This is a genomic window from Pseudomonas sp. PDM31, from assembly GCF_019218965.1.
GTDB lineage: Bacteria > Pseudomonadota > Gammaproteobacteria > Pseudomonadales > Pseudomonadaceae > Aquipseudomonas.
The window spans coordinates 400508-456661 of record NZ_JAHUWS010000005.1 but is presented as its reverse complement, the minus strand read 5'-3'; the positions used below and the strand labels follow the sequence as shown (position 1 = coordinate 456661).

The 56154-nt window shown below is 60.0% G+C and carries 55 protein-coding genes and 1 pseudogene (2 of these 56 only partly in view); 28 read left to right on the top strand and 28 right to left on the bottom strand.

Annotation, left to right across the window (positions count from 1 at the left end):
* From KW839_RS13115 to KW839_RS13085, 7 genes are all read left to right on the top strand, one after another.
* Positions 1-100: the 3' end of a glycine betaine ABC transporter substrate-binding protein gene (locus tag KW839_RS13115; protein WP_060539903.1), read on the top strand. It extends 752 nt beyond the left edge of the window; the window shows 100 of its 852 coding nt (coding positions 753-852); its start codon lies off the left edge, out of view; it ends in the stop codon at positions 98-100.
* 250 nt (positions 101-350) lie between these two features.
* On the top strand, positions 351-662 hold the full coding sequence (locus tag KW839_RS13110; protein ID WP_060539902.1) for a DUF485 domain-containing protein: 312 nt from the start codon (positions 351-353) through the stop codon (positions 660-662).
* A complete protein-coding gene (locus KW839_RS13105) occupies positions 659-2317 on the top strand; it encodes a cation acetate symporter (protein ID WP_218424565.1) in 1659 nt (552 codons plus the stop codon). Before KW839_RS13110 ends, KW839_RS13105 begins: the two co-directional genes overlap by 4 nt.
* A gap of 179 nt (positions 2318-2496) precedes the next feature.
* Complete coding sequence (locus tag KW839_RS13100) at positions 2497-3045, top strand: HIT family protein (RefSeq protein WP_256352637.1); 549 nt, start codon at positions 2497-2499, stop codon at positions 3043-3045.
* 205 nt (positions 3046-3250) lie between these two features.
* Positions 3251-3469 carry a DUF4287 domain-containing protein gene (locus KW839_RS13095; protein ID WP_060539900.1) on the top strand — a complete coding sequence of 73 codons (219 nt, stop codon included), beginning with the start codon at positions 3251-3253 and terminating at the stop codon, positions 3467-3469.
* Between the two features lie 185 nt (positions 3470-3654).
* Positions 3655-4092, top strand: a complete 438-nt coding sequence (locus tag KW839_RS13090) for a hypothetical protein (protein WP_060539899.1) — start codon at positions 3655-3657, stop codon at positions 4090-4092.
* A 202-nt stretch (positions 4093-4294) separates the two neighbouring features.
* The gene (locus tag KW839_RS13085; protein ID WP_218424564.1) at positions 4295-5362 is read left to right on the top strand and encodes an alpha/beta fold hydrolase; all 1068 of its coding nucleotides are present in this window, start codon (positions 4295-4297) and stop codon (positions 5360-5362) included.
* 11 nt (positions 5363-5373) lie between these two features.
* Here the strand turns inward: KW839_RS13085 and KW839_RS13080 are convergent, their stop codons facing one another.
* Positions 5374-5766, bottom strand: coding sequence for a GFA family protein (locus tag KW839_RS13080; RefSeq protein WP_060539897.1), 393 nt, complete (start codon positions 5764-5766; stop codon positions 5374-5376).
* 147 nt (positions 5767-5913) lie between these two features.
* On the opposite strand from KW839_RS13080, the gene KW839_RS13075 reads away from it, so the two are divergent.
* From KW839_RS13075 to KW839_RS13055, 6 genes are all read left to right on the top strand, one after another.
* The gene (locus KW839_RS13075; RefSeq protein ID WP_060539896.1) at positions 5914-6408 is read left to right on the top strand and encodes a PaaI family thioesterase; all 495 of its coding nucleotides are present in this window, start codon (positions 5914-5916) and stop codon (positions 6406-6408) included.
* Between the two features lie 48 nt (positions 6409-6456).
* Complete coding sequence (locus KW839_RS27670; protein ID WP_082457457.1) at positions 6457-6750, top strand: hypothetical protein; 294 nt, start codon at positions 6457-6459, stop codon at positions 6748-6750.
* A gap of 487 nt (positions 6751-7237) precedes the next feature.
* Positions 7238-7954, top strand: a complete 717-nt coding sequence (locus KW839_RS13070; RefSeq protein ID WP_060539895.1) for an MgtC/SapB family protein — start codon at positions 7238-7240, stop codon at positions 7952-7954.
* 172 nt (positions 7955-8126) lie between these two features.
* Positions 8127-8540 carry a response regulator gene (locus KW839_RS13065; RefSeq protein WP_218424563.1) on the top strand — a complete coding sequence of 138 codons (414 nt, stop codon included), beginning with the start codon at positions 8127-8129 and terminating at the stop codon, positions 8538-8540.
* Positions 8541-8648: 108 nt separating this feature from the next.
* Positions 8649-9284, top strand: a complete 636-nt coding sequence (locus KW839_RS13060; RefSeq protein WP_060539893.1) for a response regulator transcription factor — start codon at positions 8649-8651, stop codon at positions 9282-9284.
* Positions 9285-12515 (top strand): transporter substrate-binding domain-containing protein, encoded by a 3231-nt coding sequence (locus KW839_RS13055; RefSeq protein ID WP_218424562.1) that lies wholly within the window; start codon positions 9285-9287, stop codon positions 12513-12515. It abuts the gene before it with no gap.
* Between the two features lie 227 nt (positions 12516-12742).
* On the opposite strand, the gene KW839_RS13050 is transcribed toward KW839_RS13055, so the two are convergent.
* Positions 12743-13282 carry a PaaI family thioesterase gene (locus tag KW839_RS13050; RefSeq protein WP_060539917.1) on the bottom strand — a complete coding sequence of 180 codons (540 nt, stop codon included), beginning with the start codon at positions 13280-13282 and terminating at the stop codon, positions 12743-12745.
* A gap of 227 nt (positions 13283-13509) precedes the next feature.
* Here KW839_RS13050 and KW839_RS13045 point away from each other — a divergent pair, with 227 nt between their 5' ends.
* Positions 13510-14958 carry a mechanosensitive ion channel domain-containing protein gene (locus KW839_RS13045; protein WP_218424561.1) on the top strand — a complete coding sequence of 483 codons (1449 nt, stop codon included), beginning with the start codon at positions 13510-13512 and terminating at the stop codon, positions 14956-14958.
* A gap of 179 nt (positions 14959-15137) precedes the next feature.
* Here KW839_RS13045 and KW839_RS13040 read toward each other — a convergent pair whose 3' ends face one another.
* The 4 genes from KW839_RS13040 to KW839_RS13020 all read right to left on the bottom strand — a co-directional run bounded on the left by KW839_RS13040 (position 15138) and on the right by KW839_RS13020 (position 18875).
* Entirely contained in the window at positions 15138-16730 is a 1593-nt protein-coding gene (locus KW839_RS13040; protein ID WP_218424560.1) for a DHA2 family efflux MFS transporter permease subunit, read from the bottom strand.
* The gene (locus tag KW839_RS13035) at positions 16727-17845 is read right to left on the bottom strand and encodes an HlyD family secretion protein (protein ID WP_218424559.1); all 1119 of its coding nucleotides are present in this window, start codon (positions 17843-17845) and stop codon (positions 16727-16729) included. The genes KW839_RS13040 and KW839_RS13035 overlap by 4 nt, the downstream gene beginning before the upstream one ends.
* Positions 17846-18200: 355 nt before the next feature.
* Positions 18201-18455 carry a hypothetical protein gene (locus KW839_RS13025; protein WP_218424558.1) on the bottom strand — a complete coding sequence of 85 codons (255 nt, stop codon included), beginning with the start codon at positions 18453-18455 and terminating at the stop codon, positions 18201-18203.
* Positions 18456-18497: 42 nt separating this feature from the next.
* The gene (locus KW839_RS13020) at positions 18498-18875 is read right to left on the bottom strand and encodes a DUF6124 family protein (protein ID WP_218424557.1); all 378 of its coding nucleotides are present in this window, start codon (positions 18873-18875) and stop codon (positions 18498-18500) included.
* 416 nt (positions 18876-19291) lie between these two features.
* On the opposite strand from KW839_RS13020, the gene KW839_RS13015 reads away from it, so the two are divergent.
* The gene (locus KW839_RS13015; RefSeq protein WP_218424556.1) at positions 19292-19888 is read left to right on the top strand and encodes a helix-turn-helix transcriptional regulator; all 597 of its coding nucleotides are present in this window, start codon (positions 19292-19294) and stop codon (positions 19886-19888) included.
* Positions 19881-20753: a queuosine precursor transporter gene (locus tag KW839_RS13010; protein ID WP_218424555.1), complete on the top strand. Its 873-nt coding sequence runs from the start codon at positions 19881-19883 to the stop codon at positions 20751-20753. Before KW839_RS13015 ends, KW839_RS13010 begins: the two co-directional genes overlap by 8 nt.
* A 55-nt stretch (positions 20754-20808) precedes the next feature.
* On the opposite strand, the gene queC is transcribed toward KW839_RS13010, so the two are convergent.
* A complete protein-coding gene (queC, locus tag KW839_RS13005; protein WP_218424554.1) occupies positions 20809-21507 on the bottom strand; it encodes a 7-cyano-7-deazaguanine synthase QueC in 699 nt (232 codons plus the stop codon).
* Between the two features lie 89 nt (positions 21508-21596).
* Here queC and KW839_RS13000 point away from each other — a divergent pair, with 89 nt between their 5' ends.
* The gene (locus KW839_RS13000) at positions 21597-21749 is read left to right on the top strand and encodes a hypothetical protein (RefSeq protein WP_218424553.1); all 153 of its coding nucleotides are present in this window, start codon (positions 21597-21599) and stop codon (positions 21747-21749) included.
* A 138-nt stretch (positions 21750-21887) separates the two neighbouring features.
* On the opposite strand, the gene KW839_RS12995 is transcribed toward KW839_RS13000, so the two are convergent.
* The gene (locus KW839_RS12995) at positions 21888-23069 is read right to left on the bottom strand and encodes an acetyl-CoA C-acyltransferase family protein (RefSeq protein ID WP_060539888.1); all 1182 of its coding nucleotides are present in this window, start codon (positions 23067-23069) and stop codon (positions 21888-21890) included.
* Positions 23066-23848 carry an enoyl-CoA hydratase-related protein gene (locus KW839_RS12990; RefSeq protein WP_218424552.1) on the bottom strand — a complete coding sequence of 261 codons (783 nt, stop codon included), beginning with the start codon at positions 23846-23848 and terminating at the stop codon, positions 23066-23068. The genes KW839_RS12995 and KW839_RS12990 overlap by 4 nt, the downstream gene beginning before the upstream one ends.
* 286 nt (positions 23849-24134) lie before the next feature.
* On the opposite strand from KW839_RS12990, the pseudogene KW839_RS12985 reads away from it, so the two are divergent.
* Positions 24135-24377, top strand: a pseudogene (locus KW839_RS12985) (helix-turn-helix transcriptional regulator); the annotation flags it as partial.
* 246 nt (positions 24378-24623) lie between these two features.
* Here the strand turns inward: KW839_RS12985 and paaZ are convergent.
* The 14 genes from paaZ to paaF all read right to left on the bottom strand — a co-directional run bounded on the left by paaZ (position 24624) and on the right by paaF (position 39452).
* The gene (gene paaZ / locus KW839_RS12980) at positions 24624-26693 is read right to left on the bottom strand and encodes a phenylacetic acid degradation bifunctional protein PaaZ (RefSeq protein WP_060539885.1); all 2070 of its coding nucleotides are present in this window, start codon (positions 26691-26693) and stop codon (positions 24624-24626) included.
* 171 nt (positions 26694-26864) lie between these two features.
* Positions 26865-28511: a cation acetate symporter gene (locus KW839_RS12975; RefSeq protein WP_218424551.1), complete on the bottom strand. Its 1647-nt coding sequence runs from the start codon at positions 28509-28511 to the stop codon at positions 26865-26867.
* The gene (locus KW839_RS12970) at positions 28508-28816 is read right to left on the bottom strand and encodes a DUF485 domain-containing protein (RefSeq protein ID WP_060539883.1); all 309 of its coding nucleotides are present in this window, start codon (positions 28814-28816) and stop codon (positions 28508-28510) included. The genes KW839_RS12975 and KW839_RS12970 overlap by 4 nt, the downstream gene beginning before the upstream one ends.
* A 181-nt stretch (positions 28817-28997) precedes the next feature.
* Positions 28998-30074, bottom strand: a complete 1077-nt coding sequence (paaE, locus tag KW839_RS12965; protein WP_218424550.1) for a 1,2-phenylacetyl-CoA epoxidase subunit PaaE — start codon at positions 30072-30074, stop codon at positions 28998-29000.
* A 33-nt stretch (positions 30075-30107) separates the two neighbouring features.
* Positions 30108-30641, bottom strand: a complete 534-nt coding sequence (gene paaD / locus KW839_RS12960; RefSeq protein ID WP_060539881.1) for a 1,2-phenylacetyl-CoA epoxidase subunit PaaD — start codon at positions 30639-30641, stop codon at positions 30108-30110.
* Positions 30628-31389 (bottom strand): 1,2-phenylacetyl-CoA epoxidase subunit PaaC, encoded by a 762-nt coding sequence (gene paaC / locus KW839_RS12955; protein WP_218424549.1) that lies wholly within the window; start codon positions 31387-31389, stop codon positions 30628-30630. Before paaC ends, paaD begins: the two co-directional genes overlap by 14 nt.
* A gap of 8 nt (positions 31390-31397) precedes the next feature.
* Positions 31398-31679, bottom strand: coding sequence for a 1,2-phenylacetyl-CoA epoxidase subunit PaaB (gene paaB, locus KW839_RS12950; RefSeq protein ID WP_007943393.1), 282 nt, complete (start codon positions 31677-31679; stop codon positions 31398-31400).
* A 28-nt stretch (positions 31680-31707) separates the two neighbouring features.
* Entirely contained in the window at positions 31708-32697 is a 990-nt protein-coding gene (gene paaA / locus KW839_RS12945; RefSeq protein WP_060539879.1) for a 1,2-phenylacetyl-CoA epoxidase subunit PaaA, read from the bottom strand.
* Between the two features lie 547 nt (positions 32698-33244).
* Positions 33245-34570 (bottom strand): phenylacetate--CoA ligase PaaK, encoded by a 1326-nt coding sequence (gene paaK / locus KW839_RS12940; RefSeq protein WP_060539878.1) that lies wholly within the window; start codon positions 34568-34570, stop codon positions 33245-33247.
* A 98-nt stretch (positions 34571-34668) separates the two neighbouring features.
* Positions 34669-35880 (bottom strand): 3-oxoadipyl-CoA thiolase, encoded by a 1212-nt coding sequence (pcaF, locus tag KW839_RS12935; protein WP_060539877.1) that lies wholly within the window; start codon positions 35878-35880, stop codon positions 34669-34671.
* Positions 35873-36322 carry a hydroxyphenylacetyl-CoA thioesterase PaaI gene (gene paaI / locus KW839_RS12930; protein ID WP_060539876.1) on the bottom strand — a complete coding sequence of 150 codons (450 nt, stop codon included), beginning with the start codon at positions 36320-36322 and terminating at the stop codon, positions 35873-35875. The genes pcaF and paaI overlap by 8 nt, the downstream gene beginning before the upstream one ends.
* Positions 36315-37832, bottom strand: coding sequence for a 3-hydroxyacyl-CoA dehydrogenase PaaH (paaH, locus tag KW839_RS12925; RefSeq protein ID WP_218424548.1), 1518 nt, complete (start codon positions 37830-37832; stop codon positions 36315-36317). The genes paaI and paaH overlap by 8 nt, the downstream gene beginning before the upstream one ends.
* 3 nt (positions 37833-37835) lie before the next feature.
* Positions 37836-38627 (bottom strand): 2-(1,2-epoxy-1,2-dihydrophenyl)acetyl-CoA isomerase PaaG, encoded by a 792-nt coding sequence (paaG, locus tag KW839_RS12920; protein WP_060539874.1) that lies wholly within the window; start codon positions 38625-38627, stop codon positions 37836-37838.
* 51 nt (positions 38628-38678) lie between these two features.
* A complete protein-coding gene (gene paaF / locus KW839_RS12915; RefSeq protein ID WP_218424547.1) occupies positions 38679-39452 on the bottom strand; it encodes a 2,3-dehydroadipyl-CoA hydratase PaaF in 774 nt (257 codons plus the stop codon).
* Between the two features lie 348 nt (positions 39453-39800).
* On the opposite strand from paaF, the gene paaY reads away from it, so the two are divergent.
* From paaY to feaR, 3 genes are all read left to right on the top strand, one after another.
* Positions 39801-40397, top strand: a complete 597-nt coding sequence (paaY, locus tag KW839_RS12910) for a phenylacetic acid degradation protein PaaY (RefSeq protein WP_060539872.1) — start codon at positions 39801-39803, stop codon at positions 40395-40397.
* 146 nt (positions 40398-40543) lie between these two features.
* A complete protein-coding gene (gene paaX / locus KW839_RS12905; protein ID WP_060539871.1) occupies positions 40544-41467 on the top strand; it encodes a phenylacetic acid degradation operon negative regulatory protein PaaX in 924 nt (307 codons plus the stop codon).
* A 102-nt stretch (positions 41468-41569) separates the two neighbouring features.
* Complete coding sequence (gene feaR / locus KW839_RS12900) at positions 41570-42484, top strand: transcriptional regulator FeaR (RefSeq protein WP_218424546.1); 915 nt, start codon at positions 41570-41572, stop codon at positions 42482-42484.
* Positions 42485-42692: 208 nt separating this feature from the next.
* Here feaR and tynA read toward each other — a convergent pair whose 3' ends face one another.
* Positions 42693-44972, bottom strand: a complete 2280-nt coding sequence (gene tynA / locus KW839_RS12895) for a primary-amine oxidase (protein WP_218424545.1) — start codon at positions 44970-44972, stop codon at positions 42693-42695.
* 232 nt (positions 44973-45204) lie between these two features.
* Between tynA and KW839_RS12890 the strand changes: the two genes are divergently transcribed.
* The 3 genes from KW839_RS12890 to KW839_RS12880 all read left to right on the top strand — a co-directional run bounded on the left by KW839_RS12890 (position 45205) and on the right by KW839_RS12880 (position 49251).
* Positions 45205-45705: a sigma-70 family RNA polymerase sigma factor gene (locus KW839_RS12890; RefSeq protein WP_218424584.1), complete on the top strand. Its 501-nt coding sequence runs from the start codon at positions 45205-45207 to the stop codon at positions 45703-45705.
* A gap of 40 nt (positions 45706-45745) precedes the next feature.
* Complete coding sequence (locus KW839_RS12885) at positions 45746-46729, top strand: FecR family protein (RefSeq protein ID WP_218424544.1); 984 nt, start codon at positions 45746-45748, stop codon at positions 46727-46729.
* A 98-nt stretch (positions 46730-46827) separates the two neighbouring features.
* Positions 46828-49251: a TonB-dependent receptor gene (locus tag KW839_RS12880; RefSeq protein WP_218424543.1), complete on the top strand. Its 2424-nt coding sequence runs from the start codon at positions 46828-46830 to the stop codon at positions 49249-49251.
* A gap of 78 nt (positions 49252-49329) precedes the next feature.
* Here the strand turns inward: KW839_RS12880 and KW839_RS12875 are convergent, their stop codons facing one another.
* Positions 49330-50481, bottom strand: coding sequence for an MFS transporter (locus tag KW839_RS12875; protein WP_060539868.1), 1152 nt, complete (start codon positions 50479-50481; stop codon positions 49330-49332).
* Between the two features lie 163 nt (positions 50482-50644).
* Here KW839_RS12875 and KW839_RS12870 point away from each other — a divergent pair, with 163 nt between their 5' ends.
* Positions 50645-51637, top strand: a complete 993-nt coding sequence (locus tag KW839_RS12870; RefSeq protein WP_218424542.1) for a diaminopimelate epimerase — start codon at positions 50645-50647, stop codon at positions 51635-51637.
* Between the two features lie 255 nt (positions 51638-51892).
* Here KW839_RS12870 and codA read toward each other — a convergent pair whose 3' ends face one another.
* The 3 genes from codA to KW839_RS12855 form a co-directional block, all read right to left on the bottom strand.
* Positions 51893-53137 carry a cytosine deaminase gene (codA, locus tag KW839_RS12865; protein ID WP_218424541.1) on the bottom strand — a complete coding sequence of 415 codons (1245 nt, stop codon included), beginning with the start codon at positions 53135-53137 and terminating at the stop codon, positions 51893-51895.
* Between the two features lie 119 nt (positions 53138-53256).
* On the bottom strand, positions 53257-53613 hold the full coding sequence (gene queD, locus KW839_RS12860; RefSeq protein WP_047527439.1) for a 6-carboxytetrahydropterin synthase QueD: 357 nt from the start codon (positions 53611-53613) through the stop codon (positions 53257-53259).
* Positions 53614-53689: 76 nt separating this feature from the next.
* Entirely contained in the window at positions 53690-54769 is a 1080-nt protein-coding gene (locus KW839_RS12855; protein ID WP_218424540.1) for a patatin-like phospholipase family protein, read from the bottom strand.
* Positions 54770-55023: 254 nt separating this feature from the next.
* Here KW839_RS12855 and KW839_RS12850 point away from each other — a divergent pair, with 254 nt between their 5' ends.
* The 3 genes in view from KW839_RS12850 to KW839_RS12840 are tightly spaced (at most 3 nt apart) and all read left to right on the top strand, a layout consistent with a single transcriptional unit that may run on beyond the window.
* Positions 55024-55332, top strand: coding sequence for a PepSY domain-containing protein (locus KW839_RS12850; RefSeq protein WP_060539864.1), 309 nt, complete (start codon positions 55024-55026; stop codon positions 55330-55332).
* Positions 55332-55652, top strand: a complete 321-nt coding sequence (locus KW839_RS12845) for a PepSY domain-containing protein (protein ID WP_218424539.1) — start codon at positions 55332-55334, stop codon at positions 55650-55652. The genes KW839_RS12850 and KW839_RS12845 overlap by 1 nt, the downstream gene beginning before the upstream one ends.
* 3 nt (positions 55653-55655) lie before the next feature.
* Positions 55656-56154, top strand: the 5' portion of a protein-coding gene (locus KW839_RS12840) for a response regulator transcription factor (protein WP_060539862.1). 170 nt of this gene lie beyond the right edge of the window; 499 of the gene's 669 nt are visible here — the first part of the coding sequence; the start codon lies at positions 55656-55658; the stop codon falls past the right edge of the window.

Genomic DNA, 56154 nt, shown 5'->3' with positions numbered 1-56154 from the left:
CGAAGTCATGCTGGCGATCCAGGACGGTGCCAAGCCTGATGCCGCAGCGAAGGACTGGGTGGCCAAACACCCTGAGCGTGTGGCTGACTGGATCAAATAACCCTCAACCAACACCTGCTCGCTTCACCCTGTGGGAGCGGGCTTGCTCTCGAATACGATGTGTCAGTTGACCCGGTATTGACTGACACACCGCTTTCGCGAGCAAGCCCGCTCCCACAGTTGTTTGGGGACATGCTTGAAATTGGCGAGTACGTCATGTCGTTCTACTACTAAGGTCGTCTGGAACCTGGCTCGCAGCCGCATACAGTGGATATCGTTCCAACTTAATCTGTGCTGCGAGGATAAAAACAATGAACGACAGCATTTACCTCTCGATTCAAAACAGCCCGCGCTTCAAGGAGCTGGTTAGCAAGAGGGAACGATTCGCCTGGATTCTTTCGGCGATCATGCTAGGGCTTTACTCCGGATTCATCCTATTGATTGCCTACGGGCCGCATGTACTGGGGGCGAAGCTCAGCCCTGAGTCATCGATTACCTGGGGCATACCGATCGGTGTCGGGCTGATTGTTTCGGCTTTCATACTGACCGGTATCTACGTGCGACGCGCCAACGGCGAATTCGACGACCTGAACAATGCGATTCTCAAGGAGGCTCAGCAATGATCCGTCGTCTAATGGCTCTATTGAGCATCGCAGCCTTCGCACCGGGCGCCTGGGCGGCTGACGCCCTGACCGGCGCCGTGCAGAAGCAGCCGCTCAACATTTCCGCAATTCTGATGTTCGTCGCATTCGTTGGCGCGACCCTGTGCATCACTTATTGGGCGTCCAAGAAAAACAAGTCGGCCTCCGACTATTACGCGGCGGGCGGCAAGATCACCGGTTTCCAGAACGGTCTGGCGATTGCCGGTGACTACATGTCCGCAGCGTCTTTCCTGGGTATTTCCGCGCTGGTGTTCACCTCCGGCTACGACGGCCTGATCTACTCGATCGGCTTCCTGGTGGGCTGGCCGATCATCCTCTTCCTGATCGCCGAGCGCCTGCGTAACCTGGGTAAATACACCTTTGCCGACGTGGCGTCCTACCGCCTTGGGCAAACCCAGATCCGCTCGCTGTCCGCTTGCGGTTCGCTGGTGGTGGTGGCGTTCTACCTGATCGCGCAAATGGTTGGTGCCGGCAAGCTGATCCAGCTGCTGTTCGGTCTTGACTACCATGTTGCGGTGATCCTGGTCGGTATCCTGATGTGCATGTACGTACTGTTCGGCGGCATGCTGGCGACCACCTGGGTGCAGATCATCAAGGCTGTCCTGCTGCTGTCCGGCGCTTCCTTCATGGCGCTGATGGTGATGAAGCACGTCAACTTCGACTTCAACGCTCTGTTCTCCGAGGCGATCAAGGTTCACCCTAAAGGTGAAGCGATCATGAGCCCGGGCGGTCTGGTGAAAGATCCGATCTCGGCGTTCTCCTTAGGGCTTGCGCTGATGTTCGGTACCGCTGGCCTGCCACACATCCTGATGCGCTTCTTCACCGTGAGTGACGCGAAGGAAGCTCGCAAGAGCGTACTGTACGCAACCGGTTTCATTGGCTACTTCTACATCCTGACCTTCATCATCGGCTTCGGCGCGATCCTGCTGGTCAGCACCAACCCTGCGTTCAAGGATGCGGCTGGCGCGCTGTTGGGCGGCAACAACATGGCGGCGGTGCACCTGGCCAACGCGGTCGGTGGCAGCATCTTCCTGGGCTTCATCTCGGCGGTAGCGTTCGCGACCATCCTGGCAGTGGTTGCCGGTCTGACCCTGGCCGGTGCTTCAGCGGTGTCCCATGACCTGTACGCCAGCGTGATCAAGAAGGGCAAGGCCAACGAGAAGGATGAAATCCGCGTCTCGAAAATCACCACCATCGCCCTGGCGGTACTGGCGATCGGCCTGGGCATCCTGTTCGAAAGCCAGAACATCGCGTTCATGGTCGGCCTGGCGTTCTCCATCGCGGCGAGCTGCAACTTCCCGGTCCTGCTGCTTTCCATGTACTGGAAGAAGCTGACCACTCGCGGTGCAATGATCGGCGGCTGGCTGGGCCTGGTAAGCGCTGTGGGCTTGATGATCCTTGGCCCAACCATCTGGGTGCAGATCCTGCATCACGAGAAGGCGATCTTCCCGTACGAGTACCCGGCGCTGTTCTCGATGATCATTGCCTTTGTCGGGATCTGGTTCTTCTCGATTACCGACAAGTCGACCGCGGCTGATAACGAGCGGGCGCTGTTCTTCCCGCAATTCGTTCGCTCGCAGACCGGTCTGGGCGCGAGTGGGGCGGTATCGCACTAAAAGCAGCTGCTAGCTACAAGCTACAAGCAAATGCCCCGGTCGAGAGATCGGGGCATTTTTTTTGGCAATCAGTGGGTGACGGGTGCCGCTTGCTTGCACGCGTGCTGTGGGACAACGTTTAACAAACTCTGCAGCGATGCCTTGGTACTCTGCGGGATCGATCGATCACGGACATCACCATGGAAGTGGCACCAAAATTCATCATCCACCAGACTGCCAACTGGATACTCAATCACCACATGTCATCCGCGCTTCCTGGCTATCTGATGTTGGGGGCAAGGGAGCATGTCAGCTCAATGGCCGACCTGCCGGCCGATGCCCTGGCTGAACTGGGGGGCCTGCTCGCGACAATTCAGAAAACCCTCGAAACCCGGCTGAAACCGAAATGGCTCTATATCAGTCGATTCGGTCATGACCCTGGCTACCCCATCCATTTCCACTTCATTCCTGTCTATCACTGGGTTGAAGAGTTGTTCTGGAAGGATCACAGATACCGGCTGCTGGAGACCTTCGCCTCGATCGAGAATGCCGCGTCAATCACTGATGGCGCGGAGCTGACACTGTTCATTTGGCGCGAGTTCGGGGAACGTCCGCAACCTCCAGCCATTCAAGGGCCTTCGATCAACCAGGTCATTGAGGATTTACGCGGTGCGTACTGTCGGGCACCGAACACCCTCTGCGTGAATGCTCTGGCAACTGACGGAACAGATCACCAAAAGCCTGACTGACACCCCTGTAGGCACAACAGTAAAGGCCTAAGCATGTCCCTGATCTCGCAACGTGTAGAACTGGCACGCAACGGAGCCAGCTACGCCAGGAGACGTGAGTGCACTTAGACTAAAATGTCGACCAGAAGCGCGATTGGGCGCTTGCCAGTGACCAATAAACGCGCCATGACATGGCGTCTGGTTAAGCAGAAAGGGAGTTTGTATCGTGACCGAAGACACCAAAACCAAAGGACCCGCTTCATATTTCCCGTCAATCGAAAAGAAATATGGACACCCGATTAGCTACTGGCTCGCGCTGCTCAATACAGTCAGTGGCAAGAAGCATATGGAAATGGTTGCCTGGCTCAAGACCGAGCACGGTATGGGGCATGGTCACGCTAATGCTTTGGTTGCCTATTATCTGGCCTCTGCCAAAAACACCTGACGAGGTGTCTGCAATCCGCCAATTGTTACTCGCCACAACTGCAGGAATGGCTTGTCGATTCGGTGTCACGTGGATGAGTGCAAACACATGCAGGCCCGCTGCTCCGGATAGTGCTCACGGCCTGCAAGTTAATATTGAGCTATACCCAATCTTCCATTGCAGTTCTTCAACCGAGGAGATTGGCGATGAAATTCAGCAACCCGCTCGCAGCACTCATGCTCACGACCTGTCTGTTCGGCTGTGCCACATCATCAAGCCAGAGCGTGACCATTCCCCTGGTTGCCACCCGGCAGAACAGCGGCCAGATTGGCAATGTAGCCTTGTCTTCCTATGACAATAAAACCGGGCTCAGCTTCTTTATCAGTGGTGTTCCTGGCGGCGGTACATTGCCCTTGCGCCTCTATTCCTTCATCAACAAAGGCAGTTGTCAGCAACCGGGGCCAGTCGCCTTTGCGATGAATGAACAAGTCAACACAGAGCGCCAGCCAATACGTGGCTGGACGTTTTCAAGAAGCGCACCGATCGCGTTGCCCGCCCTGCTTTCCGGTGGTTACTACATCCTCGTGCGAACGTCGGCACCAGACGGCAACATCGATATTTTCTGTGGGGATATCCAGGGCTAGTCGGTGAAGTAGTGCCGGCAACAGCGGCCCCGCAGATTATTTGCCGTGTATCACACTGTGTCTGCACCAGCACTCGATACACCCGCTTGCACCCGGCCCGCGCTGCGACACACGCCGGATACGTCGCCGCGTTCAAATGTCGGCAAGGTTTACAGGGATCAATCGGAGCCCCTGGCCGACGGCTTGCAACGGAGACTTCAGCATGAAGATGGCACTGCAGCACGACAAAACCGCTAAACCCCGCCGCCGTCTGGTCGGCTACACGATGCTCGCGTTCAGTCTGTTCGGCGCTCTTGGCATGGCCCATGTGCAAGCGGCTGCAACCGCACAGCCAGCCCAGAGCAGCGCCGGCAGCACCAGTGCCGCTGCGTCTCCCTTTGGCCCGCTCAAGCATGTCAACGCCGGGCTGCTGGACGTGGCATACGCCGAGACAGGTCCGGCCGATGGCCCGGTGGTCATCCTTCTGCATGGCTGGCCGTATGACATTCACAGCTATGATGAGGTCGCGCCCTTGCTGGCAGCCAAGGGCTATCGAGTGTTGATGCCGTATGCCCGTGGTTACGGCGATACGCACTTTCTTTCGGCGAAAACCCTGCGCAATGGCCAGCCGGCCGCGCTGGCCAGCGACGTCATCGACTTCATGGATGCACTGAAGATCAAGCAGGCTGTGCTCGGTGGCTATGACTGGGGCGCACGTTCGGCCGACATCGTTTCTGCGCTGTGGCCGGAACGGGTCAAGGCGCTGGTCTCGGTCAGCGGTTATTTGATCGGCAATCAGGCGGCGGGCCAGAACCCGTTACCGCCCAAGGCTGAATTGCAGTGGTGGTATCAGTTTTACTTTGCCACCGACCGCGGTCGCGCCGGTTACGAGAAGAACACCCATGACTTCGCCAAATTGATCTGGCAGCTGGCGTCACCCAAATGGGCATTCGATGACGCCACCTTCGACCGCAGTGCCAAGGCGCTGGCCAATCCCGACCATGTCGATATCACCGTGTTCAACTACCGCTGGCGCCTGGGCCTGGTGCAGGGCGAGAGCCAGTACGAAGCGCTGGAACAGAAACTGGCCACCGCGCCGTCCATCAGTGTGCCGACCATCACCCTGGAAGGGGATGCCAACGGCGCCCCGCACCCGGCTCCCGAGGACTACGCCAAGCGTTTCACCGGCAAATACGAGTTCCGGCTGATCAGTGGCGGCATCGGTCACAACCTGCCCCAGGAGGATCCGCAGGCGTTCGCCAAGGCGGTGATTGATGCGGACCACCTCTGAGGCCAGGCGGACTACTCCTCAAGGCGTCCTGTGCCCTCACGATCGCGCTCGTAGTGTCGAGTCAGCGGGAAGGGCGGCAACCAGGACTCGCGGCGGATGATCCAGCTTTCGTAAGTAGGTTTGAGCTGGTCAGGGGCATCGAGGGATCCCAGGTTCACTTCGACTTCATCGTTGCTGCGGGCGAAAACCGACGAGCCGCAGCGCGGACAAAAAAAGCGTCCGGCGTAGTCGCGGGTTTCGCCCTCGATCGTCACCGCCTCCTGAGGGAATATCGCCGAGGCGTGAAACAGCGCGCCGTGATGCTTGCGGCAGTCGAGACAGTGACACAGGCCGACCCGGTAGGGCTGTCCTGTCGCCTCGATCCTGACATTGCCGCACAGGCAACCACCGGTGTATCTGTCCATGCTGCGTCTCCTCTGCGATCACACGTTCGGTTAAACGTAGCCGCTGATCGAGCGTGATGGGGCGGGTTGGAATTCGAGCGCTCGCGGCAATCGATTCAGCGTTAGAATCCGAAGGCATTGGTTCACATTATTAAGGATGATCAAGGTATGTCCAGGCTCGACACCTCCCTGCAAGACAGCGCGGCGCCCGACGGCGTTTGTTACGGCTGTGGCAGCAGCAATCCCCACGGGCTTCACATCAAAAGCTATTGGCATGAGGACGGCGAGCATGTCGTGGCGCAATACTTGCCGGATGCCAAGTATTGCGGCTGGCCGGATCTGGTCTACGGCGGACTGATCGCGATGCTGGTCGATTGTCATTCGAACTGGGCGGCGATGGCCTGGCACTACCGCATGGAACAGCGTGAAGTCGCCAGCCTGCCGCGTATCAATTGTGTCACCGGCAACCTTGGCATCAAGTTCATCAAGCCGACGCCCATGGGCGTACCACTGACGTTGCGGGCGAAAGTGGAAGGTGAAGTCGGCCGCAAAACCCGCGTCATCTGCGAGGTCTACGCAGGGGACGTACTTACGGCCGTTGGCGACTCGATTTTTGTAAGGGTAGACACCGGGCAACTGGCGGATGCCGCGCACAGTCGCTAGCGCACAGGCACCGGTACGCCTCCAGCCTCCAGCTTCAGGGAAAACGGGATGAGCGGAAAAACAGCATGGCAATGCTCGTCATGGGGCCTGTCTTCACTGCTCGCGATCAGCCTGGCGCTGACCGCAGGCTGTGCAGGCAAAACTGCTCGCCATGCGTCCTCGAGCATCGGCTCAAGTTGCTATGCCAAGGCGCTACCGACTGCTGGCGAGGGTGGTCTGGCGTGGGGCTCTACCTTGAGCATCGCGAGGCAGAAATCCCTGAATAACTGCATACGTTATGCCGGGCGCTCCGGTGGTACGCCGAGAACCTGTCAGGTGGTGTTGTCAGAGTGCAGGAACTGAGCAGCGTCGGCATTGCGGGCACCGCCGTTCGGACTGTTTTTTGATTTACCTGAACCCTTCCTGAAGAACCCCGCAATTCCCCCAGCAGGCATTTCCAACGGGTTTACTCTCCAAACATCGGGGCGTAAGCTTCGCGCGTTTTCATCAATCACGGAGACCCACAGTGGGTACTTGTTCGAGTGACAGTTGTCGGCCGGTCCCGGTAACCGGCGTATTCTCGGCAAGATAACGCGCAGTCTCCTGTGCCGTTGTCTCGCCGACAAGCGAGCAGCGGCATCCCGATCGCGGCCAATCCTGGTCGTGTTCCAACGTCCTTCTCATCGACGCTGATCAGCGTGTGGTTTCGACTTTTCCGGTCGCTCTCACACCTGTCGACACGCCTGTCATTCGTGACCGGCGCGCCAGGCCTTGCCTTGCCGGCAGTTGCGGCGGCAGCGGCGTGGACGTACCTGCTCGACGGTTTTCCGACCCTCCAGGAGCCGTATTCATGCAAGCCATCAACAACATCAATCTGACCTCACTGCTCGACACCCTGGTCAGCCTCAGTGCGGCCTTCATCCTCGGCGGCCTGATCGGATTCGAACGCCAGTACCGGCAGCGCACTGCCGGCCTGCGCACCAACGTACTGGTGGCGGTGGGCGCGGCGATATTCGTCGATATGGCCAATCGTCTTGGCGGTGCCGAAAGCGCGGTGCGAGTGGTGGCCTATGTGGTGTCGGGCATCGGCTTTCTCGGTGCCGGGGTCATCATGCGCGAAGAGGGCAATGTGCGCGGCCTCAACACTGCCGCTACCCTCTGGACGTCGGCTGCGGTGGGTGCCTGTGCCGGTGCCGACCTGCTGGCCGAGGCGCTGCTGGGCACGCTGTTCGTACTGGCGGCAAACACTTTGTTGCGCCCGATCGTCAACAACATCAACCGTCAGCCGCTGGATGTGATTTCAGCCGAGGTCACCAACATCGTCTATGTGATCGCCCGGCGCTCGCAGCACAAAGCCGTTCTGGTCTTGCTCGAAGCCGAACTGGAACGCAGCAACTACCCGGCCCGTGATGTCGATGTGCATGCCTTCGGTGCAGACGAAATCCAGATCCAGGCCACGCTGGCAACCACTTCGGTGGATGGCGATGAACTCGATGCGCTGGTGACAAGGATCTCGATGTCGACGCTGGTGGTGCAGGCATTCTGGAGTCCGAGCACCACTGAATAATGGGACGCGGCAATCGTGTGGACCGCCAATGGCCGGCGTGAGACGCGCTTGCCCTTGACGGGCTGGCATCAGACTAACCGGTTGGCATTTAGGAATAGTCCTACAGAAAATTGTAACGGGCTTGCGTAGCCTTTGCGCCTTGTTGAGTTCCGACATTCCAATGGAGGTCCCGTTGCCGAATCACGCGCTACGAATCCTGATCGCCGACGTGCAGCACTTTAACTGCATGAGAATCGAACGGCTGTTCAACCAGCTCGGTTATTTTGCTGTGGCCCCGGTTCAAAGCCTCGAAGAGCTTCTGCGGCTGACGGAATACGGCAGCCAGCCTTTCGATCTGGTGCTCATCAATAGCGCGATGGCAGACGGGTCGTTGAATCTGCCGGATTTTTTCATCGATAACCATCAGGTTCGGCATGCCTTCATCTTTGATGGCCGCCAGGCACAACTGGCTGCAGTCCCGGACTGTATTGGGCAGACGGTCTGGATAAGTCATGCCGAACTGCCTGATTTGTCTTGCGTTCAGAAGCTGATGGCAGCTGTTGATCCCAGGCTACCATTCGTCGGAACTGTCATTTCTGACAGGTAGTTTTATCCACCCTTCCATGCAAGAGTCCCGCGCAGCCGTGGCAACGATTTACGGCCATGCCCCGGGCGTTTTTCTGCTCAGTCGTGGAGTTTTGCACAGGAAATTTCCATGAGTTCCACGAAGACAGCGGTGATTGTGGAAGATCATCCGGTGGTTTGCAGGATGATCAAACTCGTCCTCAGGGGCGCGGGATTCGATCGGATATATGAAGCAACCCGCGGCGATGAAGCACTGGCGATGATTCGTGAACATCGACCGGACATCATGCTGCTGGATCTGGACCTGCCGAATATGGCCGGGCTGGATATATTGGCGCGCCTCAAGGCGGAACAAGCGCGTTGCCGGGTGGTGGTGTTCACTTCCATGCCGCCTGATCATTATCAGGAGCGGTGCATGCGTGCCGGTGCTGCCGCTTATGTGTCCAAAAGCAGGAGTCTGGAAGATCTGGAAGCCGCGGTGAAATCCGTGATGGCCGGTTACACCTATTTTGCCCAGCTGGATTCGATCTCCGTGTCGATGGGGTCATTGCAACGCAGCGAAAAGGAACTGATCGACAGCCTCTCCAACCGCGAACTGGCCATTCTGCAACATCTGGCCCGGGGATCAAAAAACAATGAAATCGCCGAGATCATGCACCTGAGTTACAAAACGGTCAGCACCTACAAATCCCGGTTGATTGACAAACTCAATGTGCGATCGCTGGTGCTTTTGCGCGATTTCGCCCTGCGCAATCATCTTATCTGAATGAAAATTTTTCGAGGCCTGTCGGGCCTGGTGTTGTCGGGCTTTCTTTTCTGCACGTCGACTGCCTGGGCACAGCCGCAAACATTGACGTTGCTGGGTCGCTCGGACGTCGAAGGCGTGGCCATCACGCTGTCGGAAGCCGAATCGCGCTGGCTGCACCAGAAACAACGGTTGGTGCTGGCTGTCTCCGCTCCGGATTATCCACCGTTCGAGTTCAACTCCGCGGGCAAGGTGTTCGAAGGGGTGACGGGGGATTACGCTGGAATACTGCAGCAGCTGTTGAACGTGGAGATCGACGTTCATCGCTATCCATCACGCGCTGAAGCGGTGCGGGCAATCAAGGAGGGCGAGGCAGACCTGCTGGGAACCGCCAACCGCTATGAAGCTGAAGATCCGCAACTGCAGATGTCCAGTGCCTATGCGGTTGATCAACCCGTGCTGGTCATCCGCGCCGATGCATCCGAAGTACCGCAGCCGACACTGGCCGGCAAACAGTTGGCGACCCTCTATCACTATCTGCCCGAACGAAGCGTGCAACAGTTCTATCCCGACGCTCAGGTACAGCCTTATCCCTCGACATTGGCGGCAATGGGCGCGGTAGCGTTCGGCCAAGCGGACGTTTATCTGGGCGATGCGATCAGTGCTCATTACCTGATCAGCATGAACTACCTGAATAACGTCCAGTTTGCCGACTTCTCACCGCTGGAGTCCGGCCGCTTTGCCTTCGCAATGGCCCGCGAGAATCAGCCGCTGTTGCGTATCGTCAACAAGGCGCTGGCGGCCGTCTCAGCCAATGAACAGATGAACATCCTGTTGCGCTGGGGGGCGAGCGGAGTGTCTATCCCGGGAACTCATACATTACAGTTGAGCGTGGCCGAACAGCGCTGGCTCGATCGTCACCCGCGTGTGAGGGTGGCGATCAACGAGGATATCCCACCGATTTCGTTCATCGATGGCGAGGGCAGATACCGCGGGATCAGCGTCGATGTGCTGGCGAAAATCAGCCTGCGTACCGGCTTGCAATTTGACATTCAGGCCATGAAATCGGTGACAGCGATGGTCAACGCCATCAAGAGCGGTGAGGTCGACGTACTGGCGGGAATAGGCCTCAGCTCCCAGCGTGAAGACGAGCTGTCGTTTACCCGGGCGTTCCTCAGCAGCCCGTCGGTGCTGGTCACCCGCATAGGGCCGGACAGCCCCAGGACCCTGGATGACATGGCAAGAAAAACCCTGGCGTTGACCCGGGGCAACATCGCCGGTGAATACATTCGGCACCACTTCCCGCTGATTCGGTGCAAGGATGCGCCCCTGTCGTCTGATGCCATGGAAATGGTCGCCCGGGGCGAGGCTCAAGGTGGCATCAATTCGCTGATCAGTGCCCGCTATCTGATTTCGCGCCAATACCGTGATCTGCTGCAAGTGACCAGCACAGTAGGCACCGACCCGGCGCGCAGCGCCCTGGCGACCAGTCGCGAGGCCGTCGAGTTGCATTCGATCCTGGACAAGGCGCTGCTGAGTATTCCTCCCGAAGAAATCGACAAGCTGACCCAACCCTGGCGCTACGACTCGATGGTGGAGCAGAGCTATTGGTTGCGCCACCGCAAAACCATTTTCCAGGCGTTCGCCTTTGCCGGCACCCTGCTGTTTCTCGCGTTGGCCGGGATCCTCTGGCAGCGCCGCCAGATCCGTCTGCGCCAGCAATTGCTGGGTCAACTGCAGCAAGCCAAGGATGCAGCGGATGACGCCAACCGTGCCAAGACCACATTTCTGGCGACCATGAGCCATGAAATACGCACGCCGATGAACGCGCTGATCGGTATGCTCGAACTGGCATTGAAACGCGCCGATGAAGGCGTGACTGACCGTTGCGCCATCGAGGTGGCCTCCAATGCAGGGCAACAGTTGCTGGCGTTGATCGGCGACATACTGGATATCGCCCGCATCGAATCCGGCCATCTGTCCCTGGCGCCGGAGCGGGTCAACCTGCGAGCGCTGGTGGCGTCGGTGTGTCGGGTTTTTGAAGGCCTGGCGCTGGAGAAAAACCTGCGCTGGCGGGTTGAACTTGACGAGCACAGTGATCGCGATGTGATGCTTGACCCCACGCGCTTCAAACAGGTTCTGTCCAATCTGCTGAACAACGCGATCAAGTTCACCAATGCCGGCCAGGTGAGTCTGAAGCTGCAGGTCGAGCCCCGGCCCACGGCGCATCTGGCGGTCAGCGTCATTATCGAAGACAGTGGCATCGGCATCAGCGAATTTGACCGCAAACGTCTGTTCAGTCCGTTTGTTCAGGCGGGCAACACTCAGCAGTCCGGTCGGCAGGGTTCGGGACTGGGCCTGGTGATCAGCCGCACGCTCTGCGAGATGATGGGCGGCCAGTTGCAGCTCGAAAGTACACTGGGGCGTGGTACTCAAGTTGCTATCAGGCTCGATCTGGTCGCGCTGCAACCGTTGTCCGCCAGCGAGTCCTGGCAGGACGCAGCACCGCGACCGACGCGCGCGTTGACCATACTGGCCGTTGACGATTATCCGGCCAATCTTCTGCTGCTCTCACGGCAATTGAGCTACCTGGGGCATAGCGTTCTAACCGCGCAGGATGGGGTGCAGGGCCTTGCGCAATGGCGTGAGCATGATTTCGATCTGGTCATCACCGATTGCAACATGCCGTTGCTCAGTGGCTATGAACTGGCCGGCGCCATACGTGACGAAGAACGCCGACAGAGACTGCCGTCGACGTTGATTCTGGGCTTTACCGCCAATGCGCAGGCCGCCGAGAAAGTCCGCTGTCAGGAGGCTGGCATGGACGATTGCCTGTTCAAACCTATCCGCCTGACGGATCTGCAGACATGGTTGGCAACGCGCTTCAGCGGTGAGCGGGCAGGGCAGATCATCTCAAGCGAACCGGCCGAATTCGATTTGAGTGGCCTGGATCGATACATCGGTTCGGACCCTGAATTGGTCGATCAGTTGCTGCTCGATATCTCCCTGGCCAACCGCGACGACCGCGTTTACCTGTTGGCCTTGCATGCCAGCGGTAACCGCCCTGGATTGCGTGAGCTGGCGCACCGGGTCAAGGGCGGCGCACTGATGGTCCGCGCGGACGCCTTGGTGGCCTGTTGCGAGCAGCTGGAGCGGGCATGCAGTGACGGCAGCGCGTCACTGATCGACGCCGCCGTTGATCAGCTGCAGCAAGCCATGACGCGGCTGGATCATCGACTCCAGCAAGACTGACGTTCAATCCCGGCGCGGCGCAATGCCTTTGGGGCTGGTCAGCCGCAGGCCGCGATCAAGACCGCCGATCGCAGAATGTCAGTCGCCAGTGACGTTGGATGTGCCGGCCTCATCGCGAGCAGGCTCGCTCCTACAGTTTGATCTGCAGTGAACACTAAGTTAATGGCCTGCAACCATCCCCTGTGGGAGCTGGCCTGCCGGCGATGGCGGCGACTCGGTCTGAACCCTTACCCGCGAGCCTCAAGAATCATGCAGGTCGTCGATCCGGTCGCATACAGCCGCCCATCCACATCATAAATCCGCCCCTCGGCCAGCGCCGTCGAGCGCCCCAGATGGACAATCTTGCCCTCGGCCCGCACCGGCCCGCTGGCACCGGTCAATGCCCGGACATAACTGATGCGCAGATCCAGGGTGGTGTAACCCTGGCCCTTTTTCAGTTGTGTATGAATCGCGCAACCCATGCACGAATCCAGCAAGGTTGCGGCATACCCGCCATGCACGCTGCCCAACGGGTTGTAATGCCGCGAGTCCGGGGTGCCCTGAAAGATGAACAACCCGGCGGACCATTCGATGGGGATAAAATCCATCAGCGCGCCGATGGGTGGAGAGGGCAGTTTGCCTTCGCCTATACCTTCGAAAAACTCGGCGGGGGACAGGGCGCTGACTTGGGCCATGGACAAACTGCCAGGCCCGGCAAGGCGTTCGCGCATGGCCTGTTCCTGTGCAAGCCATTGGGCGAGGGTGGCGTCACGGGTGGGGCTTTGCATGTTCATGTCCTCGGAGAGCAGAAGATATTATGGCTGTAATTATTTGCGATATTATGTCTGAAATAAAATCTCCGCTACCCCCTATCAGCTTGCCGCTAAAAACCTGCTGGCTGACCCGTCCCCCTGTAGGAGCTCATGGTGTTTTGCAGGCAGTATTCATCCAGCGAAATCAATTGCTCCTACACTATGGCCAATCATCGCGGTATTGGCCTTGCTGGAGTTGCTTGATGCTGTCACTGCTTACCGAACACCCGCTGGTCTGCGCCATGACGTTGATCGTCATCGATCTGGGCTTGTGGCGCTTGCTCAGTTCCATGGGCAGCGCCTGGCGATTGCTCGTACGGGTGGTGATTTTCGCCCTGTTCAGCGTGCTGCTGTTCAATGAAGGTCTCAATCCACTGGAACCCGCGCCCTGGCCCGATAACGTGCCCCTGCACCTGGCGGCCACTGGCTTGCAGATCGCTTGGTGGCTGTTTGCTGCGCGAACCCTGACGGTGTTGATTGGCGCGGGCATGATGCAACGGGTAGGGCACACCGGGCGGCTGCTGCAGGATCTGCTCGGGGCAGTGATCTTCCTGATTGCGGTCATCGCGGCCCTGGCCTACGTGCTCGAGCTGCCGGTCAAAGGCGTGCTGGCGACCTCCGGTGCCTTGGCGATCATCGTCGGCCTGGCTTTGCAAAGCACCCTCAGCGACGTGTTCTCCGGGATAGTCCTCAACACCACCAAACCCTATCAACTCGATGACTGGATCTCCATAGACGGCACTGAAGGCCGGGTCACCGATATCGACTGGCGCGCCACGCGCCTGCAAACCGCCAAGGGCAGCATGGCGGTGATCCCCAACTCCCTGGCGGCCAAGGCCAAGATCATCAACTTCAGCAGGCCGAGCAATATGTTCGGCGTTTCCATTTCCCTGGTACTTAGCCCCCATGCACGGCCCAATACAGTGATCGACGCCCTGGAGCGGGCCATGCAGGGCTGTCGCTTTCTGCTCGACGAGCCGGCACCGAGTGTGGCACTGAAAAGCTCCGGCAGTACCGGGGTCGAGTATGAAATCAGCGGCTTCGTCGCGTCGATGAGCGAGAAACGTTCTGTGCGTAACCAACTGTTCGATCTGGCCTATCGGCACTTGCAGGCTTGTGGAGTCAGTTTGTTGTCCAGCGAGGAATTCGCTCCTTCGGCCGGGCTGTCACGGCAACGGGCGATGCTCGACAGTTCGCCGATTTTCTCCACCTTGCGTCAGGAGGAGAAAGACACTTTCAGCCAGAACATGACCCTGCAAGCCTTTCGCGCCGGGGAGACGATTCTGCAGGCGGGGGAGGTCAGCGATCATTTGTTCATCATTGAATCCGGGGTGGTCACAGTGACGCTGACCCGCCAGGGTGTGCCGTTAGAATCCGGTCGCATGGGCCCGGGGGAGGTGATCGGCGAGGCCGGCATCCTGTCCGATTCCGCGCTGCCCGCCACCTTTACCGCAAAAACCGCCTGCGGCCTGTACCGCATCGAGAAGCAATACCTCAAACCGTGCCTGGACGCCCGGCACGAGATCAATGATGCGATGAAAGCCTTGCTGGATTACCGGTTGCACAAGGCGCAATCGCTGACCCAGGATGTGCCGGTTGTGGCGCAGAAACGGGGGTTTTTGCAGTGGTTGCGTGATCGCAGTCATGTTTAGCCCAAAAAACGCGTTGTCAGGACCCCGTGGCCTCCTCGACTTCTGAAAGATTGGCTATTTGTGCTGAGCACCAGGGGGACTGACTTGGTGCCACACCCACTTCCGCCGACGCCATCAAGATGGGTGAAACCCCACGCCGGCTGTTCGGTGTCAGTGCCAGGCGCGCAAAAGTCTGAGCCTCAATGCCCATCGGCACTGGGCGCGGCCGGTGGTTGCACCTTGCGCATCAGGGGCACCATCGCCGTGGCGATGATGAAGCAGACCATGATCATCAGAAACGCGTCGCCATAGGTTTGCGTCTGGGCTTCGCGGTAGGTCAAAAGCCATAACTGGTGCAGGCTGGCGGTGACTGCGGCGTCACCGCTCTGGCCGAGGGCGGCGAAGTTGTTGCCGACCTGGGACAGCCAATGATTCAGCGCTTCGTTAGTGCTGTTGAGGTTCTCCGCCAACCGGGTGAAGTGCAGGTTGGTGCGATCGTTGAGGATGGTCGCGCACGCGGCAATGCCGATGGCCCCGCCCAGGTTGCGCATCAGGTTGAACAACCCCGAAGCATGTTTGAGCCGCGCCGGTGCCAACCCCCCGAGGGTCAAGGTTACGGCCGGCGGTACCGCCAGTTGCTGGGCAATCCCGCGCAAGGCTTGGGGCAGCATCAACTCCCTGGCCCCCCAGTCATGGGTGATCGGGCTGAAATCCCACATCGACAGCGCGAACAGGCCAAGGCCCGTCATCATGATCCAGCGCAGGTCGACGCGGTTGGCCAGAAAGGCATACAGAGGAATGGCCAGGATCTGGAACACCCCGGTGGAGAAAACCGCCAGACCAATGTCCAGCGCACCGTAGCCGCGCACCCGCCCGAGAAACAGCGGCGTCAGGTAAATGGTGGCGAACAGGCCGATTCCGGTGACGAATGAAAAGAAGCAGCCGAGGGCGAAGTTGCGGTCCTTCAAGGCGCGCAAATCGACGATCGGGTTGGCCACGTGCAAGGTCCGGCCGATGAACGCCAGCCCGGCCAACCCGCTGACCCATGCCGTGGTCAGGATCGTGTGGTCGCTGAACCAGTTCCAGCGCGGTCCTTCCTCCAGGGTGTACTCCAGGCAGCCGAGGAACAGCGCCAGAAACACCATGCTCAGGTAATCCGCGCCTTTGAGCAGCGACAATTCAGGCTGGTCGATTTTCACCAGCATCGGCACCGCTACGGCTACGAATACACCGGGCACCAGATTGATATAGAACAACCAGTGCCAGGACGAAATATCGGTGATCCAGCCACCGATCACCGGGCCCAGGGTCGGCGCCAGCGATGCCACCGCGCCGATGGTTGCGGCAGCGATCACCCGTTGCTTGCCCGTGAAGAAAACGAAGGCCGTGGTGAACACCAGAGGGATCATCGAACCGCCTAGAAAGCCTTGCAGGGCACGGAAAGCGATCATGCTCTGGATGTTCCAGGCCGCGCCGCAGAGCAGGCTGGTGAGGGTGAACCCCACGGCCGACGCGCAAAACAGCCAGCGTGTGGAAAACACCCGCGACAACCAGCCGGACAGCGGGATCACGATGATTTCGGCGATCAGGTAGCTGGTCTGTATCCACGCGGTTTCGTCAGTGCCGGCGGAGAGTCCGCCGCCGATGTCCCGCAGCGAGGCCGAGACAATCTGGATATCCAGCAGGGCAATGAACATGCCGACGCACATGCTGGCGAAGGCGAAGACTTTGGTCGCCGTCGCCATGCTTGCGGCATTGAACGGTTGCGCGGGCGCGGCGAGGGCGCGGCTCATGGTGCGCTGGCCACGGCGGGTGCTTCAGGTTCCTTGCGCGTGTCGACTTCAGCGGTCACCGACAGACCGGGACGCAGGTGGCCGAGCAGGCTGTCGGCCGGGTCGAGGTGGATGCGTACCGGTACCCGCTGGACGATTTTGGTGAAGTTGCCGGTGGCGTTTTCCGGTGGCAACACGCTGAACTGCGAACCGCTGGCCGGCGCGAGGCTGTCCAGGTACCCGTGGAATGCCTGGCCCGAGAGCACATCGGCATGAATCACCACTCGCTGCCCCGGGAGCATGCGCGCCAGTTGGTCTTCCTTGAAGTTGGCATCGACCCACAGCCCGCTGGAGGGCACCACCGAGAGTAACTGCGAACCCGCCTGTGCATAGGCCCCGACCCGGGCCCGGCGATTGCCGATCACGCCGTCGACCGGCGCGCGCAGCTCGGTGTAGCCGACATTCAATTGCGCCAGATCACGTTCGGCCCTGGCCTGGATCAACGCGGCGCGGGCCTGCTGTTTCTGGGTGGCTATCACGTTCAACTGGCGCTGCGCCGCCAGCAGCTCTGCCTGGGCGCGGTTGCTTTGCGCCTGGGCGGTCTTGAAGGTGGCATTGGCCCGTTGCGCGCTTTCTACCGAGACAGCGCTGGTGCTGACCAGTTTTTTATAGCGCGCATCGTCGTCCCGGGAGCGGGCGGTTTCCGCACCGGCAGCATCGATACCGGCGTGGGCCTGGGCGATGACCGCCTGTTGCAGTTGTTCGGTGGCGTCGAGGTTGGCCAGCAAGGCCTCTTGCGCGGCGACCGCGCCTTCGGCCTTGGCCAGGTGGGCGCGGTAGTCGCGCGAATCGAGACGAATCAACAAGTCGCCAGCCTTGACCTGCTGGTTGTCGATCACCAGCACTTCGTCGATATAGCCTGCCACCTTCGGTCCTATCACCGTCACATTGGCGCCGATGTAGGCGTCGTCGGTTTGCTCGATGAAGCGCCCGGCGGTCCACCAGTGCGTTGCGAACAGTCCAGCCAGCACCAGCGCCGCGATGCTCAGTGTCGACAGGAGCAGGCGCTTGAGCACCGGGGATCTGGAGGGCACCGGGACAGCAAGTTCGGGTTCAACGGTAGGCATACTGGTCATGGCGAATACCTGTCGGAGCGGCTTTAATTACGCTCATAATATGATATGTGTAATATTCTCTGGCAAATGATTTTTGCTGCCGGTCGTCAGGTGCTTTGAATGGGCGAGGATGTTTTGTGAGGGAGGCCGCAGGCCAGGTACGAACTTTAATGTCGAACAACCTGTCGGAGCTGCCGCAGGCTGCGATCCTTTGATCTTGTTTTTAAAAATCAAAATCAAAGGATCGCAGCCTGCGGCAGCTTCTTCAGGGGGAGCCGCGCGGGATTAAACGCGTTCGAAAATCGCCGCGATACCCTGGCCGCCACCGATGCACATGGTCACCAGCGCATAACGGCCGTTGACGCGGTGCAGTTCCCTAGGCAGAAACCTGCGCCTGCAGTCGTCGTCCGACGACATCCATCAAATCACAGCCATCACGTAACGAAACCACCAGGACCCGCGCCAACTCACTGTGCACGCCCTCGCCGAACGCGAAGCTTTCCAGTAGTTGAGTCGCAGTGCGAATTCGGTAGGCCGCCGTTTCGTGTAACACGTCCAGTGGTGCTTCAGTGTCGATCACCATCGACGCAATGGTGCAGTTGATACCAGTGATGGGCATATATCGATCCATGAAAAAAAACCTCCTTTGGGTCCCCAAACGTGTCCATTGAGCTTACCTATTTGGCGATGCCTCCGGACCACCGCCCAGCGGGTCCAGATTGTCCAGCGCCCGATTGACCAATAACTCGCCTAACACCGCCAGTTGCTGAATCGCCAGCATTACATTGCGGCGCGAGCCTTCAAGTTCACACGCCAGGTCGGTGGCCATCACATTCAGGGAGGCGAGCGTTTCACAGGCGTGACAGAGCAGCGACTCGGTGTCGATGTTCGGCATGATGGTGAAGACATGGCTAACCGGGTCGGGACGATTTGGATTGCGCAGACGCGCGCTGACAAGGGGTTCGGTTATTTCGGAGAGCCTGGAGATATCGATCTCCTCGAAGTCTGACCGAAGGGACGATTGCGGGGAGTTGCGGGCGGTTTTTTTCATGTCGGAGCTCCTTGCAAAGTTTAAATGCCAGTCCCATGCCGTCTATCGGGATTGATTAGCGGCAGTGCGCGAGTTGGCTGACCGTTAGAATTATTACCAGAAAACTCCAATCAATTAATCAAAAAATTGAACATCTATGTAATTAAATGATTCATATTTGGTTGTCGTGCTAGATGTTTGGAGTTTTCTGTAAGATTTTTCGTTAAAGGGTGCGGGTTTGTAAGAAATATCCTCAATGCAAGTAGGGCATGTATGTAGTGTTTGACGCTGAGCAGGGTGGTGTGAAACATTATTTGACGGTTGTTAGGTGTGATTGCAATGTTGTCTTTTTTGTTGGGGCGAAATGCGGAAGGCTGGTCTCGAACATAAGTCGTTGTGGCGGTGTTTTTATATGTAATTAAACTGGTAGCTATTTAATGTACAAAAAAGAGAAGACAGAAAAGCTAAAGAGCAATATTAAGTACTTGATAAAAAGTCGTGGCGAAACACGAATGTCGTTGTGCAATTCAAGTGGTTTGACCAGAACTACGATTTATAACATCCTGGAAGGGAAGGTAGTCAATGTTCAGCAATCCACCATTCGCAAAATTTCTGATTTTTTTGGCGTGTCATACAAGGAAATAGAGACTGTTGATTTCGAAGAGAAAGAGATGGTTGAGAGTAGTATTTCTCTTCATGGGAATATGAATCCGGCGGCAGTGCCGATTATTAAAGAAAGTCTGCTTTTTCAGAATCTTGACAAGCGAATTGGCGAGTTGGCGGCAACTCACCCTCTTACTTATTATTTTGGCACGGCTTGCAATCTTATCGGTGTATTATTGGAGAGGGGAATTAGTGGGGTCAACGATCCCGGAGATCTGTTGATAATAAAGAAGGGATTGTCGAATAGTGATAAGGAAAAGCTAGTCTATGACAAGTCGACGAAAAAGCTGTTTGTAACGTGCGCGCCTTTATTTGATTCTGATGTTTTTTGTGTCGTGGGGGAGATAATAGAGGAAAGGTTCAATGGTTAGAGATCAAGAAAATAGCAGGTATCGCCTGCTTGGGTTTGAAAAAAGCAAAAACCTTGCTGTGGTTATGATTGTCTCCACAGGTAAAGTTATAAAAATAAAACTCGGAGACTTAGTGAAAAGTGAGGTGTTGGATAATTTAAGTAAGGTCGAAATAAAGGAGGTGTATAGAAAGTTTTATTCTGGTGGCGGGGCGTTGACAGCATATGAAATAAGTGATCGTCATGAGAGATCGTGGATGACTTATGTTGCTCTTAACCTAATGTTGTTTGCCTTGTATGTGTTCACCAATGTTGCTGCGGCAAAGCTTGTTTATTTGGAGTATTTTGATGTTGTTGTTACTCCTGGTGTCTTCCTCTATCCGCTTACTTTTTTAATTGTCGATTTGTTAAATGAATCATATGGGCTTAGGCTCGCAAGGAGAGCGATATTGTTTGCCTTTGCGAGTAATGCCTTTATTCTTGTTCTTCTAACTATTAGTGGATTTCTCCCTGGGTTATCTACCTGGAGGCTTGATGAGCCCTATGGGGAGGTAATCAGTCATGTCTCCTCTGCATTGGTCGCGTCATCTGTATCTTTTCTTTTTTCTGAGTATGTGAATTCGTACCTGCTTTGTAAAATAAAGGAGCTTACAAGCTCAAGGTTTCTATTTTTACGGGTGTTCTTCAGCACCTTTTTTGCGGTGATAATAGATAGCTTTATTTTTTGCTTTATTGCGTTTTACGGAACTATGGAGAATAGAGAAATTCTGAATATTATTTATGTTCAGATAGTCATCAAAATGTGCTTTGCTGTTTTCAATGTGTTGCCGGCTTATGGTGCCCGGTCGCTGTTCAAGAAATATGTAGTAGGAGGGCAGGTGGCATAAGTAGGAGGGGTATAAACCAATTGCCTGCGGTTTATATCCCTTTACAATGCGTGTGCTATTTTAGATTTATTTTGCTCTTCAGATTTTTCATTGTTTCCAGTTTGTTTTCTAGATAGGAGTTCAGCCCCTTCTCGCGCAGGTTACAGGCGGCACAGTTGCTACAGCCGGGGCCTTTTATTCCGTTATAGCAAGTCAAAGTCTGATCGCGAATCAAGTCTAGTTTTTGATGGTGGTCGGCAAGCGCCCACGTTTCCGCCTTGTTTAACCACATTAGAGGAGTTTCAAGGTGTAGTTTGTGCTCCATTCCTAACGCGATGGCGTTGTTCAGAGCCTTGACGAATTCATGTCGGCAATCAGGGTAGCCCGAGTAGTCGGTCTCACAAACTCCGGTGATGACGGTATGAGCTTGAACTTGATAGGCGTAAATAGACGCCAAGGTTAAAAATAGAATATTTCTACCAGGTACAAAAGTGCTCGGTAGATTTTCTCCTGGGTTGCTTGTGCTTGGTACTGGAATGTTGTCGCGTGTCAAGCTGCTGATGGCCAACTCATTAAGCAATGAAATATCAAGTATTTTGTGTGCTTTCACGCCAAGTTTTTTTGAAAGTTGTTGCGCAACTTCAATTTCCGCACGATGACGCTGACCATAGTCGAAAGTAATACAGTGAATTTCATCGTAGAGCGGTAGTGCATGGATCAAGCAGGTTGTTGAGTCTTGTCCGCCACTGAAAACGATAACTGCCTTTTTAGTCATGCTTTTTCTTCCTTGCAGGGAATCCAGCGTGTCTTTGGGACATTGACCTTAACGGGAGGATCGGATTTTGGCTGTGGGACGTTTCCGAAATGACTGTCTCCGATTTCCGGATGTGTCATTTCTTTACGGATGTGCTGATCGCCAGGCGCAAGATGGACATTGCCCATAACGGAGGACAGGTGTTTTGGAGTGAGCTTTTGGTGAGGATGGCTGCCGGTAGCCACGAGATTGAAGCGGTATGACCGGCTCGGGGGGGAGGGGTCAAACAGCACGGCAAAATGTGGCGAGGGAGCAAGCTCCCTCGCCACAGGTTATTCAGCGATTATTCAATCGCTTCAATTTGACGAATTACGACCCGATTTTTTGGCAGCTTCGGGGTATTAAACGCGTTCGAAAATCGCCGCAATCCCCTGACCACCACCGATGCACATGGTCACCAGCGCATAACGGCCGTTGACGCGGTGCAGTTCATGGATGGCCTTGGTGGCGATGATCGCACCGGTCGCGCCAACCGGGTGACCCAGGGCGATACCCGAACCGTTCGGGTTGACCTTGGCCGGGTCGAGGTCCAGCTCCTGGCTGACGGCACAGGCTTGGGCGGCGAAGGCGATGTTGGCTTCGATCACGTCCAGGTCTGCGACGGTCAGGCCGGCACGCTTGAGTGCCAGGCGGGTGGCCGGGATCGGGCCCAGGCCCATCAGTTCCGGCTCGACACCGGCGTGGGCGTAGCTGACCAGACGGGCCAGAGGGCGCAGGTTGCTGCCCTGAACCGCAGCACCGGTGGCCATGACCAGCGCAGCGGCGCCGTCGTTGAGGCCCGAAGCGTTACCGGCGGTGACCGAGCCGTCTTTCTTGAACGCCGGCTTCATGGCCGCCAGCTGTTCCATGGTCGTGGCACGTGGATGCTCGTCGAGGGTGAACAGTTTGGTTTCTTTGCGATCACGGATTTCCACGCCAGCGATCTGCTCGCTGAAGTAGCCGTTGGCAATGGCGTGGGCTGCACGCTTCTGGTCTTCCAGGGCCAGGGCGTCCTGCATTTCGCGGGTGATGCCGTTGCGCGCGGCAACGTTTTCCGCGGTGATGCCCATGTGGATGCCGTGGAACGGGTCATGCAGGATGCCGAGCATGTAGTCGATCGCTTGCACGTTACCCATGCGCGAACCCCAACGGGCGGTAGGCATCAGGTACGGGCCGCGGCTCATGGATTCGGCGCCGGCACCGATGGCGATGTCGGCATCGCCGAGCATCAGCGTCTGTGCAGCATTGATGATGGCTTGCAGGCCCGAACCGCACAGGCGGTTGACGTTGTAGGCCGGGGTTTCTTTCGGGATGCCGGCATTGATCGCGGCAACGCGGGAGATGTAGGCGTCGCGGGTGTCGGTCGGGATCACGTTGCCCATCACCAGATGGCCAACCTGGGCCGGATCGACGCCGGCCCGTTGCAGGGCGGCTTTCACGGCGGTGGTCGCGAGGTCGGCCGGCGGCACGTCCTTGAGTGAACCACCGAAGGTACCAATGGCGGTGCGGGCGGCGCTGACGACGTAGATTTCGGGGGTGTTCATGGCTGGGTTCCTTTCGGTGAATGCTTTTCGGTACTGCGATTGAGCAGGGCGTTCAAGGCGGTTTTCGCCTCGTCGCTGTTAAGTCGCTGGATGAACAGCAGGTTTTCTTCGCGCAAAGTGGCTTCAAGTTCTGCCAGGCTGGCCTGTTTCATCAACTGCCGGGATTGGCGCAAGGCCTCCTGCGGCAATGCGAGAAAGCGCTGGGCGATCTTTGTCGCCGCCGCCAGGCATTGGGCGCCGTCAGCGAAGGCTTCGTTGGCCAGGCCCCAGGCGACGGCCTCGCTCCCATCCAGGCTGTCGCCCAGCAGGAGCAAGCGCGCGGCGCGGGCGTGGCCGAGGCGGCGTGGCAACAACAGGCTGGCGCCGAACTCGGGGCACAGGCCCAGATTGACAAACGGCATGCGCAGCTTGGCATTGCGCGTGACCAATACCTGATCGCAATGCAGCAGCAAGGTGGTGCCAATGCCGATGGCCGCCCCGCATACCGCTGCAATCAACGGCTTTTGCAGGCGGGTCACGACCTTCATCAGACGGAATGCCGGGCTGTCCAGATGCGTCGGTGGGTGCTGGAGAAAGTCCACCAGATCATTGCCGCTGGTGAAACAGGTCGGGCCGCCGGTCAGGATGATGACGCCAGTTTGCTCGTCTTCGTCGGCGGCCAGCAAGAGGTCGGCCAGTTGCGTGTACAGGCTGTTGTTCAGTGCGTTGAGCTTGTCGGGACGGTCAAGTGTCAGCGTCAGTACGCCTTCACGTTGTTCGCGTTTGATCAAGTCAGTCATCACTTGTACCTGGGGTGGTCGGTTCAGGGTGCCACTTTAAGCGCCGGACACCCCCTGATCCATGGCAAAACGGGTCAACTGCGCTGCTGTTTTTTGCCATGCCTGCGAGCGAAAAGCGGTACACACCCATTCGGGGTATGGTGCGGCCCGGTAAATCGTCCAATAGTAAGGGCATCCGCGCATCCAGAGCCGAACTCGCTTGATACGGTGCATTTGCTATGGGCAAGACACTGCTTAAGGTGATTTCCAGTCTGTGAGGGTGTGCATCCTCGAAGTGGCGGCCGACGATGACCTCAAGCAGCGGGTGCAGTCGGCCTTCGAGCAATTGGGCTGTGATGTGCTCATCGAGCGCGAGCGGGAAGTAGCGCAGATGGTCTTGCGCGGACACTCGGTGAAGTCCACGGCCAGCCAGATGAACATCTCCCCGGAAACCGTGCGCATGCACCGCAAGAACCTGTACCGGAAACTGGAGGTGGGTTCGCAGTCGAAGTTGTTTGCGTTGTCTATCGAGTGGTTGCGCAGGCACTGACCTCTGTAGGAGCGAGCATGCTCGCGAAAAACCGGAGATCGCCACGGGGTGTCAGGCAGCCAGTGCCATCGTTCATGACCATCGTCGGAACGCCGCCCGGAGCATGCTCGCTCCTACAGGTCTTGTGTACAGCAGGGCGCACGCGGACTTTTAGGAGCTGGCTTGTCGGCGATGGCGGTGGGTCAGTCGGCATCATCTTTGCCGGTTGATCGCCATCGCCAGCAAGCCGGCTCCTAAGGGACGTAGTCAGTCTTCGCGTTTTACGACCAGGGTCAGAATGTCGTAGCTCGCCACCAGCTCACCCAGCTGGTTGGTCACTTCCACATCCCACGCCACCACCCCTTGCGGGATGCCTTGCGGGCTCTTCTTGCCCTGGTCGATCTTGCGCTTGCAGGTCAGGCGCGCCTGGATGGTGTCGCCGATGCCCACCGGGTTGATGAAGCGCAGGGTATCGAGGCCGTAGTTGGCCAGCACCGGGCCGACGCCAGGGGATACGAACAGACCGGCCGCTGCCGACAGCACGAAGTAGCCGTGGGCGATGCGCTTGCCGAACTGCGATTCCTTGGCGGCGATGTCGTCGAAGTGCATGTAGAAGTGATCACCCGACAGGCAGCCGAAGTTCACCAGATCGGCCTCGGTGACGGTGCGACGGTGAGTCAGCAGCGACTCGCCAATCTGCAGGTCCTGGAAGTAGCGACGGAACGGATGCACCTCGGTCTCGATAACCTTGGCACCACGCACGTACTCGCCGGTAACCGCCGCCAGCATAGTCGGCGAACCTTGCACTGCCGCGCGTTGCAGGTAGTGTTTCACGGCACGCAGACCGCCGAGTTCTTCACCGCCGCCGGCACGACCCGGACCGCCGTGCTTGAGTTGCGGCAGCGGCGAGCCGTGGCCGGTGGATTCGCCAGCGGATTCACGGTCCAGCACCAACAAACGACCATGCAACGCAGCCGCCACCGGAATGGCTTTGGCGGCGATTTGCGGATCTTTGGTGATCAAACTGGCCACCAGGCTGCCTTTGCCGCGTGCCGCCAGAGCCAGCGCTTCATCGAGGTCGTCGTAAGCCATCAACGTGCTGACCGGACCGAACGCTTCGATATCGTGGGCGCCGCCTTCGGCATGCGGGTCGCGGGCCTGCAACAGGGTAGGGGCGAAGAACGCGCCGTTGTCGACGTTGACACCACGCGGCTCGAAACCGTCGCGAGCGCCAAACAGCATGTCGCTGCTCTGCAACAGGCTTTCCAGGCGCTCGGCCACGTCTTTTTGCTGATCGTGGGAAGCCAGTGCACCCATGCGCACACCTTCCACTGACGGATCGCCAACCACCACTTTAGCCAGGCGATCACGCAGGCGCGTGGCCACGGCATCGATGTGTTTGGCCGGCACGATGGCGCGGCGGATGGCGGTGCATTTCTGCCCGGCCTTGGTGGTCATCTCCCGGGCGACTTCCTTGATGAACAGCTCGAACTCTTCATCATCCGGAGTGACGTCCGGGGCGAGGATCGCGCAGTTCAGCGAGTCGGCTTCGGCATTGAACGGCACCGAGTTGCGAATCAGGTTCGGGTTGACCCGCAGCTTGGCCGCAGTGTCGGCGGAACCGGTGAAGGTCACCACGTCCTGGCCTTGCAGGCGGTCGAGCAAATCACCTGTGCCGCCGATGATCAATTGCAGGCTACCCGGTGGGAGCAGGCCGGATTCGTCCATCATGCGTACCACGGCTTCGGTCAGATAGCTGGTGGCGCTGGCTGGTTTGACAATGCATGGCATGCCGGCGAGGAAGCTCGGGGCGAACTTTTCCAGCATTCCCCAGATCGGGAAATTGAACGCATTGATGTGCACCGCCAGGCCACCGCGAGGCACCAGGATGTGGGTGCCGGCGAACGTACCCATTTTGCTCAGCTGCATGGCCGGGCCTTCATGGACGACGTTGCCCGACGGCAGTTCACGGGAGCCGAGGCTGGCGTAGGTGAACAGCGTGCTGTTGCCGCCTTCGATGTCGATCCAGCTGTCGGCACGGGTGGCGCCACTGTGGTGGGAAATCGCGTAGAGCTGTTCCTTGCGCTCGCTCAGGTACAGGGCCAGAGCCTTGAGACGTTGAGCGCGTTGCTGGAAATCCAGAGCCATCAAGCCACTGATGCCCTGGCGACGGCCGTGCTCGATGGCTTCGGCGAAGTCCGGACGCTCCTCATGAGTACGGGCGATTTCATGGCCGTCGATGGCGCTACGCAGTACTTGAGCGCCTTGTTGGCCGATCCAGCGACCGGCGATGAAACTTTGCAGGGTGGGGGCATGCAGTGCAGGTGAAGAGGACATCACGATTGCTCCTGGTAGTGAAAGATGTGGGCGCGGCCGCAACCGCGCCTTTGCAGGATTACCAAAGCGCCAGGGTGTAACCGACGATCAATCGGTTCTCATCAATGGCGGTATTCAAATCTTTGCGTGCGGGTCTCATTATTTTTTCCCCGCCCACTGAGCGCTCTTCATTTAGTGTTTGCTGGCACCGGAGGCGCCAATGCCGGTCATCGAGCGGATGAACTGCGCCAGATAACGGCCACGCTCAAGGGCTGCACGGGGGGAGGTGTCGGTAACGGAAAACAGCCAGGCACTGAAGAACGCCAGACTCATGGAAAACAGCGCAGGGTTGGAGTACGGGAAGATCGCCTTGTCGTGATGCATCACGTTGACCCACACCGCAGGGCTCAGGACCAGCAGGACAATCGCCGAGACCAGTCCCATCAGGCTGCCGGTGACCGCGCCGCGGGTGGTCAGGCCTTTCCAGTACATCGAAAGGAACAGCACCGGGAAATTCACCGAGGCGGCGATGGCCAGCACCAGGCCGGACAGGAAGGCAATGTTCTGCGACTCGAACAGCAGGCCGAGGATGATCGCCAGCACGCCGATGCACAGGGTGGCGATTCGCGACACGCGCATTTCCTGTTGCTCGCTGGCCTTACCCTTGCGCATCACGCAGGCATACAAGTCATGGGATACCGCCGAGGCGCCGGACAGCGCGAGCCCGGCGACCACTGCCAGAATGGTGGCGAAGGCGACTGCGGAAATGAACCCCAGGAACAGATTGCCGCCCACCGCGTGGGCCAGGTGCACGGCGACCATGTTGCCGCCGCCGATGATTGCGCCGCTGGCGTCACGGAACGCCGGATCGGTACCGACCATGACGATTGCGCCGAAGCCGACGATGATCAGCAGCAAGTAGAAGTAGCCAATGAAACCGGTGGCGTAGAACACGCTTTTACGCGCTTCCTTGGCATCGCTGACGGTGAAGAAACGCATCAGGATGTGCGGCAGGCCGGCAGTGCCGAACATCATGCCCAGCCCCAGGGAGATCGCGTCGATCGGGTTGGAGAGCAAGCCGCCAGGCGCCATGATCGCGTTGCCCTTGGCATGCACGGCGGTGGCGCCGGCAAACATCGCCTCGGTGCTGAAACCGAAATGCTTGAGTACCATGAACGCCATGAAAGTGGTGCCGAACAACAGCATCACCGCCTTGATGATCTGCACCCAGGTGGTGGCGAGCATGCCGCCGAAGGTCACGTAGAACACCATCAACACGCCGACCAACATGACTGCGTAGAGGTAGTCGATGCCGAACAGCAACTCGATCAGCTTGCCGGCGCCGACCATCTGCGCCACCAGGTACATCAGGGCCACGGTCAGGGTGCCGAACGCCGAAGTCAGGCGCACCGGCGTTTGCTCAAGGCGATAGGAGACGACATCGGCGAAGGTGTATTTGCCCAGGTTGCGCAGGCGTTCGGCAATCAAGAACAGAATGATCGGCCAGCCGGCCAATACGCCCAGCGCGTAGAGCAAGCCGTCATAGCCATTGAGGAACATCATCGCGGAAATACCGAGGAACGAGGCTGCCGAAATCATGTCGCCGGCAATCGCCAGGCCGTTCTGGAAGCCGGTCATGCCACCGCCGGCGGTGTAGAAGTCGGCGGTGGAACGGGTGCGAAGTGCCGCCCAGCGCGTCACGCCGAGGGTGAACAGCACGAACACCAGGAACATGCCGATGGCATTCCAGTTCAGTGGGCGAGTGGCGCCGTCGCCGGCCATCGCAATATCAGTGACAGTCGCCAGCGGCAGCAGGAGCAACGCGAGAAGGCGGCTCATCGGGCGCACTCCTGCTTGAGTTTTTCATTGAGCGGGTCGATCACGTTGTTGGCGCGATAGACATAGAAACCGGTCAAGGCAAAGGCCAGCACCACGATCACGACGCCCACCAGCATGCCCACGGTGGTCACGCCACCGCTCAGGGATTGGCCCAGGGTAGAAGGGGAGAAAGCCACCAGCAGCACGAAGCCGTAATAGATCACCAGCATGGCCAGGCTCAAGGACCAGTACAGCTTTTGTTTGCGCCGCACCAACTGGATGAAATCCGGGTGCTGGCGGATGAGTTCTATGTCTTGGGGTGTCATGACGCGCGCTCCTTTGTTGTTTTTGTTTTGGGTGAAACAGTTTCGGGTTGGAACCGGATCAATGTGGGAGCGGGCTTGCTCGCGAAGAGGCCGTCACATTCAACATGGATGGCGCCTGATATTCCGTCTTCGCGAGCAAGCCCGCTCCCACAGGGTTTGTGTTATCCGACAAAACAGGGCATCAGAGTTGGTCGAAATCCAGCACGACCTTGTCGCTGATGGGGAACGCCTGGCACGACAGCACGTAACCGGCGGCCACTTCGTAGTCTTCCAGGGCGTGGTTGCTGTCCATTTCCACCTCGCCTTCGATGACCTTGCACTTGCAGGTCGAGCACACGCCGGCCTTGCACGAATAGGGCAGTTCCGCGCCTTGCTCGTTACCGGCGTCGAGGATGCTCTGGCTGTTGCGTGGCAGGTCGAAGGCCAGGGCACGGCCGTCGCTGATCACGGTGATCTGGCTGATTGCCGCATCCACCTGTCGCGCGGCTTCACGGGCGGCACGTTTGTGCTCGCTGCCGGCGGCAGCGAACAGTTCGAAATGAATGCGCTCGGGCTGCATGCCCTTGGCCTTGAGGCTGTCGCGCACGGTTTCGGTCATTTCCTGTGGGCCGCAGATGAAGGCGGCGTCGAGCGTTTTGACGTCGAGCCAGCGGCTGAACAGTTGCTCGCATTTCTCGGCGTTGATCCGGCCGTTGTACAGGTCGACATCCTGCTGTTCGCGGCTGAACACGAAGATCAGGTTCAGGCGTTGCAGGTAGCGGTTTTTCAGGTCTTCGAGCTGTTCGCGAAACAGCGCGCCGGAGCTGGAACGGTTGCCGTACAGCAGGGTGACGCGGCTGTGGGGCTCGGTTTGCAACGTGGTCTTGATGATCGACAGAATCGGCGTGATGCCGCTGCCTGCCGCGACCGCAAGGTAATTGCCGTGGCGCGCCGGGTCGAGTTCGACGCAAAAATGCCCGGCCGGCGGCATCACTTCCAGGCTATGCCCGGCTTGCAGTTGCTCGTTGGCAAAGGCAGAGAAACGCCCGCCCGCCACACGCTTGATGGCAACGCGCAGTTCACCGTCGTTGACGCCGGTGCAGATCGAATAGGAGCGGCGCACTTCTTCGCCGTCCAACTGGGTGCGCATCACCAGGTGCTGGCCCTGGGTGAAGTGGAAACTGTCCTGCAAGTGCTGCGGAATCTCGAAGGCGATGGATACCGCGTCACGGGTCTCGGCACGCACGTCCTTGATGGTCAGGCTGTGAAATTTACTCATTGTTGTTCTCCAGCTGGGACGGCCGATCGCCGCTCAGATGCACTTGAAATAGTCGAACGGTTCCCGGCACTCGATGCAGCGATACAGCGCCTTGCACGCGGTGGAACCAAACTCGCTGAGCACTTCGGTGTGGGCGCTGCCGCATTGCGGGCAGACGACCACCGGGCTCTCGCCGAGCAGGCTGCGCTTGCTGGTACTGCCTTCGGGTGGCGCGATGCCGTAAGCGCGCAGGCGTTCGCGGCCGATGTCGCTGATCCAGTCGGTGGTCCAGGCCGGGGTCAATTTGCGCTCGAGTTGCGGCGCCTTGAATCCGGCGAGTTCCAGGGCTTGGCGGATGTCGCTCTCGATCACCTCGGTGGCCGGGCAGCCGGAGTAGGTCGGCGTGACCACCACGTGAAGGTGACCGGCCTGCCAGTCGAGATCGCGAACGATGCCCAGGTCAACGACGCTGACCACTGGCACTTCCGGGTCCATGACCTCGGACAGGATCGCCCACGCGGCAGCCAGGTCGGTCGGTTGAGCCGGCCGGGCGCCGAGGTCGCTGGCGATCAGATCACCAGGTTGCATCGGGGTACGCTCGGGGCAGGAACTGCATTTCCGCCAGCAGGATGCCCAGGTGTTCGGTGTGCAGGCCCTTGCGTGCATTCAGGTAGAAATAGCTTGGCGCAGCGGGCACGGGCAGGGTGGCGCTGGTGAAAATCCCGTTGACCCTGGCTTGCCACTGGGCGGCGACGCTGGAGATGTCCGGGGTCATACCGGCGTCGCATAGGCGTTGTTCGCTGTCGTCGGCGGCGATCAGCTCGACGGTGAAGCGCCAGACTTCGGGGATCGCCGCGAGCATGCGCTGGTGGCTTTCCTCGGTGCCGTCACCCATGCGCTCGATCCATTCGCCGGAACGACGCAGGTGATAGGTCACTTCCTTAACGGCTTTGGCGGCGATCCCGGCAATGCGTTCGTCGCTGGACTGGCTCAGGCCCTGCAGCACCGGCAGATGCCAGGCGTCATAGAGAAACTGCTTGAGCATGGTCACCGCGAAGTCGCCGTTGGGTTGCTCCACCAGCAGCAGGTTGCGATAGGCGCGCTCGTCACGGCGAAACGCCAGGTGATCGGCGTCGCGGCCGTCATCCAGCAGTTCGGCTGCGTAGTCCAGCCAGTTGCGTGCCTGACCCACCAGGTCGAGGCCGACGTTCATCAGCGCCAGCTCTTCTTCCAGGGCCGGTGCCTTGCCGCACCATTGGCACAGGCGCTGGCCCTGGATCAGGGCGCTGTCGCCGAGGCGCAGCAGGTATTCGATCAGATCGGTCTTGTTGTTCATGGTCGACCTCACATGTGCCCGACTTCGGCCGGCAGCTCGTAGAAGCTGGCGTGGCGGTAAACCTTGTCGTCCGATGGGTCGAACAGCGGGTCTTTTTCATCGGGGGAGGAGGCGGTGATCAGGGCCGAAGGCACCACCCACAGGCTCACGCCTTCGCTGCGACGGGTGTAGAGCTCGCGCGCATTCTCGATGGCCATGGTGGTGTCGGCGGCATGTACGCTGCCGACGTGCTTGTGGTTGAGGCCGTGCTTGCTGCGCACGAAGACTTCGAAGAGGGTCCATTCGGACATGGCGGTGTCTCCAGATCAGGTGGCCGAATCAGGCGGCGTTCTTGTTTTGTTTTTTGCGGGCGTGGGCGACGGCGGCTTCACGAACCCAGGCACCGTCTTCAATCGCCTTGCGGCGGGTGTCGACGCGCTCCTGATTGCACGGGCCGTTGCCCTTGAGCACTTCGTAGAATTCGCTCCACTGGATTTCGCCGAAGTCGTAGTGGCCACGTTCGGCGTTCCACTTCAAGTCCGGGTCGGGGCAGGTGCAGCCCAAAAGCTCAAGCTGCGGGATGGTCTGGTCGATGAAGCGCTGGCGCAGTTCGTCGTTGCTCTGGCGCTTGATTTTCCAGGCCATCGATTGCGCACTGTTCGGCGAGTGTTCGTCGCTTGGGCCAAACATCATCAGCGACGGCCACCAGAGGCGATTGATCGCGTCCTGGACCATGTCTTTTTGCGCCTGAGTACCGTGGCGCATCATGGTCAGCAGGATTTCGTAGCCCTGGCGCTGGTGGAAGCTCTCTTCCTTGCAGATGCGGATCATCGCCCGCGAGTACGGGCCGTAGGAGGTGCGCTGCAGCACCACCTGGTTGACGATCGCCGCCCCATCGACCAGCCAGCCTACTGCGCCCATGTCGGCCCAGTTCAGCGTCGGGTAATTGAAAATGCTCGAGTACTTGGCCTTGCCGCTGTGCAGCTTGTCGATCTCTTCATCGCGATCGGCGCCGAGGGTTTCCATGGCGCTGTACAGGTAGAGACCGTGGCCGGCTTCGTCCTGGATCTTGGCCATCAGTTGCAGTTTGCGCTTGAGGCTTGGCGCGCGGGTGACCCAGTTGCCTTCCGGCAGCATGCCGACGATTTCCGAGTGAGCGTGCTGCGAGATCTGCCGGATGAGGGTCTGGCGATAGGCATCGGGCATCCAGTTTTTTGCTTCGATCTTGATTTCTGAATCGATTTTTTCCTGGAAGGCGCGTTCCTGTTCGGACATCTCCGACAGGTCCTTGATGCGCTTTACGCCGGTTTCTACAAGCTGTGCGTACATTCGGGTGTCTCCCGCCGTGAATCTGTTGAAGGCATGGAGAACTTTATAAGCGATACAGAATTTAATATCAAACAGTAAATATCGTGTCGCATATGTTTTTGTATCGCTTTGGGATGGACGGTCTTTGCCAAGATCCAAAAAGCCACCCTCACCCCAGCCCTCTCCCGGAGGGAGAGGGAGCCGACGGTGGGTTCTTTCGAGGTGCATCGACCTGAAAAAACGGGTTGGACTCAGGTTTGGAGAGGGGGGAGCCGACGGTGGGTTCTTTCGAGGTGCATCGGCCTGAAAAACGGGTTGGACTCAGGTTTGGAGAGGGGGGAGCCGACGGTGGGTTCTTTCGAGGTGCATCGACCGGAAAATTTCGAGTCGAACTCAGGTTTTGAAATCTACAAAGATCTGCTCCCTTTCCCCTCGCCCCCTTGGGGGAGAGGGCTGGGGTGAGGGGGTTGGATCTCAGCCGCTACGCATAACTTGAACTTTCCACTCGCGCAAAAAAAGCCCCGCAAAAGCAGGGCCATAAGGGGTGCAGCAGTCATTCTTTAAACCATCACGCCTTGGGACGCTTATCCACCACGTGGCAAGCCTTGCCCTCCGACCGCTTGATCGCGTGGAACGGCTGCAAAACGATCCGCGAACTGATCCCGATATACGTCTTGATGTGCTTGCTCAACTCGCCACAAACCGCCTTCTGCTGTTCATCGCTCATGTGCTGATGTTCAGCCCGAAGCTCGACATGCACGTCGACGCTGTCCAGGTTGCCATTGCGATACAGATGAATTTCGTAGCACTCGGAAAGTTGTTTGACTTTCAGTACCTGCTCCTCGATCTGGGTCGGGAATACGTTGACCCCACGAATGATCAGCATGTCATCGCTGCGCCCGGTGATCTTGTCGATGCGCCGCATCGGTCGTGCGGTGCCCGGCAGCAGGCGCGTCAGGTCCCGGGTGCGGTAGCGGATCATCGGCAGGGCTTCTTTGCTCAGGGAGGTGAACACCAGCTCACCCATCTGACCGTCCGGCAGCACTTCGCCAGTGACCGGGTCGATGATTTCCGGGTAGAAATGGTCTTCCCAGATAGTCGGGCCATCCTTGGTTTCGGCACATTCCATGGCCACGCCCGGGCCCATGATTTCCGAAAGACCGTAGATGTCCAGGGCCGTGATGCCCATGCGCGCTTCAATGGCGCTGCGCAGTTCGGCGGTCCATGGCTCGGCGCCGAAGATGCCCAGGCGCAGGGCGAGTTTGTGCGGGTCGATGCCCTGGCGCTCGATTTCATCGGCGATGTTGAGCATGTAGGACGGCGTGACCATGATGATGTCCGGCTGGAAATCCTTGATCAGTTGCACTTGTTTCTCGGTCTGGCCGCCGGACATCGGAATCACCGTGCAGCCCAGGCGTTCGGCACCGTAATGCGCGCCGAGCCCGCCGGTGAACAGGCCGTAGCCATAGGAGATGTGTACCTTGTCGCCACGCCGGCCACCGGCTGCGCGGATCGAGCGTGCGACCACGTTGGCCCAGGTGTCTATGTCGTTCTGGGTGTAGCCGACCACGGTCGGTTTGCCGGTGGTGCCACTGGACGCATGCAGGCGCACGATGTCGTGCATCGGCACGGCAAACATGCCGTAGGGGTAGTTGTCACGCAGGTCGGACTTGGTGGTGAAGGGGAACTTCGCCAGGTCATCCAGGGACTTGATGTCGTCCGGGTGCACGCCCAGGGCATCGAAGCGCTGACGGTACAGCGGCACGTTGTTGTAGGCGTGGTTCAGGCTCCAGCGCAGGCGCTCCAGCTGATGCTGGCGCAACTCGTCGATGCTGGCGGTTTCCAGCGGGTCCAGCACAGGATCAAGCGTGGATCGGGCTATTGGCATGTTCATAACTTCACTCGAATTATTTTTGTGTTCCAGCCCTTTGCACTGGGGCTTTGAGTGCATGCCCCAAGGATACCTCTCGGCTCCCCGGGAATCGCGGTTCTTTAGTCGGACAAGCGCTCGATGATCAGCGCGATGCCTTGGCCGACGCCGATGCACATGGTGCACAGGGCGTAGCGACCGTTGCGTTCCTCAAGCTCATGCAGGGCGGTGGTGACCAGGCGCGCGCCACTCATGCCCAGCGGATGACCGAGGGCAATGGCGCCGCCGTTGGGGTTGACCCGTGGATCGGTGTCGCTCAGGCCCAGTTCGCGCAATACCGCCAGGCCTTGTGCGGCAAAAGCTTCGTTGAGCTCGATGACGTCCATGTCCGCCAGGCTCAGGTTGGCCACTTCCAGCACCTTGCGCGTTGCCGGTACCGGGCCGATGCCCATGATTCGCGGTTCGACGCCCGCGGTGGCCATCGCCACCACCCGACCGCGTGCGGTCAGGCCGTGACGCTTGGCGACTTCCGGGCTGGCCAGCAACAGGGCGCAGGCACCGTCGTTGACTCCGGAGGCGTTGCCGGCGGTGATGCTGCCGCCTTCGCGGAACGGTGTGCCGAGTTTGGCAAGCTGTTCCAGGGTGGTATCGCCGCGCGGGTGCTCATCGTGCTCGACCACTTTGGCCGGGCCTTTGCGCTGGGGGATTTCTACTGCAACGATCTCCTTGGCCAAGCGCCCGTTGGCCTGGGCCGCAGCGGCGCGTTGCTGGCTGCGCAGGGCGAAAGCGTCCTGATCGGCCCGGGAGATGTTGAACTGTGCGGCGACGTTTTCCGCGGTTTCCGGCATGGAGTCGATGCCGTAGGCCTTTTTCATCAGTGGATTGACGAAGCGCCAGCCGATGGTGGTATCGAAGATCTCGGCCTGGCGGGAAAATGCCTGCTCGGCCTTGCCCATCACCAGCGGTGCGCGGGACATCGATTCGACGCCGCCGACCAGCATCAGGCCGACTTCGCCACTGCGAATAGCCCGGGCTGCGCTGCCGACCGCATCCAGCCCGGAACCGCACAGGCGATTGAGGGTGGTGCCGGGCACGCTGACCGGCAGGCCAGCCAGCAGCGCCGACATGCGTGCGACGTTGCGGTTGTCTTCACCGGCCTGGTTGGCGCAGCCGTAGATCACGTCGTCGACCGTGTTCCAGTCGACTTGCGGGTGGCGGCGCAGCAGTTCGCGCAGGGGCACCGCGCCGAGGTCGTCGGCGCGCACGCCGCTCAGGACTCCGGCATAGCGGCCGATCGGGGTGCGTACCGCGTCGATGATCAGGGCGTCATTCATCAGGGGTCTCCTGCGCCAGCACGGGGCCGCGCACTTTGTAGGATTTGCCGTGGAACAGGGCGATCAACTGACCCTGCTGGTTTTCAATGCGTACGTCATAGTTGCCGGTGCGCCCGGAACGGCTTTGCTCGATGCAGTCGGCGTTCAACGTATCGCCCAGTCGTGCCGGGGCGATGTAGTCGATGCTGCAGCCGATGGCCACGGTGGCTTCGTTGTAGCTGTTGCAAGCGAACGCGAACGCCGAGTCGGCGAGGGCGAACAGGTAGCCGCCGTGGCAGGTGCCATGGCCCTGGAGCATGTCGGCGCGTACGGTCATGCCCACCCGGGCGCAACCGGGACCTGCGGACAGCAGGCGCATGCCCATGGCCTGGCTGGCGGTGTCGCGCTGGAACAAGGCCTGGGCGCAGGTGCTGGCCAGGTTCATCGCTTCATGGTTAGTCATGGAATGTTCTCCCTTCAGCGACCCGACGACGCAACAGCAGCGAAGGGCGATAGCGTTCTTCGCCGTAAACGGCTTGCAGGTTTTCCAGTACGCTGAGGATGTGCCGCAGCCCGATCGCATCCGCCCAGGCCAGCGGGCCTTGCGGGTAATTGACCCCGGCGCGCATGGCCAGATCGATGTCGGCGGCCGAAGCCACGCCTTGCAGCAGGGCATCGGCGGCTTCGTTGGCGAGCATGGCCACGGTACGCAGCACCGCGAGGGCGGGGCTGTCGCTGAGTTGGCTGACTTTGAAGCCGGCCTGGTGCAGTAGCGCGATTCCTTGTTCCAGAGCTTGTGGGTCGATGCCCTCCGCGCAACTGATGGCGATGCGTTTGGCCTGGCCGTAATCCAGTGCCAGGTCCAGCAGAATCAGATTGCGCAGCCCATCTTCCCTGGCGCGCTGGCAAGCCATGCGTCCATCGCTCAAAGCCAGTACGGCGTCGCCGACGCGCAGCAGGCCCCGGCCATCGCGCTGGATGACTTCGATGCCCTGCTCGCGAAGGCGCGCAAGCAGACCCCGGGCAATGCCCAGATCACCTTCGACGATGCACACATCCACGGTCGCGGTGCTGGCGACCTGCGCAGGTAACGCGCGCTCGACACCTTCGGCGTAAGAATAGAAACCCTGCCCGCTCTTGCGACCCAGGCGCCCGCCGTCCACCAGTTCTTTCTGGATCAGCGAAGGCAGGAAGCGCGTGTCGTTGTAGTAGGCACTGAACACCGAGCAGGTCACCGCGTAGTTGACGTCGTGGCCGATCAGGTCGGTCAGCTCGAACGCACCCATGGCAAATCCGCCGGCGTCGCGCATCAGTGCATCCAGGGTAGGGCAATCGGCAGCGCCTTCCTGCAGCAGGCGCAGGCTTTCGGCATAAAACGGCCGGGCCACGCGGTTGACGATGAAGCCCGGAGTAGAGCGGGTATGCACCGGTTTTTTGCCCCAGGCCCTGGCGGTGTCGTACAGGCATTCGGCCAGGACTGGATCGCTGGCCAGCCCGGAAACGATTTCCACCAGCGCCATCACCGGCGCCGGGTTGAAGAAGTGCAGGCCGAGCAGGCGCTGCGGATGGCTCAGCTGTGCAGCAATGCTGGTGATCGACAGCGACGAAGTGTTGCTGGCCAGAATGCAGTGTTCGCCGCAGATGCCTTCGAGCTGGCGGAACAGCGCGCGCTTGACCTCAAGGTTCTCGACGATGGCTTCGATGATCAAATCGCAATCGGCCAGGGCTTCGATGGCTTCCACAGCCACCAGGCGACCAATGGTTGCGCTGCGCGACTCGGCGGACAGCTTGCCGCTGTCGACCCGCTTGCCCAATTGCCGGTTGATGCCTTCGATGGCTTGTGCCGCGGCGCCGGGACGGTTGTCCAGCAGCAGCACCGGGTGCCCGGCCTGTGCCGCGACCTGAGCGATGCCGGCACCCATGGCCCCGGCGCCGATCACGGCGATACGTGCGGTAGTGTTCAGTGCGCTCATGGCTTAGCGCCCCTTGAAGCTTGGGCTGCGTTTTTCCATGAAGGCGCCGACGCCTTCGCGATAATCCTCACTGCGCCCGGCCAGGCGTTGCAGATCGCGTTCCAGCTCCAGCTGTTCGTCGAAGCTGTTGCTCATGCTGGCGTTCAGGCTGCGTTTGATCAGTGCCAGGCCGTAGGTCGGCTGAGTGGCCAGGTGGCGCGCCAGCTTCAAGGCTTCGTCGCGCAGTTCGGCGTCTTCCACGCAGCGGTAGATCAGGCCCCATTGCTCGGCCTGCTCGGCGGTCAGGCGGTTACCCAACAGCGCCAGCGCCTTGGCCCGCGCCATGCCGACCAGGCGTGGCAGGGTCCAGGTGCCACCGGAATCAGGAATCAGGCCGATTTTGCAGAAGGCCTGAATGAAACTGGCCGAGCGCGCCGCCAGCACCAGGTCGCAGGCCAATGGGATGTTGGCCCCAGCCCCGGCCGCCACGCCATTGACCGCGCAGATCACCGGCAGCGGCAGGTCGCGCAACTGGCGGATCATCGGGTTGTAGAACTTCTCGATCGACTCACCCAGATCCGGCACGGCGCTGCCCGGTGCGACGTTGCGATCGCTCAGGTCTTGCCCGGCGCAGAAGCCTCGGCCTTCACCGGTCAGCAACAAGACGCGCACGTCCGGGTTCTGCCGCACCTGTTTCAGCGCCTCCTTCACTTCACCATGCATTTGCGTGTTGAAACTGTTGAGCTGGTCCGGGCGGTTGAGGCTGAGCAGGGCGACGCCGGCCTCGATGGAAAACAGGATGTGTTCGAAGTTCATGGTCTGGGCGCTCTCTTGGCGGTCATTCGAATTCGGTGGCTGATAACCGGTTTATTCGCCGGTGAAGTTCGGTCGGCGTTTTTCCTGGAACGCGCGGATGCCTTCGTCGCGGTCGCGGGTGCCCGCCAGCAAGGTGAAGGCGTGGCGCTCGAAACGCAGGCCGCTGGCGAGGTCGGTGTCCATGGCCTTGAGCAGCGCTTCCTTGGCCAGGCGCACTGCCAGCGGAGCCTTGGCGGCAATGCTGCGGGCGACCTGCACGGCACGTTCGACGGTCAATTCCGGTTGCGTCACTTCACTGACCAGGCCGGCGCGCTGGGCCTGGCGGGCGTCGATTGCGTCGCCGGTCAGGACCATTTGCATCGCCATGGACTTGCCGACAGCGCGTAGCAGGCGCTGTGTGCCCCCGGCGCCGGGCATGATCCCGAGGTTGATTTCCGGCTGGCCGAAGCGGGCGTCTTCACCGGCAATGATGATGTCGGCGTGCATGGCCAGTTCGCAGCCACCGCCGAGGGCGAAGCCGTTGACGGCGGCGATCAGTGGTTTGCTGAAGCGGGTGATGCTTTGCCACGAGGCCTGGCGCGGGTCGTTGAGGACACCGACCAGATTGCATTCGGCCATTTCCTTGAGGTCGGCACCGGCGGCGAACGCCTTGCGGCTGCCGGTGACGACCACGGCGCGGGTCGCGGGGTCAGCTTGCGCGGCGTTCAGTTCGTCGGCCAGCTCACCCAGCAACTCGGTGGTCAGGGCATTCAGGGCTTGCGGACGCTGCAGGGTAATCAGGCGAACGCCGGGCTCGATCAGCTCGACAGCAAGGGTTTGAGGCATGGCGGATGCCCTCGTGGTGCAGGCTCGGCGTGGCGCCGGCTCGTTATTGGATCGGCCGCAGGGGCCGGTTATGCCCAAGTATAGCTACAACGTGATACGCAAAAGCAATATCAAAATAGGTTTAACGTGTCTTAATGGTGGTTTATTTGATGCGAGGTGATTGTATTGAAATCCATTTAATTTCGATCTAATCCCCGTTTTTATTGGGTTTTATGAGGATTTGCCAGGCGTAATGCAGGTCGTCGGAAAGGGCTTTTCCAAGTGATACGGTTTTTTGTCTTTGTGATGTCAAAAGTGATGTGATACAAAACAAGTCATTATCCGCATCGCTTTGCGAAGGAAGCTCCCATGACTTGCTACAGCCTTGATGGCCTGACCCCGGTGGTTGACCCGAGCGCTTACGTGCATCCGTCGGCTGTATTGATCGGTGATGTGATCGTCGGTCCGCATTGTTATGTCGGCCCCCTGGCGAGCCTGCGTGGGGACTTCGGACGAATCGTGCTGGAGGAGGGCGCCAACCTGCAGGACACCTGCGTGATGCACGGCTTTCCCGATAGCGACACCGTGGTCGAACGCAATGGTCATATAGGGCATGGCGCAGTGCTGCACGGCTGCCGGATCGGTGCCGACGCACTGGTCGGCATGAATGCCGTGGTGATGGACAACGCACGGATCGGCCCGCGGTCATTCGTCTCGGCGGCGGCGTTCGTCAAAGCGGGATTCGAATGCCCGGAGCAGTCGCTGGTGATGGGCGCGCCGGCCATCGTCAAGCGCAGCCTCAGCGATCAGGAAGTGGCGTGGAAACTGGCGGGTACCCGGGAGTATCAGCAACTGGCCCAGCGTTGCCTGGAACAGATGCAGGTTTGCGAGCCGCTGACCGAGCCGGAGCCCGATCGCCCACGCATCAGCGATAGCGCCCTGCGACCCAAAGGTAATCGCGTGTGAATACAGTCCCAGTGGGAGAGGGCTTGCTCGCGAAAGCGCAGTGTCAGACGACAGATTTATAAACTGACTCACCGCCTTCGCGAGCAAGCCCGCTCCCACAAGAGGATTTTCGGTATATTCCTTTTCTTTTTCCGCTCGGTACGCCTATGTCGTCCCTGATACCCTTGAACAATCTGATCACCCGCTTCCAGGAACAGACGCCGATCCGCGCCAGTTCGCTGATTATCACCCTGTACGGGGACGCCATCGAGCCCCACGGCGGTACGGTATGGCTGGGCAGCCTGATCCAGTTGCTCGAACCTATCGGCATCAATGAACGGCTGATCCGCACCTCGATTTTCCGCCTGACCAAGGAAGGCTGGCTGACCGCCGAAAAAGTCGGCCGACGCAGTTACTACAGTCTGACCGGCACCGGCCGCCGACGTTTCGACAAGGCGTTCAAGCGGGTCTACAACACCTCCATGCCAGCCTGGGACGGCTCCTGGTGCCTGGTGATGCTGTCGCAGTTGACCCAGGAAAAGCGCAAGCAAGTGCGCGAAGAACTCGAATGGCAAGGTTTCGGTGCGATATCGCCGGGGGTGCTCGCCTGCCCGCGCATTGAGCGCACCGACGTCAATGCGACCCTGCTCGACCTGGGTGTCCAGGAAGACACCATCGTCTTCGAAACCACTGCCCAGGACGTGCTGGCTTCCAAGGCCCTGCGCCTGCAAGTGCGTGAAAGCTGGAACATCGAGGAACTGGCGACCCATTACAGCGAGTTCATCCAGTTGTTCCGGCCGCTGTGGCAAGCGCTGCGCGAGCAGGAGAACCTGCAGCCGGCCGATTGTTTCCTGGCGCGGATCCTGCTGATTCACGAGTACCGCAAGCTGCTGCTGCGTGACCCGCAATTGCCGGACGAGTTGTTACCCGGCGATTGGGAAGGTCGTGCCGCCCGCCAGTTGTGCCGCAATATTTACCGTTTGATTTATGCCAAGGCCGAGGAATGGCTCAACAGCGCCCTGGAAACAGCCGACGGCCCGTTACCGGAGGTCGGTGAAAGCTTCTATCGGCGGTTTGGCGGACTCAAATAGCACGTCATTGTTCAGGGAGTGGTGCGGTTCAGGAGACGCGGAGCATCCCGATGTCGTGTGGATTGACGTAGACAATAAAAACAAGCCTGCGTGAGGCCAGACATGATTTCAACTACTGCACAGCGCCATGACGGGTTCGATCAGTGGATCCATCAGATCAACCAGATCTGTGGCGCCTTCGACGCACAGCCCCTGGGCTGCGAATTCGCCGGGCGTATCCGCGAACACCAGAGCGACGCCCTGAAGCTCAGTTTCGTCGACGTGTGCCAGGCCCGGCTGTTCCGCACGCCCCGGGAAGTCGCGGTGGGCGAGGGCGGCAAGTACTTCGCGGTCTTCCAGCTCGATGGCACCGCGGGAATGGCCCAGGGCGACAGCAGGGTGTTGCTGGCGCCCGGCGACATCACGCTGATCGATGCGTCGCGGCCAAGCGACTTCACCTACAGCGAAAACTCCAGGCAGTTGTCGCTGATCCTGCCGTATCAACTGGTCGAGCAAACCCTGCGTTTCAACCAGGTCAAGTGCGGTCATCGCATCGCCGCGAGTTCGCCCATCGCCATGTTGTCGCACCGGTTGATTCTCGATGCCACCCGCCAGCAGAACCTGACCCGACAAGAAAGCGAAGCGACCCTGGAGGCGATTGTCAGCCTGCTGCGGCCGGCGATCTGCCAGGCCGACGATGGCGAGGATGCCCATGAGCGTATCTTTCGCAAGACCCTGAGCTGCATTGACGAAAACATTCGGTCCGAGGAATTGTGCCCGGAGTGGCTGGCGCGGGAAGTCGGCATGTCCACCCGTGGCCTGTACCGGATGTTCGCCAAGAAGGGCCTGGTGGTGGCGCGCTACATCAAGAACCGCCGCCTGGACCTGTGCGCCGAATCCCTGCGTTGCTCGGGCAAGGAACAGAAGTTGTCGGTGCTGGGTTATTCGTGGGGGTTTTCCGATTCGAGCTACTTTTCCACGGCATTCAAGTCGCGCTTCGGCATTGCGCCGGGGGAGTATCGCAAGCGGTATGCTTGAATCGTTTGAACACCGAATACCCCAATGATTGTCTCACCGGGACCTCGAATACCCCAATGACGGTCTCACCTGAACCCCGAACTCCCTGTAGGAGCGAGCATGCTCGCGATGGACTCAAGAGCACCGCGGGGAATCAGGCTCCCCGCGTTATCGTTAACGTCCATCGCGAGCATGCTCGCTCCTACAGTGGGATGGTGTTTGCCATTGGTTATTTCGGTGAATTGAGGTTCAACGTCGGCGTTTCATCGAAGAAGTTCCACGGTTTGAGCAGCACATGCACCCACTCGGTCGGCATGATGGGCCACTCTTCGGCGCGGGCAATGTGGGTGGTGCCGGTGGTCAGCCAGACCACGTCGTCGGTGTTCTCGATGGACTGGTTATCCCCGGTGAACTGCCCCAGGCCCGAGTCTTTATCCGAGCGGTTCGGGTACTTGCCCTCCGGGTACTTTTCTTCAGGGTTGTATTGCGTCACCCACAGTTGCTTGTCCATGAAACTCAGGCGGTGGTACAGCCATTCGTCGTTGCCGAAGTTGGCGCCCTTGGCCACCGGGTGCGTACCGCCGGCATACGGGATCAACTGGTAGGAAACCGGGTTGCCGACCTTGTTTTCCTTGCTGTAGTTGGTCAGCAGGCGCACGGTCGAAGGGTCGAATTTCTGCACCGCCTGTTGCTCGCTGCTGACCACGCGGGTTTCGGTCTGCATGGTACTGGTGCGCGGCCCGCCACGATCGTTCGGGGCAATCACCGGGTTCACCTCCACCAGTGAGTTGCTTTCACCATCCACGTCCAGGTCCAGGCGGAAGTTGTAGATGTGCTGGTGCGTGGTGCCGACGATATTGTGGTCCAGCAGAGTGCCGTAACGGGTGTCTTCCTCGGCGGTGGCGTCGTGCATGGTTTTGGACTTCACGCCCTTGACCGCCTCGATGCCGGTGGCGCCGGCGTCGATGCCGATGGTTCCGTTCTGCTGGAAGACCCAGTCGAAGATGTAGTCGTAGTTGCCGACCGTGCTGATCCAGCGCACCACCAGTTCCCGTCGCTCGGTGCTGAGGTTGGGCTGGCCCATTTCCTGGTGTTTGTATTCGGGGCCGGCATAGCGCTCGAACACCGCGATGGCGCGGGGAATCGCTGTCGGTGCGCCGGTGTAGTCGGCGATGGTGGCGTCCAGCAGCACGGCGTTTTCCGGGGCGTCCTTACCCCGGGCGATCGGCGAGGTCAGGGTGCCCATGCCGTAGTCGCCCGAGTCGAGGTAGGCCTTGAAGTACCAGCCAACATCCGGGTCGCCATAAGGCACGATCATGCCGCCCAGCGAGCCTTCGTACATGATCTTGCGTTTCTTGCCCTTGTCATCAAAGGTGACGGTGGACAGGATCGGACCGACCCGCGAGTCGAGCCGAACGTGCAAGTCCCAGTTCTGCCAGTGAATGCTGTTGCCGCTGATGGTGTAGTTCTTGCCCTCGGGCTCGATGATCTGCAGCGGCTTGACCTGCACAGCCTGGCGCCCGCGCCCGTCGTAGGGGGTCGGTTTCATCGGCACCGGGATGATCGCCTCGTCTTCGATCTTGATCAGTTTTCTCTGTTCCAGGTCGACCGTGGCTACCAGGCCTTCGATCGGATGCGCCCAATAGTTGCCGTCGTCGGTGTTGAGGTAACTGACGATTTTCAGCAGGCGCTTGTCCTGGGCCAGGCCATCCTTACCGTCGAAATAGCCAACCGTCAGCGGGGTGGCCACGACCTTTTTCACGTCGTTGATGCCGCGCTTGGCCAGGGCCTGGGCGTATTCCGGGCTGTTCTCCACGGCGGCCTGCACGGTGGCGAAGTCATCCAGCAGCACCATGCCGTGGGCGCCTTCGACCGGTTGCCATGAAGTCAGGGCCTTGCTGTCGAGATCGACCAGCGCTTCGATCACATGCTTGCCGTCCAGCACCACGATATTGGCCTGGCGCGACTGGGCGACGTTTTGCCCGGTAAAGACGAAGTTCCACACCTGATCCTTGGGCGGCGCCTTGACCGAGATTTCGGTGAAGCGAAAACCGGGCTGGTAGTGCTCCGATTTCTTGATGATGGCCACTGCGGCGTTGATCTCGTCCGCGCTCAAAGGGTTGAGCGGGTTCGGGCGGGTCTCGACGACAAAGGTCTTGTCCAGGCCGGACTGGAACACCTGGTTGATGAAGTCCTTGGACATGAACGCCGTATGCTCCTTGAACACCACCGGCACCGTCAGCTCCATGGGCTTGCCGTTGAGCATCGCCACCTTGCTGTTCGGCTTGACCTGCAGGTAGACCCCGTCCTTGGCAATGGTGAACAGATTGGCGTAGTCATCCCATTTGACCGTGGCGCCAAACGCTTCAAGGCCCGCTTGCAGTGGCACCATCTCGGCGTGGCCGCCGTGGGCCTGGGCAGTGTTCGCCCAGAATGGCAGGGCGAGGGTGATGGCCAGAGCGAGTCGGGTGAGCGGTTTTTGTTTTAAGGACGCTTTGGAGCTGAACATGGGTGAGTTCCTGGGAAAGCCGGTGACAGGCACGCCTGCACTTTGCTACAGCCCATTGAAGGCTGCATTGGGATTCCTGCCAGAATCCTTTGGCTGTGTGCCGTTATCGAGCTTTCCTGACGGAAGGCAGATTGGCAAGCGCACGGAGCACTTTTGCCATTGTGACGGAAGGCGTTGCTTCGGGTTAATAGGACGCATTACTATTCGCGCCCCGTCTCCACAGCACACCGCAATGACCCTCAAGTTGCCCCGCAGACACGGCTTTTTCGAGCATTACGAAGAGTTGGTTGGCACCTGGACCCGCCGCCTGAGAAACCGTCAGCAGGCCGAGGACCTGGCCCACGATACCTTTGTGCGCGTGCTCGAGGCGGATTCGGCGGCGGTGCAGCAACCTCGGGCCTATCTGCACCAGACCGCGCGCAACATTGCGGTGGATGGTTATCGGCGTGAGGACCGGCGGGGCGCCATGGAGTCCGAGGCGATTGATCTTGGTGTGTCGTCAAACGATGACCCGGAACATTTCATGCACGCGATCCAGCTGGCGGACTCCATCGAACGGGCGCTCGGCGAACTGCCGGTCAACTGCCGCAAGGTGTTCGTCTGGCAGAAAATCGAGGGCCTGACCCAGGCAGAAATCGCCGAACGCCTGGGACTGTCCAGGAACATGGTGGAAAAGTATATGATCCGCACCCTGCGGCATCTGCGCGATCGCCTGGACGGGTTGCAATCATGATGGCCCACGCCATCTCCTCCCCAGCCAAACAGGAACTTCCATGATGGATACTCGTGATTGTGCGTGCGGGCAAACAGTGGTTCGCGACGAAGCGGCGCAGTGGTTTGTGCGTTTGCGGGAGCCGGTCAGCGACGTTGAATTGCGCCGCCAGTTCCAGGCCTGGCTGGACGAACACCCCCAACATCGCCATGAATTCGAAGTGCTGCAAAGCCTGTGGAGCGCCGCCGACCTGGTGCCGGCTGCACGCTTGCGAGCCATGTGTGAAACGCCGCCGGCACGCCACCAACGTCGCCCGGTACTGCGCTACGCGGTGGCCGCCAGTGTGGTTGCGATGGCCCTCGGCCTTGGCTTGTTCAGCACCTTGAATCGCCCGGCTCCTTACACCGCAGAGTTTTCCACGGCCACGGGCGAACGCCGCCAGGTGGCGTTGCCGGACGGTTCGTTGGTCGACCTGGACAGCCGCAGCCGGATTCAGGTGCGCTTTGAAAAGGATCGTCGCGGTATCGAGTTGACCGAGGGCGAGGCCATGTTCAGCGTCGAGCACGACAGCAGCCGGCCATTCGTAGTCGAGACGGGGAGTGGCAAGGTCACGGTCACCGGCACCCGCTTCGATGTGCGTCGAGGCAGCAATGAAACCCGGGTCGTGGTGGAGCAGGGCAGCGTCAAGGTTCAGGGGCGTGCGGCCGCCGATAACGATTTCATCAGCCTGACAGCGGGCCTGGGTACTCAAGTCGACGCGAAGGGCAAGGTCGCACCTGCCTATGCCGTCAACCCGGCAGAGCTGACGGCCTGGCGCAACGGCAAACTGGTGTTCAACGACGCCAGCCTGGCCGACGTCGCCGAGCAGGTTTCGCGATATCGGGACAAGCCACTGAAAGTCGGTAGCCCGGCGGTGGGCAACCTGCGCCTGACCAGCGTGTTCAAATCCGACAACACCGACGCGCTGCTCAAGGCCTTGCCGAACATCCTGCCGGTGGCCATTCGTACCCTTGGCGACGGCAGCCAGGAAATAATTTCAAAATAAAATTCAGGTTTTTTTCGAGTTCATCGTCTTCCTGTTCAACTGCAACTGGTTTGCATTAACAAGCGCACACTCTTGCGATTCACAGGACTACGTTCGACGTGAAAAAATCCACCGCTAAAAACAACAAACTCCCATGGTTGCCACTGGCCCTCGCGCTGTCGGTCAACATCGCGCTGCCCCAGGCCCATGCGGGCGAGGCGATCCGCATCCCGGCGCAACCCCTGGGTCAGGCCCTGAGTCAATTGGGCCAGCAAACCTCGCTGCAGGTGTTCTTCAGCCCTGAACTGGTCGCTGGCAAACAGGCCCCGGCGGTGGATGGCAACCTTTCCCCGGAAGACGCGCTGCGCCAGTTGCTGCAAGGCAGCGGCCTGCAGTACCAGATCGATGACGGCTCGGTGACCTTGATGCCGGCTCCGACTGCGGCGATCAATGGTCCGTTGGAACTCGGTGCGACCGAAATCAAGGTGGTCGGTGACTGGCTCGGCGATGCCGATGCTGCGGTGGTGCAGAACCACCCAGGTGCGCGCACCGTGATTCGTCGCGAGGCCATGATCGAGCAAGGCGCGATGAACGTCGGCGATGTGTTGAAGCGCGTTCCGGGCGTGCAGGTGCAGGACGCCAACGGCACTGGCGGCAGCGATATTTCCCTCAACGTCGGCGTGCGCGGCCTGACTTCTCGCCTGTCGCCACGCTCCACGGTGTTGATCGATGGCGTGCCCGCCGCTTTCGCCCCTTATGGCCAACCTCAACTGTCCATGGCACCGATTTCCTCCGGCAACCTCGACAGCATCGACGTGGTACGCGGTGCTGGCTCGGTGCGCTATGGACCACAGAACGTCGGCGGCGTGATCAACTTCGTGACCCGGGCAATTCCGGAAAAAGCCTCCGCAGAAATCGGCAGTACGCTGGAAACCTCCCAGCACGGTGGCTGGAAGCACATCGACACGGCATTTGTCGGCGGCACCGCCGACAACGGCATGGGCGTGGCGCTGTTGTATTCCGGGGTGAACGGCAACGGTTACCGTGAGAGCAACAACGGCAATGACATCGACGACGTGATCCTCAAGACCCACTGGGCACCGACCGATGTCGACGATTTCAGCCTGAACTTCCATTACTACGACGCCAAGGCCGACATGCCCGGCGGGCTGAACCAGGCGCAGTACGACGCCGACCCGTTCCAGTCGGTGCGCGACCACGACAACTTCAGTGGCCGCCGCAAGGATGTGTCGTTCAAGTGGCTGCGGCAGATCGACGACCGCACCCAGGCGGAAGTGCTGACTTACTACACCGACAGTTTTCGTGGCAGCAATATCGCCTCCCGAGACCTCAAGACCCTCAACTCCTATCCGCGCACTTATTACACCTTCGGCATCGAACCACGGGTTTCCCACGTGTTTGATGTGGGGTCGACCACTCAGGAAGTCAGTGTCGGTTACCGCTACCTCAAAGAAGCGATGCACGAAGAGGCCAGCCGCGTCGCCCTGGCCAACAACGAGCCGGTGATACGTCCGGGCGCGGACGGGCATGTGTATCAGGACCGTACCGGTGGGACCGAAGCCAACTCGGTATATGTCGACAACAAAATCGATGTCGGCAAATGGACGGTCACGCCCGGCATTCGTTTCGAACACATCAGCACCGACTGGCACGACCGCCCGGTACTGGACAACGCGGGCAAGCCGGTACCGGAGAAAAAGCGCAGCATCGAAAGCAACGAGCCGCTGCCGGCCCTGAGCGTCATGTATCACATTTCCGAGGAGTGGAAGCTGTTCGCCAACTACGAAACCTCGTTCGGCAGCCTGCAGTATTTCCAGCTCGGCCAGGGCGGCACGGGTAACGACACAGCCAACGGCCTGGAGCCGGAAAAGGCCAAAACCTACGAATTCGGTACGCGCTACAACGATGACGTGTGGGGCGGTGAAGTGACGCTGTTCTACATCGACTTCGATAAAGAGTTGCAGTACATCAGCAACGATGCGGGCTGGACCAACCTGGGCGCGACCACCCACCAGGGCGTTGAGACCTCGGTGCACTACAACCTGGCGGCCCTCGATCCGCGCCTCGACGGCCTGACCGCCAACGCCGGGTTCACTTACACGCGCGCCGTGTATGAAGGTGATATTCCAGGCTTCAAGGGCCGTGACTTGCCGTTCTACTCGCGCCAGGTGGCAACCGCTGGCCTGCGCTATGACATCAATCGCTGGACCCACAACCTGGACATGTTTGCCCAATCCGAGCAGCGCTCGCCGGGTGTGGCGGTGAACGCCGATGGCAGCTTCAGCAATGACTACATCACCGAAGGCTCCGCCGATGGTCAATACGGCGATATCCCCGGTTACGTCACCTGGAACGTGCGCAGCGGTTACGACTTCGGTCCGCAGTTGTCGAACCTCAAGCTCGGCGCCGGGGTGAAAAACATCTTCGACAAGCAGTACTTCACCCGTTCCAGCGACAACAACTCGGGGATGTATGTGGGGGCGCCGCGTACGTTCTTTGTGCAGGCCAGCGTCGGGTTCTAAACGGCTGAAGATCAGAAGATCGCAGCCTTCGGCAGGGCATTGATCGTTCCCACGCGTGGGAACGATCACAAGCGCAATTCAGACCTTCAACCCCCGACCGCCAATCGCCACCGCCACCAGCAACACCGCCATCAAGGCAAAGGCAAAGCTCAGGCTGCTGGCGTGGGCGATGAAGCCGATCAGCGCGGGCCCCGCGAGAATCCCCGCATAGCCCAGCGTGGTAATGGCTGGCACGGCGATGCTTTGCGGCATGACGGTCTGCTTGCCCACCGCGGTGTACAGCACCGGTACGATGTTCGAGCAACCGGCGCCCAGTAACGTATAACCCACCAGCGCCGCCTCCCAGCTGGGTGCGAAGGTCGCCAGAAACAGCCCGGCGGCCGCAGTCAGCCCACCGAACACAATCACTCGCGTCGGGCCCAGGCGACGCACGATTGCGTCACCGGTCAAACGCCCCACGGTCATGGTCAAGGCAAACGCCGCATAACCCAGCCCCGCGTAAGCAGTGTCGATGCCGCGCTCTTGGGTCAGAAATACCGCGCTCCAGTCCAGCGCCGCGCCTTCAGCCAGGAACACGATAAAACACATGCCGCCGATGAACAGGACGATGCCGTGGGGAACGGCAAACGCCGGCCCCGAGCTTTCGCTGCCATAGGGCAACATATGCGGCACGGCCCTGGCCAGTGCGATCAACAGCAGCACGACCACCACCAGCATCGCGCCCAGCGGAGAAACGCCCAGGCCGAGCAGACCGCTGACCCCCGCCGCGCCGACAATCCCGCCGAGGCTGAACAGGCCATGGAAGCCCGACATCATGTTTTTGCCGCTGGCGCGCTCGACGATCACCGCTTGCAGGTTCACTGTCGAATCCACTGTGCCGAGACCGGCGCCGAACATGAACAGAGCCGCGATCAACGCGGGAATCGACGATACCGTCGCCAGCAGTGGCAGGGCCGCGCAGATCAGCAAGGTGCCGCCGCTGGCCACCCGCCGACAACCAAAGCGTGACGCCAGCATCCCCGCCACGGGCATCGCCATAATCGAACCTACGCCCAGGCTCAACAGCAACAAGCCCAGGGTGCCTTCATCCAGCCCGGCCCGGGCTTTGGCATACGGCACCAGCGGCGCCCAGGCAGCGATACCGACCCCGGCGATGAAGAAGGCGATGCGAGTGGACATTTGCTCCATGCGCCCGGGCACGAATGTGCGTTGGGAATTCAGGCTGGTCATTTCAATCCTTGGTAAAAAGCACGTTCCCAAAGGACAGGAAAATACCTATGGGGTTCGATCAGAGTCCGGACGCTTTGGCGGTCAATCAGGGTGACATCCTTGCACAGCCCCGGACAGTTTCGCGATATGTTGAGGCAATCCAATACAGCTGGGGGAGGGTGTCATGGCGCAGCGGTACGATGCACGGGGCAATATCTACATAGTGGTGGCACCCGAGGAGTTGCGGGAGCAGGGTATAGCGGTGCCCGAGCAGGCCAGCCGCGCGGCGCAAAGCCGTGAGGCCTGGGCGCAGGCGGCCATAGAAGCCTGTTGCGGCTGGGCTCCCGGCACACAACCGGTCGGCAGCAAGGAGCATCGCAGCGATGGTTTGCTGGTGGGCCCGTTTCAATCGTCATCGCCCTTTGATCTGTTGATCGTCAACACCGATGGCACCCTGGCCGAGCGCAGCGGCAACGGGCTGACGATTTTTTCCCAGGCCCTCAGTGATCAAGGGCAGTTGCCGCAGAGCGAAGCCAGTCTGCTTAGGGTTCACCACGATAAGGCTGATACGCCTTCGCCGGGGCAGACTTCAGTGAAGGCTGCGCAGGTCGAGGGCGTACAAGGTTTCTGGCTCGATCTGGGCCAGCCGGGATTCGGGCCGTCGGCGGTCAGTGCCCACGGGGTTGAAGTGGAAATGTTCAATGACCGCGAACTCAGCCACGTTAAACAATTGTCGGCACTCAATAGTGCATGGTCGCGCAGTCAGTTCGCGCGGGTCGGCAATCCGCATTGCGTGACGCTGGTGGACAGCGCCGATGCCTTGCCGAGCAATGAGCAAATGCGCGAGCCAGCGCTGGGCGAAGAGCTGACGCGCATTGCCTATGCCATGCCGACCGGCGCGGGCAAACCCTGCCCGGCGGGGATCAACCTGCAATGGGCGATGCTGGAGTCTGAAGGGCACATTACCGCGCGTGTGTTCGAGCGCGGCGAGGGGCCCACGGCGTCCTCGGGCACCAGCGCCAGCGCGGTGGCGTGTGCGGCGTGGCGGGTCGGTTGGGTCAGTGCCGGTGAGGTCAAAGTGACGATGCCGGGCGGTACGGCGCCGATCTTGCTGGAGCAAGAGCAGGGGGAATTGAGTCGGGTCAGCCTGTTTGGCACGGCGCGCAAGAGCGATTGACAGTTGGATCGCAATCGCGAGCAGGCTCGCCAACAGGTTTTATGAACGACATAAAGCCACTGTGGGAGCGGGCTTGGTCTTTGGTGAATGCGAGGCCTGTGGCCGCCACAGATCCCTTGTAGGAGCGAGCATGCTCGCGAAAAATCCGGGAACGCCGGGGAGTGTCAGGCTTCCCGCGTCAGCGTTGGCGCCCATCGCGAGCATGCTCGCTCCTACAGGTTGCCCGTGATGAGGTCGGATCAGCCAACACTCAACTCAGCTCAGCCCACTGAACTCCACCACCGGCATCGTGCGCTTCATCAGCACCTTGCCATCGCGGATCGAATACAACGGCAACCCCTGACTGCGAATCACCTCATAATCACTGTCCGCCGACAGAATCAACAGATTCGCCGGCCGCCCCCGTTCCAGCCCATAACGCTCGCCCAGGGCCATGGCCCTGGCGCTGTTGTCAGTGACCAGGTCCAGCGCACTTTGCAGGTTGCGAAAACCGAGCATGTGGCAAATGTGCAGGCCAGCTTCGAGCACCCGCAGGATGTTGCCATTGCCCAGCGGATACCATGGGTCGACGATCGAGTCCTGGCCGAAGCACACGTTCATGCCGGCTTCGAGCAACTCGTTGACCCGGGTCACGCCCCGGCGTTTCGGGAAGTTATCGAAGCGTCCCTGCAGGTGGATGCTCTCGGTGGGGCAGGAGACAAAACTGATCCCCGAATGCCCGAGCAGGCGAAACAGCTTGGCGCAGTAGGCATTGTCGTAGGAGCCCATGGCGGTGGTGTGGCTGGCCGTGACCCGAGAACCCATGTCGCGGCTGCGGGCTTCCTCGGCCAGCACTTCGAGGAACCGTGAGTGCGGGTCGTCGGTTTCGTCACAGTGCACATCCACCAGGCAACCGCTGCGTTCGGCCAGGTCCATGAGGAACTTCACCGAACTGACGCCCTGATCGCGGGTGTACTCGAAATGCGGAATGCCGCCGATCACGTCCGCGCCCATGCGAATGGCTTCTTCCATGAGCTCGCGACCATTACGGTAAGACTCGATGCCTTCCTGGGGGAACGCGACGATTTGCATGTCGACCAGATGCCGGCTTTCCTCACGCACTTCGAGCATGGCCTTGAGTGCGGTCAGCTGCGGGTCGGTGACGTCAACGTGGGTGCGCACATGCTGGATGCCGTGGGCGGCCAGGCTCTGGATGGTTTTTTTCGCCCGGGTCTTGGTGTCTTCCAGGGTGATGGTCGCCTTGCGCTCGCCCCAGCACTCGATGCCTTCGAACAGCGTGCCGCTCATGTTCCAGCGCGGCTCGCCCGCGGTCAGGGTCGCATCGAGGTGGATGTGCGGCTCGACAAAGGGCGGCACCACCAGATTGCCGCCGGCATCCAGATCGTCCGGGCCCAGGGTCGGGGCTTCAGTCTGGCGGGCGATGCTGCTGATCAGGCCGTCTTTCAGGTGCAACTCATGCAGACCTTCCTGGTTGCGCAGACGGGCGTTGATGATGTGCATGAGCAGAGTCCTTATAGAGATTCCTGGAGAGGATATCCCTACGTTAGCTCGCTGGTGACAATCCCCGCCAGTGGCATTGATCACCGTAGCGCACTGTGGGAGCCAATAGGGGAGTTGGACTACTCGCCGCGATAGATGCAGCCGCTGGTGCAGGTCTCGTGGATGCGGATTGCACTGAGTTCCGGCAGCAAAGGCTTGAGTTCAGCCCAGATGAATTTTGCCAGCACTTCGCTGGTCGGATTCTCAAGGCCAGGAATGTCATTGAGGTAGTTGTGGTCCAGGCGCTCATAGAGCGGCTTGAAGATCGCCTTGATCTCGGAAAAGTCGCGAATCCAGCCGGTGTGCGGATCGATGTCGCCGCTCAGGTGGATCGCCACTTTGAACGAGTGACCGTGCAGGCGCCCGCACTTGTGGCCGTCCGGTACGTGGGGCAGGCGGTGGGCGGATTCGAAGGTAAACTCTTTGAAGATTTCCACGGTTGGTTTCAGCTCTGTTCAGGTGGCGATCGCCGCAGCGATGTGGGCAGGCGGCGAGTTTAGCAGTTTGTCCTGACTAAAGGGTCAGCAAGCGCTCGGCAAGTCGACCGTTGGCGGCCAGCTCGAGGAACTCGTCACCCAGGCGCCGGCTTTCATCGATGGTCGCGCGCCAGTATTTCTGCCGGGCCGGGGCGTCGCCCATGAAACGCTTGAAATCGCTTCGATCCGGCAGTTTGCCGTAGGGCAGGCGGGCCAGGTATTGCTTCGACGGTGCCAGCAACAGCACGTTCTGCAAGCGCTTCGGGCAGGCGCGGCGCCACGGCAAAGTTTTGTCGAACCAGCCGGGAATCACCCGGTCGGTGAAGTGCGGATAGAGCACGATGTCGTCGCCGCTGTAAGGCAGGTCGAGGTGGTAGTCCAGCAGGCCGCCATCGCGGAAGGTTCCGGCGCCGGCCCCCGGCAGGTCACGCACACCTTCCATGACCATCGGGATCGAGCCCGAGGCCAGCAAGGCCTGGCGCAGGTTGCCGGCGTTCAGGGCAACGAAGCGCGACGGAAAGTCGTTCAGTGCGTTGACGGGTGGCGCCAGGCGCGGGTCGTGGATGATCAGGCGCTCGAAGTGCCGCGCCAGCCGTGCGCGGCCGCGCAGGTTGTCGGCGATCACCGAGGACAGTCCCAGACCCAATCTGCCGCGATGATCTTCCGCCAGCAGGCCGTGGCTCTTGACCACCATGATGTTGAGCCGGTAATCGCTGTTGCTCAGGATCGAGCCGTCGCGACCGTCGAGCAGGTCATCGAGCATGCGCTGCGAGCTCTGGCTGATCTGCGCCATGGTCACGCCTTTGGCGAAGTTCTGCTCGGTGTACAACTGGCCAAGACGGCGGATGCCCTCGGCGGCATCCGGCAGGCAGGCGCTGGCGAAACGCCAGGAACCCACCGATGCGCCGATCAGCGAGCGCTCCCGTGGTGCCGCCGGCAGCCACTCGTCAAACAGCGCCAGGTCCAGACCCTGAATCCCCAGCGCCTTGGGCCCGCCGGCAGCGCCTGGCAAGATGCCGACATCGGCGGCATCCAGGCCATTGGCGCGAATGTGCGCCATGGCCCGGGGGCCGGCCTTGAGGGTGAGGGCAGGGAACTTGATGTGGATGGCGGTCATACCGGTCTCTATGTCTGGCAAGCGGACGGATTATAAAGGGTTGTAACCGATCCCTGTAGGAGCGAGCCTGCTCGCGATGAACCCGAGAGTATCGCGGGGTCTCAGGCTTCCCGCGTCATCGTTGACGATCATCGCGAGCCTGCTCGCTCCTACAGGGGAGGGCGGCGTTGTCAGTGATGGCAATTCAGTTTCAATTAAGTTCATCCCGCTAAGGTGGCTTCATACGCAACATGCAAAAAGTTTTGGAGACACCCATGAAAACCCTGACTGCCCTGTTCACCGCCTGCCTCATCGGCCTGGGTGCCAGCATCGCCCACGCCCGCGACCTGGGGCCTGACGAAGCGCTGAAACTGCGCGACGCTGGTACCATTGTGTCTTTCGAGCAGCTCAATGCCACTGCTCTGGCCCGGCATCCCGGTTCTACCGTCAGCGAGACCGGCCTGGAAGAGAAGTACGGCAAGTATCTTTATCAGGTGGAGCTGCGTGATCGGCAAGGCGTCGACTGGGATCTGGAATTAGACGCGGTCAGTGGGCAGGTACTCAAGGATCATCAGGATCGGTAATGAAGGTGTTTTTACTCAAACGATGCACCGCCGGCCGGGTGGCGCTGCTGCTTCTGGCGTTCTGCTCTGTGGTGATGGCCCGCGACCTGGATCAGGATGAAGCCCTGCGCCTGCGTCAACAGGGTGTGATCCTGCCCCTGGAGCAATTGCTGCAGCAGGCAATGGGTCGTTACCCCGGGGCGAAGTTGCTGGAAGCCGAGCTCGAAGAAAAACACGACGTCTACATTTATGAAGTCGAGCTGCTGACCCCCGAAGGGGTGGTCCGCGAGCTGGACATTGACGCCACGACCGGCCGTTTACTCAACGACAAGGAAGATTGACCGATGCGCCTGCTTCTGGTGGAAGACCACGTGCCGCTGGCTGATGAACTGATGGCCGGCCTCAATCGCCAGGGCTACGCCGTCGACTGGCTGGCAGACGGTCGCGATGCGGTGCATCAGGGCAGCACCGAACCCTATGACCTGATCATTCTCGACCTCGGCTTGCCGGGATTGCCGGGGCTGGACGTATTGGCCCAATGGCGCTCGGGTGGACTGGCCACGCCGGTGCTGATCCTCACCGCCCGGGATTCGTGGGCTGAACGCATCGAAGGCCTGAAGGCTGGCGCCGACGATTACCTGAGCAAACCCTTTCATCCCGAAGAGCTGCATTTGCGCGTTCAGGCCTTGCTGCGCCGCTCCCATGGTCAGGTCAACCAGCCGACCCTGCAGGCTGCCGGACTGCATCTGGATGAAGGTCGCCAGTGCGTGATCCGTGACGGTGCCGAGATTCAGCTGACCGCCGCGGAATTTCGTCTGCTGCGCTATTTCATGCTGCACCCCG

Excerpts from the sequence above, each read along its gene's own strand:
- KW839_RS13110 (WP_060539902.1), top strand. The coding sequence starts at position 351 with ATGAACGACAGCATTTACCTCTCGATTCAAAACAGCCCGCGCTTCAAG.
- KW839_RS13105 (WP_218424565.1), top strand. The coding sequence starts at position 659 with ATGATCCGTCGTCTAATGGCTCTATTGAGCATCGCAGCCTTCGCACCG.
- KW839_RS13100 (WP_256352637.1), top strand. The coding sequence starts at position 2,497 with ATGGAAGTGGCACCAAAATTCATCATCCACCAGACTGCCAACTGGATA.
- KW839_RS13090 (WP_060539899.1), top strand. The coding sequence starts at position 3,655 with ATGAAATTCAGCAACCCGCTCGCAGCACTCATGCTCACGACCTGTCTG.
- KW839_RS13085 (WP_218424564.1), top strand. The coding sequence starts at position 4,295 with ATGAAGATGGCACTGCAGCACGACAAAACCGCTAAACCCCGCCGCCGT.
- KW839_RS13080 (WP_060539897.1), bottom strand. The coding sequence starts at position 5,766 with ATGGACAGATACACCGGTGGTTGCCTGTGCGGCAATGTCAGGATCGAG.
- KW839_RS13075 (WP_060539896.1), top strand. The coding sequence starts at position 5,914 with ATGTCCAGGCTCGACACCTCCCTGCAAGACAGCGCGGCGCCCGACGGC.
- KW839_RS27670 (WP_082457457.1), top strand. The coding sequence starts at position 6,457 with ATGAGCGGAAAAACAGCATGGCAATGCTCGTCATGGGGCCTGTCTTCA.
- KW839_RS13070 (WP_060539895.1), top strand. The coding sequence starts at position 7,238 with ATGCAAGCCATCAACAACATCAATCTGACCTCACTGCTCGACACCCTG.
- KW839_RS13060 (WP_060539893.1), top strand. The coding sequence starts at position 8,649 with ATGAGTTCCACGAAGACAGCGGTGATTGTGGAAGATCATCCGGTGGTT.
- KW839_RS13055 (WP_218424562.1), top strand. The coding sequence starts at position 9,285 with ATGAAAATTTTTCGAGGCCTGTCGGGCCTGGTGTTGTCGGGCTTTCTT.
- KW839_RS13050 (WP_060539917.1), bottom strand. The coding sequence starts at position 13,282 with ATGCAAAGCCCCACCCGTGACGCCACCCTCGCCCAATGGCTTGCACAG.
- KW839_RS13045 (WP_218424561.1), top strand. The coding sequence starts at position 13,510 with ATGCTGTCACTGCTTACCGAACACCCGCTGGTCTGCGCCATGACGTTG.
- KW839_RS13040 (WP_218424560.1), bottom strand. The coding sequence starts at position 16,730 with ATGAGCCGCGCCCTCGCCGCGCCCGCGCAACCGTTCAATGCCGCAAGC.
- KW839_RS13035 (WP_218424559.1), bottom strand. The coding sequence starts at position 17,845 with ATGACCAGTATGCCTACCGTTGAACCCGAACTTGCTGTCCCGGTGCCC.
- KW839_RS13025 (WP_218424558.1), bottom strand. The coding sequence starts at position 18,455 with ATGGATCGATATATGCCCATCACTGGTATCAACTGCACCATTGCGTCG.
- KW839_RS13020 (WP_218424557.1), bottom strand. The coding sequence starts at position 18,875 with ATGAAAAAAACCGCCCGCAACTCCCCGCAATCGTCCCTTCGGTCAGAC.
- KW839_RS13015 (WP_218424556.1), top strand. The coding sequence starts at position 19,292 with ATGTACAAAAAAGAGAAGACAGAAAAGCTAAAGAGCAATATTAAGTAC.
- KW839_RS13010 (WP_218424555.1), top strand. The coding sequence starts at position 19,881 with ATGGTTAGAGATCAAGAAAATAGCAGGTATCGCCTGCTTGGGTTTGAA.
- queC (WP_218424554.1), bottom strand. The coding sequence starts at position 21,507 with ATGACTAAAAAGGCAGTTATCGTTTTCAGTGGCGGACAAGACTCAACA.
- KW839_RS13000 (WP_218424553.1), top strand. The coding sequence starts at position 21,597 with ATGACTGTCTCCGATTTCCGGATGTGTCATTTCTTTACGGATGTGCTG.
- KW839_RS12995 (WP_060539888.1), bottom strand. The coding sequence starts at position 23,069 with ATGAACACCCCCGAAATCTACGTCGTCAGCGCCGCCCGCACCGCCATT.
- KW839_RS12990 (WP_218424552.1), bottom strand. The coding sequence starts at position 23,848 with ATGACTGACTTGATCAAACGCGAACAACGTGAAGGCGTACTGACGCTG.
- paaZ (WP_060539885.1), bottom strand. The coding sequence starts at position 26,693 with ATGTCCTCTTCACCTGCACTGCATGCCCCCACCCTGCAAAGTTTCATC.
- KW839_RS12975 (WP_218424551.1), bottom strand. The coding sequence starts at position 28,511 with ATGAGCCGCCTTCTCGCGTTGCTCCTGCTGCCGCTGGCGACTGTCACT.
- KW839_RS12970 (WP_060539883.1), bottom strand. The coding sequence starts at position 28,816 with ATGACACCCCAAGACATAGAACTCATCCGCCAGCACCCGGATTTCATC.
- paaE (WP_218424550.1), bottom strand. The coding sequence starts at position 30,074 with ATGAGTAAATTTCACAGCCTGACCATCAAGGACGTGCGTGCCGAGACC.
- paaD (WP_060539881.1), bottom strand. The coding sequence starts at position 30,641 with ATGCAACCTGGTGATCTGATCGCCAGCGACCTCGGCGCCCGGCCGGCT.
- paaC (WP_218424549.1), bottom strand. The coding sequence starts at position 31,389 with ATGAACAACAAGACCGATCTGATCGAATACCTGCTGCGCCTCGGCGAC.
- paaB (WP_007943393.1), bottom strand. The coding sequence starts at position 31,679 with ATGTCCGAATGGACCCTCTTCGAAGTCTTCGTGCGCAGCAAGCACGGC.
- paaA (WP_060539879.1), bottom strand. The coding sequence starts at position 32,697 with ATGTACGCACAGCTTGTAGAAACCGGCGTAAAGCGCATCAAGGACCTG.
- paaK (WP_060539878.1), bottom strand. The coding sequence starts at position 34,570 with ATGAACATGCCAATAGCCCGATCCACGCTTGATCCTGTGCTGGACCCG.
- pcaF (WP_060539877.1), bottom strand. The coding sequence starts at position 35,880 with ATGAATGACGCCCTGATCATCGACGCGGTACGCACCCCGATCGGCCGC.
- paaI (WP_060539876.1), bottom strand. The coding sequence starts at position 36,322 with ATGACTAACCATGAAGCGATGAACCTGGCCAGCACCTGCGCCCAGGCC.
- paaH (WP_218424548.1), bottom strand. The coding sequence starts at position 37,832 with ATGAGCGCACTGAACACTACCGCACGTATCGCCGTGATCGGCGCCGGG.
- paaG (WP_060539874.1), bottom strand. The coding sequence starts at position 38,627 with ATGAACTTCGAACACATCCTGTTTTCCATCGAGGCCGGCGTCGCCCTG.
- paaF (WP_218424547.1), bottom strand. The coding sequence starts at position 39,452 with ATGCCTCAAACCCTTGCTGTCGAGCTGATCGAGCCCGGCGTTCGCCTG.
- paaY (WP_060539872.1), top strand. The coding sequence starts at position 39,801 with ATGACTTGCTACAGCCTTGATGGCCTGACCCCGGTGGTTGACCCGAGC.
- paaX (WP_060539871.1), top strand. The coding sequence starts at position 40,544 with ATGTCGTCCCTGATACCCTTGAACAATCTGATCACCCGCTTCCAGGAA.
- feaR (WP_218424546.1), top strand. The coding sequence starts at position 41,570 with ATGATTTCAACTACTGCACAGCGCCATGACGGGTTCGATCAGTGGATC.
- tynA (WP_218424545.1), bottom strand. The coding sequence starts at position 44,972 with ATGTTCAGCTCCAAAGCGTCCTTAAAACAAAAACCGCTCACCCGACTC.
- KW839_RS12890 (WP_218424584.1), top strand. The coding sequence starts at position 45,205 with ATGACCCTCAAGTTGCCCCGCAGACACGGCTTTTTCGAGCATTACGAA.
- KW839_RS12885 (WP_218424544.1), top strand. The coding sequence starts at position 45,746 with ATGATGGATACTCGTGATTGTGCGTGCGGGCAAACAGTGGTTCGCGAC.
- KW839_RS12875 (WP_060539868.1), bottom strand. The coding sequence starts at position 50,481 with ATGACCAGCCTGAATTCCCAACGCACATTCGTGCCCGGGCGCATGGAG.
- KW839_RS12870 (WP_218424542.1), top strand. The coding sequence starts at position 50,645 with ATGGCGCAGCGGTACGATGCACGGGGCAATATCTACATAGTGGTGGCA.
- codA (WP_218424541.1), bottom strand. The coding sequence starts at position 53,137 with ATGCACATCATCAACGCCCGTCTGCGCAACCAGGAAGGTCTGCATGAG.
- KW839_RS12855 (WP_218424540.1), bottom strand. The coding sequence starts at position 54,769 with ATGACCGCCATCCACATCAAGTTCCCTGCCCTCACCCTCAAGGCCGGC.
- KW839_RS12850 (WP_060539864.1), top strand. The coding sequence starts at position 55,024 with ATGAAAACCCTGACTGCCCTGTTCACCGCCTGCCTCATCGGCCTGGGT.
- KW839_RS12845 (WP_218424539.1), top strand. The coding sequence starts at position 55,332 with ATGAAGGTGTTTTTACTCAAACGATGCACCGCCGGCCGGGTGGCGCTG.